General features: G+C 29.4%; 70 protein-coding genes, 1 other RNA gene and 1 riboswitch (1 of these 72 only partly in view). Of the genes, 60 read left to right on the top strand and 11 right to left on the bottom strand.

Going from position 1 to position 56,928, the window contains the following annotated elements; translation table 11 throughout:
- Positions 1-41 carry the final stretch of a DNA/RNA non-specific endonuclease gene (locus tag EDD60_RS10130; protein WP_066447028.1) on the top strand. The gene continues 661 nt to the left of window position 1, outside the view, so the window shows 41 of its 702 coding nt (coding positions 662-702); its start codon lies off the left edge, out of view; its stop codon occupies positions 39-41.
- 31 nt (positions 42-72) lie between these two features.
- Here EDD60_RS10130 and EDD60_RS10125 read toward each other — a convergent pair whose 3' ends face one another.
- On the bottom strand, positions 73-1,224 hold the full coding sequence (locus EDD60_RS10125) for a DUF871 domain-containing protein (RefSeq protein WP_066447026.1): 1,152 nt from the start codon (positions 1,222-1,224) through the stop codon (positions 73-75).
- Positions 1,225-1,348: 124 nt separating this feature from the next.
- Between EDD60_RS10125 and EDD60_RS10120 the strand changes: the two genes are divergently transcribed.
- The 20 genes from EDD60_RS10120 to EDD60_RS10025 all read left to right on the top strand — a co-directional run bounded on the left by EDD60_RS10120 (position 1,349) and on the right by EDD60_RS10025 (position 18,149).
- Complete coding sequence (locus EDD60_RS10120) at positions 1,349-3,049, top strand: MraY family glycosyltransferase (RefSeq protein WP_066447024.1); 1,701 nt, start codon at positions 1,349-1,351, stop codon at positions 3,047-3,049.
- Between the two features lie 2 nt (positions 3,050-3,051).
- Positions 3,052-3,411 carry a fluoride efflux transporter CrcB gene (gene crcB, locus EDD60_RS10115; RefSeq protein ID WP_066447022.1) on the top strand — a complete coding sequence of 120 codons (360 nt, stop codon included), beginning with the start codon at positions 3,052-3,054 and terminating at the stop codon, positions 3,409-3,411.
- Positions 3,412-3,590: 179 nt separating this feature from the next.
- Positions 3,591-4,397, top strand: a complete 807-nt coding sequence (locus EDD60_RS10110) for a hypothetical protein (protein WP_066447019.1) — start codon at positions 3,591-3,593, stop codon at positions 4,395-4,397.
- 90 nt (positions 4,398-4,487) lie between these two features.
- Positions 4,488-4,666, top strand: a riboswitch (cobalamin riboswitch).
- A gap of 84 nt (positions 4,667-4,750) precedes the next feature.
- A complete protein-coding gene (locus EDD60_RS10105; RefSeq protein ID WP_066447016.1) occupies positions 4,751-5,848 on the top strand; it encodes a prenyltransferase/squalene oxidase repeat-containing protein in 1,098 nt (365 codons plus the stop codon).
- Entirely contained in the window at positions 5,841-6,473 is a 633-nt protein-coding gene (locus EDD60_RS10100) for a DUF4430 domain-containing protein (protein ID WP_132226393.1), read from the top strand. Before EDD60_RS10105 ends, EDD60_RS10100 begins: the two co-directional genes overlap by 8 nt.
- Entirely contained in the window at positions 6,466-6,978 is a 513-nt protein-coding gene (locus EDD60_RS10095) for a hypothetical protein (protein ID WP_066447010.1), read from the top strand. Before EDD60_RS10100 ends, EDD60_RS10095 begins: the two co-directional genes overlap by 8 nt.
- A gap of 103 nt (positions 6,979-7,081) precedes the next feature.
- The gene (secG, locus tag EDD60_RS10090; RefSeq protein WP_066447007.1) at positions 7,082-7,303 is read left to right on the top strand and encodes a preprotein translocase subunit SecG; all 222 of its coding nucleotides are present in this window, start codon (positions 7,082-7,084) and stop codon (positions 7,301-7,303) included.
- A gap of 65 nt (positions 7,304-7,368) precedes the next feature.
- The gene (rnr, locus tag EDD60_RS10085; protein ID WP_066446997.1) at positions 7,369-9,576 is read left to right on the top strand and encodes a ribonuclease R; all 2,208 of its coding nucleotides are present in this window, start codon (positions 7,369-7,371) and stop codon (positions 9,574-9,576) included.
- Between the two features lie 10 nt (positions 9,577-9,586).
- Entirely contained in the window at positions 9,587-10,039 is a 453-nt protein-coding gene (smpB, locus tag EDD60_RS10080) for an SsrA-binding protein SmpB (RefSeq protein WP_257529095.1), read from the top strand.
- Position 10,040: 1 nt separating this feature from the next.
- Positions 10,041-10,392: a transfer-messenger RNA gene (gene ssrA / locus EDD60_RS10075) on the top strand.
- Between the two features lie 65 nt (positions 10,393-10,457).
- Positions 10,458-11,582 carry a HipA domain-containing protein gene (locus EDD60_RS10070; protein WP_066446992.1) on the top strand — a complete coding sequence of 375 codons (1,125 nt, stop codon included), beginning with the start codon at positions 10,458-10,460 and terminating at the stop codon, positions 11,580-11,582.
- Positions 11,583-11,703: 121 nt separating this feature from the next.
- Entirely contained in the window at positions 11,704-12,585 is an 882-nt protein-coding gene (locus EDD60_RS10065) for a MurR/RpiR family transcriptional regulator (protein ID WP_066446990.1), read from the top strand.
- Positions 12,586-12,717: 132 nt separating this feature from the next.
- Positions 12,718-13,677: an NAD-dependent epimerase/dehydratase family protein gene (locus tag EDD60_RS10060; RefSeq protein WP_066446989.1), complete on the top strand. Its 960-nt coding sequence runs from the start codon at positions 12,718-12,720 to the stop codon at positions 13,675-13,677.
- A gap of 115 nt (positions 13,678-13,792) precedes the next feature.
- Positions 13,793-14,692: an EamA family transporter gene (locus tag EDD60_RS10055; protein WP_066446988.1), complete on the top strand. Its 900-nt coding sequence runs from the start codon at positions 13,793-13,795 to the stop codon at positions 14,690-14,692.
- A 102-nt stretch (positions 14,693-14,794) separates the two neighbouring features.
- A complete protein-coding gene (locus EDD60_RS10050; RefSeq protein WP_066444895.1) occupies positions 14,795-14,974 on the top strand; it encodes a type II toxin-antitoxin system Phd/YefM family antitoxin in 180 nt (59 codons plus the stop codon).
- Positions 14,958-15,101 (top strand): type II toxin-antitoxin system RelE/ParE family toxin, encoded by a 144-nt coding sequence (locus EDD60_RS10045; protein WP_132226391.1) that lies wholly within the window; start codon positions 14,958-14,960, stop codon positions 15,099-15,101. Before EDD60_RS10050 ends, EDD60_RS10045 begins: the two co-directional genes overlap by 17 nt.
- Positions 15,102-15,258: 157 nt before the next feature.
- Positions 15,259-15,483: a transposase gene (locus tag EDD60_RS16740; protein WP_082787342.1), complete on the top strand. Its 225-nt coding sequence runs from the start codon at positions 15,259-15,261 to the stop codon at positions 15,481-15,483.
- 41 nt (positions 15,484-15,524) lie between these two features.
- Complete coding sequence (gene pnuC, locus EDD60_RS10035) at positions 15,525-16,751, top strand: nicotinamide riboside transporter PnuC (protein ID WP_132226390.1); 1,227 nt, start codon at positions 15,525-15,527, stop codon at positions 16,749-16,751.
- Between the two features lie 74 nt (positions 16,752-16,825).
- The gene (gene efp / locus EDD60_RS10030; protein WP_066444889.1) at positions 16,826-17,383 is read left to right on the top strand and encodes an elongation factor P; all 558 of its coding nucleotides are present in this window, start codon (positions 16,826-16,828) and stop codon (positions 17,381-17,383) included.
- A gap of 19 nt (positions 17,384-17,402) precedes the next feature.
- Positions 17,403-18,149 (top strand): SDR family NAD(P)-dependent oxidoreductase, encoded by a 747-nt coding sequence (locus tag EDD60_RS10025; RefSeq protein WP_066444898.1) that lies wholly within the window; start codon positions 17,403-17,405, stop codon positions 18,147-18,149.
- Here EDD60_RS10025 and EDD60_RS10020 read toward each other — a convergent pair.
- Complete coding sequence (locus tag EDD60_RS10020) at positions 18,146-19,405, bottom strand: methionine gamma-lyase family protein (protein ID WP_066444887.1); 1,260 nt, start codon at positions 19,403-19,405, stop codon at positions 18,146-18,148. The genes EDD60_RS10025 and EDD60_RS10020 overlap by 4 nt on opposite strands.
- A gap of 281 nt (positions 19,406-19,686) precedes the next feature.
- On the bottom strand, positions 19,687-20,871 hold the full coding sequence (locus tag EDD60_RS10015) for an MFS transporter (RefSeq protein ID WP_066444885.1): 1,185 nt from the start codon (positions 20,869-20,871) through the stop codon (positions 19,687-19,689).
- 236 nt (positions 20,872-21,107) lie between these two features.
- On the opposite strand from EDD60_RS10015, the gene EDD60_RS10010 reads away from it, so the two are divergent.
- The 9 genes from EDD60_RS10010 (at position 21,108) to EDD60_RS09970 (ending at position 25,525) form a co-directional block, all read left to right on the top strand.
- Positions 21,108-21,686, top strand: a complete 579-nt coding sequence (locus EDD60_RS10010) for a hypothetical protein (RefSeq protein ID WP_066444882.1) — start codon at positions 21,108-21,110, stop codon at positions 21,684-21,686.
- 17 nt (positions 21,687-21,703) lie between these two features.
- Positions 21,704-21,994 carry a DUF2695 domain-containing protein gene (locus tag EDD60_RS10005; protein WP_066444881.1) on the top strand — a complete coding sequence of 97 codons (291 nt, stop codon included), beginning with the start codon at positions 21,704-21,706 and terminating at the stop codon, positions 21,992-21,994.
- An 11-nt stretch (positions 21,995-22,005) separates the two neighbouring features.
- Positions 22,006-22,368 carry a VOC family protein gene (locus EDD60_RS10000; protein ID WP_066444879.1) on the top strand — a complete coding sequence of 121 codons (363 nt, stop codon included), beginning with the start codon at positions 22,006-22,008 and terminating at the stop codon, positions 22,366-22,368.
- A 98-nt stretch (positions 22,369-22,466) separates the two neighbouring features.
- The gene (locus EDD60_RS09995; RefSeq protein ID WP_066444877.1) at positions 22,467-22,745 is read left to right on the top strand and encodes an ArsR/SmtB family transcription factor; all 279 of its coding nucleotides are present in this window, start codon (positions 22,467-22,469) and stop codon (positions 22,743-22,745) included.
- Between the two features lie 63 nt (positions 22,746-22,808).
- Entirely contained in the window at positions 22,809-23,804 is a 996-nt protein-coding gene (locus EDD60_RS09990) for a permease (RefSeq protein WP_066444872.1), read from the top strand.
- A gap of 22 nt (positions 23,805-23,826) precedes the next feature.
- Entirely contained in the window at positions 23,827-24,090 is a 264-nt protein-coding gene (locus EDD60_RS09985) for an RDAC family protein (RefSeq protein ID WP_066444870.1), read from the top strand.
- 3 nt (positions 24,091-24,093) lie between these two features.
- Positions 24,094-24,420 carry a thioredoxin family protein gene (locus EDD60_RS09980; RefSeq protein WP_066444868.1) on the top strand — a complete coding sequence of 109 codons (327 nt, stop codon included), beginning with the start codon at positions 24,094-24,096 and terminating at the stop codon, positions 24,418-24,420.
- A gap of 1 nt (position 24,421) precedes the next feature.
- Complete coding sequence (locus EDD60_RS09975; RefSeq protein WP_066444864.1) at positions 24,422-24,811, top strand: arsenate reductase/protein-tyrosine-phosphatase family protein; 390 nt, start codon at positions 24,422-24,424, stop codon at positions 24,809-24,811.
- 99 nt (positions 24,812-24,910) lie between these two features.
- Positions 24,911-25,525, top strand: coding sequence for an HAD family hydrolase (locus EDD60_RS09970; protein ID WP_066444860.1), 615 nt, complete (start codon positions 24,911-24,913; stop codon positions 25,523-25,525).
- A 46-nt stretch (positions 25,526-25,571) separates the two neighbouring features.
- Here EDD60_RS09970 and EDD60_RS09965 read toward each other — a convergent pair whose 3' ends face one another.
- On the bottom strand, positions 25,572-26,378 hold the full coding sequence (locus EDD60_RS09965) for a MurR/RpiR family transcriptional regulator (protein ID WP_066444856.1): 807 nt from the start codon (positions 26,376-26,378) through the stop codon (positions 25,572-25,574).
- A 175-nt stretch (positions 26,379-26,553) separates the two neighbouring features.
- Here EDD60_RS09965 and EDD60_RS09960 point away from each other — a divergent pair, with 175 nt between their 5' ends.
- From EDD60_RS09960 to EDD60_RS09940, 5 genes are all read left to right on the top strand, one after another.
- Complete coding sequence (locus EDD60_RS09960; protein ID WP_132226389.1) at positions 26,554-27,825, top strand: PTS sugar transporter subunit IIC; 1,272 nt, start codon at positions 26,554-26,556, stop codon at positions 27,823-27,825.
- Between the two features lie 6 nt (positions 27,826-27,831).
- Complete coding sequence (locus EDD60_RS09955) at positions 27,832-29,259, top strand: glycoside hydrolase family 1 protein (protein ID WP_066443823.1); 1,428 nt, start codon at positions 27,832-27,834, stop codon at positions 29,257-29,259.
- 98 nt (positions 29,260-29,357) lie between these two features.
- Complete coding sequence (locus tag EDD60_RS09950; RefSeq protein WP_066443825.1) at positions 29,358-30,560, top strand: class I SAM-dependent rRNA methyltransferase; 1,203 nt, start codon at positions 29,358-29,360, stop codon at positions 30,558-30,560.
- A gap of 50 nt (positions 30,561-30,610) precedes the next feature.
- Entirely contained in the window at positions 30,611-31,432 is an 822-nt protein-coding gene (locus EDD60_RS09945) for an MBL fold metallo-hydrolase (protein WP_066443828.1), read from the top strand.
- Positions 31,433-31,505: 73 nt separating this feature from the next.
- On the top strand, positions 31,506-32,468 hold the full coding sequence (locus tag EDD60_RS09940; RefSeq protein WP_066443830.1) for a COG1361 family protein: 963 nt from the start codon (positions 31,506-31,508) through the stop codon (positions 32,466-32,468).
- A gap of 21 nt (positions 32,469-32,489) precedes the next feature.
- On the opposite strand, the gene EDD60_RS09935 is transcribed toward EDD60_RS09940, so the two are convergent.
- Positions 32,490-33,365: a LysR family transcriptional regulator gene (locus tag EDD60_RS09935; RefSeq protein ID WP_066443836.1), complete on the bottom strand. Its 876-nt coding sequence runs from the start codon at positions 33,363-33,365 to the stop codon at positions 32,490-32,492.
- Between the two features lie 157 nt (positions 33,366-33,522).
- Here EDD60_RS09935 and EDD60_RS09930 point away from each other — a divergent pair, with 157 nt between their 5' ends.
- The 9 genes from EDD60_RS09930 (at position 33,523) to EDD60_RS09890 (ending at position 40,608) form a co-directional block, all read left to right on the top strand.
- Entirely contained in the window at positions 33,523-34,755 is a 1,233-nt protein-coding gene (locus EDD60_RS09930) for an alkyl sulfatase dimerization domain-containing protein (RefSeq protein ID WP_066443839.1), read from the top strand.
- Between the two features lie 44 nt (positions 34,756-34,799).
- Positions 34,800-35,318, top strand: a complete 519-nt coding sequence (locus tag EDD60_RS09925; protein ID WP_066443842.1) for a putative immunity protein — start codon at positions 34,800-34,802, stop codon at positions 35,316-35,318.
- A 1-nt stretch (position 35,319) separates the two neighbouring features.
- Positions 35,320-36,207, top strand: a complete 888-nt coding sequence (locus EDD60_RS09920) for an ROK family protein (protein WP_066443844.1) — start codon at positions 35,320-35,322, stop codon at positions 36,205-36,207.
- Positions 36,201-36,869 (top strand): N-acetylmannosamine-6-phosphate 2-epimerase, encoded by a 669-nt coding sequence (locus EDD60_RS09915; protein WP_066443846.1) that lies wholly within the window; start codon positions 36,201-36,203, stop codon positions 36,867-36,869. Before EDD60_RS09920 ends, EDD60_RS09915 begins: the two co-directional genes overlap by 7 nt.
- A gap of 114 nt (positions 36,870-36,983) precedes the next feature.
- Positions 36,984-37,298, top strand: a complete 315-nt coding sequence (locus EDD60_RS09910; RefSeq protein WP_066443848.1) for a helix-turn-helix domain-containing protein — start codon at positions 36,984-36,986, stop codon at positions 37,296-37,298.
- A gap of 311 nt (positions 37,299-37,609) precedes the next feature.
- On the top strand, positions 37,610-38,467 hold the full coding sequence (locus tag EDD60_RS09905; protein ID WP_066443849.1) for a DUF2262 domain-containing protein: 858 nt from the start codon (positions 37,610-37,612) through the stop codon (positions 38,465-38,467).
- 106 nt (positions 38,468-38,573) lie between these two features.
- Complete coding sequence (locus EDD60_RS09900) at positions 38,574-38,987, top strand: peptide deformylase (protein WP_066443852.1); 414 nt, start codon at positions 38,574-38,576, stop codon at positions 38,985-38,987.
- Positions 38,988-39,004: 17 nt separating this feature from the next.
- Positions 39,005-40,207, top strand: a complete 1,203-nt coding sequence (locus EDD60_RS09895) for an Nramp family divalent metal transporter (protein ID WP_066443857.1) — start codon at positions 39,005-39,007, stop codon at positions 40,205-40,207.
- Between the two features lie 2 nt (positions 40,208-40,209).
- Positions 40,210-40,608 (top strand): tetratricopeptide repeat protein, encoded by a 399-nt coding sequence (locus EDD60_RS09890; protein WP_066443860.1) that lies wholly within the window; start codon positions 40,210-40,212, stop codon positions 40,606-40,608.
- A 72-nt stretch (positions 40,609-40,680) separates the two neighbouring features.
- Here the strand turns inward: EDD60_RS09890 and EDD60_RS09885 are convergent, their stop codons facing one another.
- Positions 40,681-41,349, bottom strand: coding sequence for a MurR/RpiR family transcriptional regulator (locus tag EDD60_RS09885; protein WP_066443862.1), 669 nt, complete (start codon positions 41,347-41,349; stop codon positions 40,681-40,683).
- A 56-nt stretch (positions 41,350-41,405) separates the two neighbouring features.
- Between EDD60_RS09885 and EDD60_RS09880 the strand changes: the two genes are divergently transcribed.
- Genes EDD60_RS09880 through EDD60_RS09870 form a run of 3 tightly spaced genes read left to right on the top strand, consistent with a single transcriptional unit; the run spans position 41,406 to position 43,960 of the window.
- A complete protein-coding gene (locus tag EDD60_RS09880) occupies positions 41,406-42,017 on the top strand; it encodes an AAA family ATPase (RefSeq protein WP_066443865.1) in 612 nt (203 codons plus the stop codon).
- Positions 42,018-42,034: 17 nt separating this feature from the next.
- Positions 42,035-43,315 carry a PTS sugar transporter subunit IIC gene (locus tag EDD60_RS09875; protein WP_243646664.1) on the top strand — a complete coding sequence of 427 codons (1,281 nt, stop codon included), beginning with the start codon at positions 42,035-42,037 and terminating at the stop codon, positions 43,313-43,315.
- 60 nt (positions 43,316-43,375) lie between these two features.
- Positions 43,376-43,960 carry a uracil-DNA glycosylase family protein gene (locus EDD60_RS09870; protein WP_066443868.1) on the top strand — a complete coding sequence of 195 codons (585 nt, stop codon included), beginning with the start codon at positions 43,376-43,378 and terminating at the stop codon, positions 43,958-43,960.
- 32 nt (positions 43,961-43,992) lie between these two features.
- On the opposite strand, the gene EDD60_RS09865 is transcribed toward EDD60_RS09870, so the two are convergent.
- Positions 43,993-44,586 (bottom strand): hypothetical protein, encoded by a 594-nt coding sequence (locus tag EDD60_RS09865; protein ID WP_066443870.1) that lies wholly within the window; start codon positions 44,584-44,586, stop codon positions 43,993-43,995.
- A gap of 8 nt (positions 44,587-44,594) precedes the next feature.
- The gene (locus tag EDD60_RS09860) at positions 44,595-45,896 is read right to left on the bottom strand and encodes a sensor domain-containing diguanylate cyclase (RefSeq protein WP_066443874.1); all 1,302 of its coding nucleotides are present in this window, start codon (positions 45,894-45,896) and stop codon (positions 44,595-44,597) included.
- 189 nt (positions 45,897-46,085) lie between these two features.
- Here EDD60_RS09860 and EDD60_RS09855 point away from each other — a divergent pair, with 189 nt between their 5' ends.
- Genes EDD60_RS09855 through EDD60_RS09835 form a run of 5 tightly spaced genes read left to right on the top strand, consistent with a single transcriptional unit; the run spans position 46,086 to position 49,174 of the window.
- Entirely contained in the window at positions 46,086-46,670 is a 585-nt protein-coding gene (locus EDD60_RS09855; protein WP_066443876.1) for an SOS response-associated peptidase, read from the top strand.
- Positions 46,671-46,688: 18 nt separating this feature from the next.
- A complete protein-coding gene (locus EDD60_RS09850; RefSeq protein ID WP_066443878.1) occupies positions 46,689-46,979 on the top strand; it encodes a hypothetical protein in 291 nt (96 codons plus the stop codon).
- Between the two features lie 53 nt (positions 46,980-47,032).
- Positions 47,033-47,485 carry a thioredoxin-dependent thiol peroxidase gene (gene bcp / locus EDD60_RS09845; protein WP_066443880.1) on the top strand — a complete coding sequence of 151 codons (453 nt, stop codon included), beginning with the start codon at positions 47,033-47,035 and terminating at the stop codon, positions 47,483-47,485.
- A 60-nt stretch (positions 47,486-47,545) separates the two neighbouring features.
- Positions 47,546-48,337 (top strand): Cof-type HAD-IIB family hydrolase, encoded by a 792-nt coding sequence (locus EDD60_RS09840; RefSeq protein WP_066443882.1) that lies wholly within the window; start codon positions 47,546-47,548, stop codon positions 48,335-48,337.
- A gap of 3 nt (positions 48,338-48,340) precedes the next feature.
- The gene (locus EDD60_RS09835) at positions 48,341-49,174 is read left to right on the top strand and encodes a Cof-type HAD-IIB family hydrolase (protein ID WP_066443884.1); all 834 of its coding nucleotides are present in this window, start codon (positions 48,341-48,343) and stop codon (positions 49,172-49,174) included.
- A 33-nt stretch (positions 49,175-49,207) separates the two neighbouring features.
- Here the strand turns inward: EDD60_RS09835 and EDD60_RS09830 are convergent, their stop codons facing one another.
- The 3 genes from EDD60_RS09830 to EDD60_RS09820 all read right to left on the bottom strand — a co-directional run bounded on the left by EDD60_RS09830 (position 49,208) and on the right by EDD60_RS09820 (position 51,022).
- Positions 49,208-49,522, bottom strand: coding sequence for a hypothetical protein (locus tag EDD60_RS09830; RefSeq protein ID WP_066443885.1), 315 nt, complete (start codon positions 49,520-49,522; stop codon positions 49,208-49,210).
- Between the two features lie 13 nt (positions 49,523-49,535).
- Positions 49,536-49,943 (bottom strand): helix-turn-helix domain-containing protein, encoded by a 408-nt coding sequence (locus tag EDD60_RS09825; protein WP_066443887.1) that lies wholly within the window; start codon positions 49,941-49,943, stop codon positions 49,536-49,538.
- 125 nt (positions 49,944-50,068) lie between these two features.
- A complete protein-coding gene (locus tag EDD60_RS09820; RefSeq protein WP_082787317.1) occupies positions 50,069-51,022 on the bottom strand; it encodes a Gfo/Idh/MocA family protein in 954 nt (317 codons plus the stop codon).
- A gap of 101 nt (positions 51,023-51,123) precedes the next feature.
- Here EDD60_RS09820 and EDD60_RS09815 point away from each other — a divergent pair, with 101 nt between their 5' ends.
- The 8 genes from EDD60_RS09815 (at position 51,124) to EDD60_RS16590 (ending at position 56,656) form a co-directional block, all read left to right on the top strand.
- Positions 51,124-51,678: a TetR/AcrR family transcriptional regulator gene (locus EDD60_RS09815; protein WP_066443889.1), complete on the top strand. Its 555-nt coding sequence runs from the start codon at positions 51,124-51,126 to the stop codon at positions 51,676-51,678.
- A gap of 62 nt (positions 51,679-51,740) precedes the next feature.
- Positions 51,741-52,160 carry a hypothetical protein gene (locus EDD60_RS09810; RefSeq protein WP_066443898.1) on the top strand — a complete coding sequence of 140 codons (420 nt, stop codon included), beginning with the start codon at positions 51,741-51,743 and terminating at the stop codon, positions 52,158-52,160.
- The gene (locus tag EDD60_RS09805; protein ID WP_132226388.1) at positions 52,161-52,826 is read left to right on the top strand and encodes a hypothetical protein; all 666 of its coding nucleotides are present in this window, start codon (positions 52,161-52,163) and stop codon (positions 52,824-52,826) included.
- 87 nt (positions 52,827-52,913) lie between these two features.
- Positions 52,914-53,885, top strand: coding sequence for a PD-(D/E)XK nuclease family transposase (locus tag EDD60_RS09800; RefSeq protein WP_132226387.1), 972 nt, complete (start codon positions 52,914-52,916; stop codon positions 53,883-53,885).
- 110 nt (positions 53,886-53,995) lie between these two features.
- Positions 53,996-54,802 (top strand): Cof-type HAD-IIB family hydrolase, encoded by an 807-nt coding sequence (locus tag EDD60_RS09795; RefSeq protein ID WP_066449661.1) that lies wholly within the window; start codon positions 53,996-53,998, stop codon positions 54,800-54,802.
- A 4-nt stretch (positions 54,803-54,806) separates the two neighbouring features.
- Complete coding sequence (locus EDD60_RS09790; RefSeq protein ID WP_066449657.1) at positions 54,807-55,631, top strand: alpha/beta hydrolase; 825 nt, start codon at positions 54,807-54,809, stop codon at positions 55,629-55,631.
- Positions 55,632-55,705: 74 nt separating this feature from the next.
- The gene (locus tag EDD60_RS09785) at positions 55,706-56,413 is read left to right on the top strand and encodes a gamma-glutamyl-gamma-aminobutyrate hydrolase family protein (protein WP_066449656.1); all 708 of its coding nucleotides are present in this window, start codon (positions 55,706-55,708) and stop codon (positions 56,411-56,413) included.
- Positions 56,414-56,473: 60 nt separating this feature from the next.
- Entirely contained in the window at positions 56,474-56,656 is a 183-nt protein-coding gene (locus EDD60_RS16590) for a fibronectin type III-like domain-contianing protein (protein ID WP_082787431.1), read from the top strand.
- Positions 56,657-56,928 lie beyond the last annotated feature (272 nt).

Raw genomic sequence — 56,928 nt, 5'->3', positions numbered from 1 at the left:
ATTATGCTAATGGAAAAAGTCATTTAGCAAAAGAAAAGTAACAAATACAAAATGTACTTGTTACTTTTTTACTTATTTAGTAATTTTAAAATGATGTCCTGGTTTTACAAAATCCAATAACATTAATTCTTCAGGTTTGACTGTTGCTACTAAATTACGTTCACCATCATTAGGAATCTCAGTTAAAACAATTTCTAATTCTCCACGATAATGAGCTAAATTATCATTAACAACTAATACATCACCACGAGTAAAGACTTTCTTACCTGGATCTCTATAAGGAATAGATTGTGAATCAATTTGTTTATCTGCCACTGTAGCAACTGATCCATCTTGAACACTTTTCTTTTCCTTAAACCAAACTCTTGACATAGAAGAACGTAACATAAATGAAGAATGATCATAACGATCCCAATGAGGAGCATATTCATACATAACCATTCTTTCATTATCAATAACACCTTCTGCTTCATCAACTCTAATTTGAAGAACTTGTAAATCAACATTAGCTAAAGCTTCTAATTCTTCATCACTAGCAGGATAGTTACCAATTAAAATATCATCAACATCACCAGTTGCTAATAAATAACGAGCTTGAAGATCAATTGGTAAACCTCTCATAATTTCAACAGTTGGTAAACCACAGAAAACTTCCCATGGTCCAATTGTATTTTCATTGTTACTAGAAACAAAAGCAGCAGTATGTAAATTTAATTCTTTCCAATAACTATTGTATTCCATAAATAAATCAAAATCCAAACCAGAATAACGTTCTGGGAAGAAGTTATGGCACATAGTCATTTGATCCTTGTTACCACCTCTATTAATTAATAATTCAACACCCATATCCATACTTGCATTAAATTCAATTTTAATATTGTAAGGATTACGTGTTAATTGAATATCCCCTTGAGTACCAAAGTTTCCATCCATTCTGATAATATCAAGTCCCAAATCAGCGAATGGTTTTAAATTATCTGGAGTTGCTCCAATTAATTTAAAGACTTCTGGATTTGTATCGGCAGCAACCTCAAATCCTAATTCATGAGCCTTTGTCATAAATTCCTTAAATTCAACTAAATAACTTTCCCTTTTATCTTCAGGGATAGATAAGAAACATGTAAAAATTCTGCTATATCCCAATTTAGCAGCTTTTTCCATGTATGCGTATACCTCATCTCTAGGAGATTTATCTGGGTATACGGAAATACCTAATTTGTGCATATTCGTTTTCCTCCTTGTACGCCATCATTATACCATTTTTATAATAAATATTTAAGGGTAAAAAAGATTTTCTATAAATTTGCTTCAATTTGTAATATAATACATTAAAGAAAGGGGCATTGATATGAGTTTAGAAATATGTTTATCTTTTGTGGTAACATTTATCATAAGTTTAATTCTTGTTCCTATTGTAAGCAAAGTATCAAAAAAACTTGGTATCATTGCTCATACAAATAAAAGAACAATCCATAAAGGAATTATTGCAAGAACTGGTGGTTATGCTATTTATGCAAGTTTCTTAATTGGAACAATGATTTTTTTAAAAACCGATATTCAAATCAATTCAATATTGATTGGTGGTTTTATTGTATTTTTAACAGGGTTCTATGATGATATTCATGATTTATCGCCTAAATTTAAAATGTTAGGACAGATTATTGCGGCATTGGTTGTTATTGTTTATGGAGGAATTTCTTTAAAAGGGTTTATAATTCCATTTTTGCCATCTTCTTTTTCTCATGTTATTGCAATTATTATTACGATTGGATGGATTGTAGGGATTAGTAATGCAGTGAATTTGATTGATGGATTAGATGGTTTATGTGGAGGAATTTCAATTATTGTCTTAGTGACAATATCTTTGACTTCTTTAACTTATGGAAGAACCGATATTTCATCTTTGTCTTTACTTCTTGCTGGAGCTATTGGTGGTTTCTTGGTTTATAACTTTCATCCTGCTTCTGTCTTTTTAGGAGACTGTGGAGCTTTGTTTATTGGTTATATGATAGCTGTTATTTCTTTATTAGGCTTTGGTTATAAGAGTTCATCGTTCTTTACTTTAGGAGCACCAATCGTTGTTTTAATGGTTCCTATTATGGATACTTTAATTGCAATTATTAGAAGAAAAGTTCATCATAAAAGCTTTAGTGAAGCCGATAAGAATCATTTACATCATAAGTTAATGTTTTCATTAGAATTAGGTCAAACAAAAAGTGTTCTCATTTTATATGTAGTAACAATATTATTCTCACTTTGTTCATACATCTATCTTTATGATAAAATAGCAGCAACTATTCTCTTTTTAACACTAATGTTATTATTTGAAGTCTTTGTTGAAGCAACAAATATGATAGATCGTAAATATAAACCAGTTTTAACAATTATGAATATTTTTATTAAAAGTGAATATTTACCTTCGATTAAAGATACTAAACCCTATCGTAGAATTGTTGAAAGAGCAAAGAAGAAGTATGCGGTTATTGCACTTATTGTTATAGCAATTATCTTTTCACTTGTCTTTGCTTTCAATAAACAAAATTCAACTCCTACACATAAACCTGTTCAAACAGTCGAATATAAAGAAGCTGATAATGAAACAGAACTAATGAGTGATATTTATAATCAATTAAAAACGGCTATTGAAAGAAATAATAAACCAGATATAAGACAAGATGTGGCAGCATATTTCTTGGCTGATTATTTTACTTTATCTAATAAAAAAGAAAATCAAATAGGTGGTATTCATTATTTCTATAGTGATAAAAAAGATGATTTTACAGCTTATGCTAAAAATGGATATTATAAGAATGCAAATACCTTTATAAAAAATCAAACAGATTTACCAGAAGTTATTCATTATGATATCATTTCTAATCAAGATTCATATAAAGCTTTATCTGGATTAGAAGATTATAGTTATTATGATGTAAGAATTAAAATAACATTTGCTGATGTGAATCCAATTTTAAATGTAGAAGAATACACAACAACAGTCACTTTAATTGAAAAAAATCAAAGATTTAGTGTTGTTGCAATGGAAGAATAATTATGGATAAATTTATATATGTTGGAATAGGTGGAGCAATTGGTGCTATTTTAAGATATGGAATCAGTTGTTTACCTATTAAAAATGATTTTCCAATCTTAACTTTAATAACAAATATGTTAGGAGCATTATTGATTGGGATTGTTGTTGGTTTGGCTGAAAGAGAGAATATATCTTCATCAATGACATTGTTTTTAAAGACTGGGGTTTGTGGAGGCTTTACAACATTCTCTACGTTTTCATTAGAGGCTATGAATTTGATGGATATGGGAAAGTATGGCGTTTCATTGTTATATATTGGATTGAGTGTGATGGGATGTTTAATAGGGGTATGGCTTGGGAAACAGATTATTCGTTTATAGGAGATTTCTTTTGAGAAATCTCTTTTTTTAATTGGATTATGTGAAATTTATGTGAAATGAAAATAAAAAAAGAAAAATGGGGGGGGTTAGGTTCGTATATATATAGTAGAGGGGTTATTTGATAAAAAGATAAATCAAGAAAACTTTCTCAAAATTAAAAAGAAAGAGAGGTGAAAAAAATGGAGACTGAAATAACAAAAGAAATGTATGAAACAGCAATTCAACAAAGTTGTTTGATGGATAATCTCTTTATGAAGATAGTTTTTAGAGATTATCGTTGTATCCAATTGTTCAAAGATATTGTCTTTCCTAATGAAGGAGATATTATTTCTGTATATTCAAAATATGAATTTCAAAGAGATAATCTACCTTTTGATTTTATCTTTGAATTAGAAGGGAGACATTTTGTTGGAGTGTGTGTACATACCCAAGAGTATGCAGCCAAAACAAGAAATGAGGTGTATGAAGAAAGAGAGTTCAATAAAGCAAGTTGGCCAAATCATGAGTGGAGTCGTTTACCAATTATTTCGACTGTCATTATTACAAATGAAGATATATTTGATGAAGGGAAAACAGTTTACTATATAGATCATGATGAAAATGATGAATATGATCATATAGCTCAAAAAGGTTTAGATTTGATTTTTATGAATACAGCATATCAGGATGAATCACCAATAGGAAAACTTGCCCATGATTTGGTATATGTAAATCCTGATGATATGTATTATGAAGTTTTAAAAGAAAGAGTACGTTTTTATAAAGAAGATCGAGGAGGGATAGAAGCAATGTGTGAAAGTATAAGTCAATTTGAAAAAAAGGCTAAACAAGATGGATTTAATGAAGGAAGGCAAAAAGGAAAAGCTGAAATGATTAATAATTATGCCGTGAAACATAATATATCATATCAAGAAGCAATGGAAGAATTAGGATTACCTGAAGAAGAAAGACCAAAACTTATAAGAGTAATTATTTGTACAAACTAATACAATGGTCATAGATAGAAATATCTATGACCAGTATTTTTTGAAATATATGTGTAAATATCAAACAAATTATTATATAATGACAAAGTAAAAGTTGATAAATTTGTTGGTTAAAGTATAAAGATACTTTATCAAAATGGAATCAGGTGAAAATCCTGAGCTGTCCCGCAGCCGTAAAAGAGAGTTGAAGCAATATGTCACTGGGAAACTGGGAAGGCGCTGATACGATGAACTTGAGCCGGAATACATGCCAACATCTTAGAATACACTTTACGGTGAATAAAGTAGTTCTAGTCTAAAGTCTAGGACGAGTACGTCCTATTTTTTGTCTAGAAGAATTGGAGGACAAAGAAATGAAAAAAGTTTTAACAAGTCTATGGATTGTGATGACTTTGATAGCAAGTCAGTTCACAATGACTCATGCCATGAGTTATGAAGAAAGCTATCAGACAGCAAAAAGCTATTATCAAAAGAAAACCGTATTACAAAGTACAGATGAAGTCTTTGCTTATGCATCATTAGGTTTAGATGTATCATCTTTGCCAATGGAAAATATTGTGAATACCGGATATGCTTCTGATATTGCTAAGACAGTTATTGCGCTTACTTTACATAAGGATGATCCAAGAAACTATCAAGGAGTTAATTATGTTGAGATGCTAGAAGGATGCGTACATGATAATGGGGCATTTGATAAGAAAAAAGATTCCACAGAAGCCAATTTCCAGCTTTATGGTGTTTATGCACTCTATGTCATTAAATCTGATAAATTAGCTATTGCAGCAGATTATCTTGCATCATTGATAGATGAACAAGGAGCCTTTGGTTCAAGCTGGGGTCCAAGTTTAGATGTTACAGCATGGGTCATTGAAGCATTAAGTCTAGTTGATACAGCAAAATATCAAGAAGTCATCGATCAGGCACTTGCCTACATTCAATCTACACAAGATGAAACAGGTGGCTATGCTGATAGCTATATGGGAGTCAATGTGAATACCCAAGCATGTGTCTTGATGGGATTGTTGGCTTATGATGCAGCAGGGGTCAAAGGAACAACTTACAATAAGGGAGACAATAATCCCTATGATCTTTTATTGAAATATCAAAACAGCAACGGAAGCTTTTATTATAGTGAGCTAGGTGAAGAAAACTATTATGCAACACTTCAAGGTGTGCAAGCTGTTGGATACTATAATCATGGTTCACTTTATAAGAGTGCACAAGCCTTATATCAAGAGATTATATCTCAACCTGTTAAAGAGGAAGTTAAGGAAGAACTAGTGAAAAAGGAAGAAAACAAGCCAGCACCACAGAAAGATAAAACCAATGAAGCTAAACCGCAAAAGACAAAAGTCGTTAAGACAAGTGATAGTTCTCTATTAGGAGCTTATCTAGGAATGTTGTTATTGAGTGGATGGGTTGTTGTTAAAGGAAGAAAATATTTTGGATAAAACAAAGAAATATACAATAGTCTTTGTCGTTATATGCTTTATCATTATCGGTGTTGTTGGAATCTATCGTACAACCACACCTTTGCCAAAAGAAAAGCCGGTTGCTGAAAAAACAGAAACGGTGGAGACACCTCAAAAAGAGGACACCCTAACAACAAAAGAAGATAAGAAAGAAACTGAGGATAAACCTAAGAAAGAAAAGCAGCCAGAAACGACAAAGAAAGAGAAAAAGCAGACAACCAATACAACAACAAACCAAACAACACAACAGACTCCTCAAGAAAAACCTAAATATGAAGAAGTCAAACCACAAAAAGATAAAGTTCAAGTAAGCATACAGGGAGCAGATGTATTTACTATTAATCAAACTATTGAGATAGAAAAAGATCAAAGTGTCTATGATGTTCTAAAAAGCCTAGCTACAATGAAAAAGATAGACGTCAATACCAATGGTTTTGGTCCAGCAATCTATGTAAGAGGAATCAATGGATTAAATGAATTTGACCAAGGACCTCAATCTGGTTGGAAATATAAAGTCAATGGTACTTTTCCAAGTGCCAGTGCTGGAACATATAAAGTTAATAATGGTGATACAGTAGAATGGATTTATATTGTCAATGAGTAAAGTTAAAGAAATAAGTCTGATTGGGATTTTAGCAGCAGTCAATATTGCTTCTAGAATAGCTTTACAAGCTGTTCCAAATGTCAAACCAGTGACATCGATTATTATTTTATCAGTTATGATTTTTGGTTTGGCATTTGGAATCAAATTAACTTTAGTTACAACTTTAGTTTCTAACATTTATTTAGGGATGGGAATCTGGACTTTCTTTCAAATTTTAGCATGGATAGTGATATGTTTACTAACACAGATGATTGTTGATTTTTATAAAAAATTAAATCAAAAACCAAATATATTAGTTATGGCAATATTTGCTTTTATAATGGGATATGTTTTTGGATTTATTGTGTCATTAGATAAATTTGTTATTGGTGGACCATCATTATTTATTGTTTATTATTTAGCTGGATTATTGTTTGATACATTTCATGCAGTGGGAAATTTTTTGTTCTTTTTCTTATGTGCACCCATTTTATTAAAGGTGTTTAAATTGAACATAAAAAATTAGTTTGTTTTCTATAATGAGTAAGAGAAAAGCTTGTAATTTACTTGGTCTTATGGTATTATAGCAATGCTAGTGTATAAAAATTTGATGAAAAGGAGGTACTCAGATGATTTTAAATGTATTATTAATGATTGTTTCAGTTGCTCTTATAATTGTATGCCTATTACAAAGTGGAAAATCAGATGGTATCGTTAACGCCTTGACTGGTCAAAGTTCTAATCTTTTTGCTCATCAAAAAGAAAGAGGAGCTGACTTAGTACTTTCTAGGATTACTGTTGGACTTGCAATCGCGTTTTTCGTTATTGCAATCTTAATTAGAATGGGTTAATCAATGGGGCACACTATGTGTCCTATTTTTATTTATATTGGGTAGAATAAAAGGGAGGTGAAATTATGAAAGAGGATATATTAAAATTATTAGAAGATAGAACTTATACAAGAAGAAAGATTAATGAACTAGCTGAATATTTTCATATGACTGATACGACTGACTATATTTCTTTTATTAAATTGATAAATGAAATGGAAGAAGAAGGTTTAATTGTTAGAAGTAAATTTAATGATTATTATTTAATTAATCAGTTAAACTTTTATAGTGGTGTGTTAGAAGTTAATAAGAAAGGTTTTGGATTTGTTAGAATTGATGAAGAAACTGAATTTTATGTTCATGAATCAAATATGAAAGATGCCTTAAATAAAGATACTGTCTTGATTGAAAAAATTCCTGGACATGGGAATCGTGAAGAAGGACGTGTTATACGTGTTATTAAGCGTGGACAATTAAGATATGTTGGAGAAGTTAAACGCGGAAAAAGAGATTATTTTGTTAAGGCAGATGATTCCAAGTTTGAAAAACCAATTATTGTTGATTCGGCACATATGCATGGAGCTATGCCTGGACATAAAGTTGTTGTTGAAGTGAAAACATTTAAACCACAGATTAAAGGTGATATTGTTAAGATTATAGGACACCGTAATGATCCTGGTGTTGATATTTTATCAATTGTTCATGCTCATGATGTGGATATTGAATTTCCTGAAGAAGTATATCAGCAAATAGAAAATATTCCCGAGGAAATAGATCCTAGTGATATTGAAAATCGTGTTGATTTAAGAAATGAAGTCATTGTAACTATTGATGGTGATGATGCTAAGGATTTAGATGATGCTATCTCTTTAAAGAAATTGGATAATGGTCATTATCAATTAGGTGTTCATATTGCTGATGTTTCTTATTATGTGACTGAGAGTTCACCACTAGATAAAGAAGCAGTAAAAAGAGGAACGTCTATTTATTTAGTTGATAGAGTCATTCCAATGTTGCCACATAAGTTATCAAATGGAATTTGTTCATTAAATCCTAATACAGATCGATATACAATAAGTTGTATAATGGAAATAGATAAGAATGGTGAAGTTGTTAATCATGAGATTATTCCATCAGTTATTCATTCATCTTATCGTATGACCTATAACAATGTGAATGCTATATTAGATGGTGATTTCCCATTACAACAAAAATATGAGAAAGTGGTGCCATTGTTTTTCTTAATGCAAGAGCTAGCAACTCTTTTAAGAAGTAAAAGAGATGAAAGAGGAGCTATTGATTTTGATGTCAATGAGGCTAAGGTATTAGTTGATGAAAAAGGACATCCAACAGATGTTGTTTTAAGGACAAGAGGTGCCTCAGATAAGATTATTGAAGAATTTATGTTGAAAGCTAATGAAACTGTTGCTCAACATTTCAAATGGATGGATTTACCATTTATCTATCGTGTTCATGAACATCCTAAGTTAAAGAAACTTCAACAATTTGCAGCAATTGTAAAACCACTTGGTTATACAATTAAAGGTTCATTAGAACATGTTTATCCAAATGAATTAAGTGCTATTGTCGAAGCTTCAAAGGGAACAGAAGAACATACAGTTATTTCAACATTGTTGTTAAGATGTATGCAAAAAGCGCGATATGATCGTCAATGTTTAGGACACTTTGGATTAGCTGATGAATATTATACACACTTTACATCTCCAATACGTCGTTATCCAGATTTATTGGTACATAGATGTATTAGAAATTTCTTGTTTGAACAAAATTATGAAGAAACAGCTCATTTTGAAGCTGTTATTCCTGAATTGGCAGAACAATCTTCTTTTAGAGAAAGAGAATCTATTGATATTGAACGAGAAGTTATGGATATGAAGATGGCTGAATATATGGAAAGTCATATTGGTGAAGAATTTGAAGGTATTATTTCTTCAATTACACAATTTGGTTTCTTTGTTGAGTTACCTAATACTGTTGATGGTTTGGTTCATATTACTGATTTAACAGATGATTATTATCATTATGATGAGAAGAATATTATGTTAAGAGGTGAAAGAACTGGTAAGACTTTTAAATTGTCAGATAAAGTAAAAGTAAGAGTTATTGGTTCTAGTAAAAAAGAGAGAACTGTTGATTTTGAACTTGTAGGAATGAAAGCAAGAGTAAAAAAATTGAAAACAATTCATTTAAATGACAAAAAAGTAAAGACAAATCGAAAGAAAAAAGGTAAAATAAATAAGGCTAGAAGATTTACTAGACAAAAAAGAAGATAGAAAGGAAGTGATGTGTATGAAGATCGTTTCACAAAATAAAAAAGCGTATCATGATTTCTTTATCTTAGATACTTATGAAGCAGGTATTGAATTAAAAGGTACAGAGATTAAATCAGTGCGTAAGGGTAGTGTGAACTTAAAAGATTCATTTATTCGTATTAAGAATGATGAAGCCTTTATTGAAAACATGCACATCGCTCCTTATGAACAAGGCAATCGTTTTAATCATGAGCCACTTCGTACAAGAAAATTGTTACTTCATAAAAAACAAATAAAGAAGTTACAAAAAGAAGAGAAAGAAAATGGTTTAACGATTGTTCCTACTAAGTTATATTTCAATACTTCAAAACTAAAAGTAGAAGTTGCTTTAGCAAGAGGTAAGAAATTATATGACAAACGTCAAGATCTTAAAGAAAAAGATTCTAAACGTGACATTGAAAGAGCATTGAAAAATGCTTACTAATGGGGGCGTCTTGGATTCGACAGGGGTCAGTTTGAATGGAGTTGCAGCCGTGGGCACACGTTACATGCACAAACAAATATCCGGAAACAGACAAACTAATTACGCTTTCGCTTAGTCGACATAGACATGAAAGCTGCCACTATATAGCGTGCCTATAGTTATATAACTGGTACCATAACTCATAGGATAAGGGTGTAAGGAGTCTGGACTTATATCACGAAAATTTACAGAATCGCTAAGTGAAAGACTGCTTGTGGATCGTAGCTTAGTTAAACCCATTCCACAAGATAAGCTGTAGACGCTTCATATGGGACGGCTTTTGGACGCGGGTTCGATTCCCGCCGCCTCCACCATAAAAGTAATTGATCGAATACATATTACTTATGTATTCGTTTTTTATAGAAAGGGTGTGTTTTTCATGAATTATATCTTAAAACAATTTGATAATGATTTATTGTATTTTTCTATGGAAAATACAAATGATGGATTACAAGTTCATATAACTTCATTTAATGAAAATATGAAAAATCATCTTCCTTTAGATTTAGAAATTGATGATAAATCATTAAAGCGATGGCTGGAAAAAAGAACTATTCCAAGAAATAGAGCATATGTATCAAATTTTTTAGCACGACTTGGATTAAACGAAAAAGATACAAAGGGTATTATTGAAATATGTCAAGGTTTATCACTCAATGATAGTTATTGGGTTGTTAAAGAAGATTGTAAAGATTTGTTTGCTGATAAAAACCTTTATACAAATTCATTTAATACAAATATTGCATCAATTGCATTTACTGGATATGGAAGTTATACAAGATCATCTTTTCGTTCTTCTCCAGAATTTACTACAAATGGTATGCTTGCAAAATCATGGAGGAGAATAAAAGGAAAAGTCATTCTTTATAAATCAGGAACAGAGGGTTTTGCGAATAGTGGGCTAGAACCATATTCAGAATTTTATGCAAGTCAAGTTGCAAAAACAATGGAATTAAATCATATTGATTATGATTTATCTAAATGGAAAGGAAAATTATGCTCAACTTGTGAATTGTTCACAAGCCAGAATATTTCATTTATTCCTGTTGGTAGATTAGTAAAAACTGGCGGTATTGAAGCCGTTATAGATTACTATAAGAATCTAGGTGAAGATTATTATCAAGAACTTATAGATATGCTGGTTTTTGATGCTGTTATCTTAAATGAAGATAGACACTTTGGTAATTTTGGATTATTAGTTGATAGTCATACAAACAAGATAATAGATCCTGCACCAATCTTTGATAATGGATTATCTTTATTATGCTATGCAATGGACAGCGATTTTAATGATATAAATACTTATGTTTCAACTCGTCTACCTGCAACCTATCAGGATTTTATAGGATTTGTAAAACCTTTAATGACATCTAGACAAAAAGATAAATTAAGAAAATTAATTAACTTTAAGTTTGATAGAAATACAAGATATAAATTATCAAATAAACGTTTAAAACAATTAGAAAAAATAATTCAAGAAAGAGTGATATTATTATTAGAATAGTAATATCACTCGTTTTTATATTGAATAAAGCTTTGTTACTATGTCTTTTCTTTATGATTTTATATCTAATTGTTGAAATAAAGTTTCTGTGATAAAATAAATTTAAAGAGGGGCGATTAATGTGTTAATAGAAGAAAGAATTGATGACATTAACTGGACTGCAAATGAAAAAATTGTAATTGAGTTTATAAGAAATAAGCAAGAAAATATAAGACATTATACTACAACAATGATAGCTAAAGAAACTTATACATCCCCATCTATATTGGTTAGAATTGCTAACAAATTAGGTTATGATGGATATCTAGCTTTTAAGGATGCTTATTTGGAAGAAATGACTTATTTAAAAAGTAGATTTAAAAATATTGATGCCAATAAACCTTTTAAAGCTAATGATGATATTATGACAATTGCTAATAAGATTACAAAACTAAAAACTGAAAGTTTAGAGGATACATTATCTTTAATAAATCATGATGATTTAAGGAAAGCAATTAATTTAATTGAAAAATGTGAAGTTATAAAGATTTTTGCTATTTCAAACTTGTGTTTTTTGGCCGAGGAAGCCTGTTTTAAATTTAGACACATTGGAAAAAAATGTGAAACTTACTCTTATAGCAATATGATGTATCAAGAAGCTATAATGTCAGATAGTCAAACATGTGCTATTTGTATTTCTTATTCAGGAGTTTCTAATGAACTTATAGAAACTGCTAAATTATTAAAAAATAATGATGTTCCTATTATAGCTATAACAAGTATTGGAGAAAATGATTTATCTAAGATTTCAAATGTAAAGCTGTCTTTGACAACAAGGGAGAAGTCTTATACAAAGATAGCAGGATTTTCTACAATTGAATCTATTAGTTTGGTTTTAGACATACTATATTCATGCTATTTTGCAAGTAACTTTGATAATCACTTTGCTTATAAAACAAAAGTGGCTGAATCAACTGAAAAAAGAAAGAAAACAAATATTATTATTGATGAAATATCAGATTAGAAAGACTTTCTATAATTTAAAGGATTTTTATAAGGAATTATAGAAAGCCTTTTTTTAATACTTTCAATGTATTTACTTTATGATGCGTATCAATATAATGATGGTGAAAAAAAGAAAAAGAGGAGGTTTGTTATGAAAGCAGTAGTCATTGGCGGGAAGGGACATATTGGAACATATTTATGCCCTATGCTTGTAAAAAATGGATTTGAGGTTGTAAGTATTACACGTGGAAATAGTCAACCATATGAAGATGATTATGCATGGAAAGATGTAGAAAGTGTATTTTTAGATAGAAATAAATGTTCAAACTTTGAGGAACAGGTTATTTCTATGAACCCAGATATAATTATTGATCTTGTTAATTTTAATATTGAAGATACTAAAAAAATGGTAGAGGCTATCAAAAAGTCAAATGTCTCACACTATTTATATTGTTCATCTTGTTGGGCCCATGGGATGGCAGAAATATTACCATTTAATAAAGATGATATGAATAAAGTTCCATTAGACGAATATGGTAAAGATAAATTTGCTAGTGAAATGTATCTTAAGGAAGAATACAGAAAAAATGGATTCCCTGCTACGATTGTAATGCCAGGACAAATATCAGGACCAGGATGGACAATTATCAATCCTTGGGGAAATACTTCTATGAGAGTTATTCAAGATATTGCAGATGGTAAAGAAATTGCTTTACCAAACTTTGGGATGGAAATTATTCATCATGTGCATGGATATGATGTTGCGCAAGTCTTTATGAATGCTATAACACATAGAAATGTATCACTAGGAGAAAGTTTTGATGCCGAAGCTGAAAATAGCATTACTTTATATGGATATGCTAAACATTTATATGAGTTCTTTGGTCATGAACCAAAGATTAAATTCTTGGGTTGGAACGAGTGGTGTGAATACGAAGGAAACAAAGAAGAATGTGAGCATACTTATTATCATATTATACGTAGTGGAACATTTAGCATTGAAAAGGAAAAAAGATTATTAGAATATAAACCAAAATATACAAATCTTGAAACTATAGATTTAGCTATTCAAAGTTATATAGATAGAGGGTTAATTTCTGTCAAAAGATAAAATACATATGTTGAATAATTTTAAATAACTTATTGATTATGAATTCAAATAAAAAAACAAGATTCTTGAAAATAAAAATCTTGTTTTTTAATATATCAATACAAGGAGGAGTAATATGCTCATTGGAATAATATTTATACTATTGTTTGTTTTAGCATCAGGAGGACAAATGTGTTTTAATAAGTTTTATCAGCAAAATGTTGAAAATACCCTGGTGAGTCATTATATTTACTTATTAGTAATGAGTTTTCTTGCAGCTATCTGTTATTATATTTTAGCTGGTTTCAATCTTCAAATAGATACTATGTCTTTTATTTATGCTTTAATGGCTTGTTTGGTTATAGTTGCTTGTCAAATATTAACACTGATATGTATGGCAAATGTTAATCTAACAATGGTTACGGTTTCTACGAATGCAGGCAATTTACTTTGGCCAACTTTATTTGGAATGATCTTTTTAAATGAAAAAATATCTACTACAACAATAATAGGCATTATTTTCATTTTATTAGCGTTTTTTGTGCCATTTATATTTAATTATAATGAAATAAAAAATGATAAAACAACAAAGATTGGATATATCATTTGTATACTGTTATTTTTAGTAAGTGGTCATGTGAATAGTATTAATAAACTATTTACACTAAGTAATAGTTCTACTTCTAATTCATCATATTTATCGTGGATCAATATCATTATGTTTCCACTAGTTTTATTGGCTTTTGTTTTTTTAATAAAGCGTTCTAAACAATCATTAAAAATACTAACAAAAAATATTGATTTTAGATATTATGGTTTTGTGGCAATTGGAACAGTCATTGGCTGTTTTGGAATGTTGTTTTCTTTTGAAGCATTAGCTAGGTTAGATGTATCGTTATATTCACCATTATACTCTTCAATATATATTATTTTTCTAACTATAGTATCAAGATTCTTATTTAAAGAGAAATTGAAGAAAGAAAATTATCTTTCCATTGGTTTAGCGCTTATATCAGTTGTATTTTGTTCAATATAAATGGAATGAATAAGTATGAAGATGTAAAACAGAATCACAAATATAAAAATTCATATGTATATTTATATATAAATATGATATATTATTGACGAGATGATAATCATGGAAAATATTATTATTAAGCCAATATTTGACTTGAGAACTAAATTGTCTGAAATTTCAAAGATTGTTCACGAAACTCGTAAACCTATTTATTTAACTAAGAATGGATGTGGAGATATGGTTCTTATGAGTATGGATGCTTATCAAGATATGATGGAAGAAAATGAAATATATCTTTAAACGTGATTTAAAGGATATTGTAAGATATATACCTATTGATCTTGATAATAAGAAAGCAGCTCATGATATTGTAGAAAAAATACAGGGTAAAATTGAATTGTTAAAGCATAATCCAAAGAATTATTGAACTATTAAAGGCTTTATCTGCTCTGTGAAGATGAAGTAGTATAGCATTGCTCAGGTTTTAATATCCTAGTGACATCCAAACTGAGTGTTAAATTCATTTTTTATTAATTGAAGTAAATGCAGTGAGAACTGTTTTTTAATATAGTCCAACAAAATACATATTTGCTGAACAGCCTGAAGTTAAGAAGGCCTTATGGTGGAGTAGCGAATTTTTTGTTTCGAGTTGTGAGAAGGATACGAGTGAGAAAACAATAAAAGAATATATCAAGAATCAAGGTAAACAAGATTCTTATGAACAAATATTCCTAAAATTATCATCACAATGTTTTCAAATGCCCTACTACAAATATCAAGAGGACATTTGTAAGGGTAGTTTGTTGTAAACGTATTAAAAATGTAAATATATAGGGGAAGAAGGTTTGGTATGATTAAATTTTTTAAGATGAACATGGAACCTAAAAAAAGGTTAAGAATGGTAGAAGTAATATTTTCAATAGGATTATGTATTGCTTCGATTATATCAATTGGATATGGCTTGTATGATATTAATGCTAATGTTGAAAATGCAAAGTTTAAACAAAGTATCCAAATGACCAGAGATACTGATTTAGAAGATTATAGTGAAGATAACACAGTTTGTGCTGTTACTTATACAAATGGTGACAAGCAACTTATTGTTTCTTATTCATATGAAGACTATACTAAATTAAATGATATGACAATTACAGCATATGAATACGAAACAAAAAACGGAACAAAATTATATTTTGATCACCAAAATATAAACAATCAAGAAGTACAGTATTCCTACAAACAAGTAAGAGCTAATGAATTAGCTCCGTTATTTAACTTTGGGATTGCTTCTTTTATCTTGATGTTATCTATTTTAATTATGATGTTATTTGCGAAACAATTTACAACATATGAAAAATCATGGTTTATTTCAATTATGGTTCTAGCAACGGTTTTTTCCGTATTATTCCCAGAAGAAAGTGCTAATGGGGTCAATGGAATTATCATTATGCTACTTTATTTGTTAGATACATTCTTAAATATTCTCTGTGAATTATTGATTTCTAAACAATCACGGTATAATTTTCTTATTTCAGTATTAGTTGAAATTGTTGAAATTGCTATGTGTGTAGTATTAATGTATCGATTTGCTACAATGGCAACAACATTATTTTTCTGGCTGCCAATTGATATTATTAGTTATATAAATTGGTCAAAACACAAGGATGATGAAGAAAATGAATTAACGGTAGTAAGAAAACTAAAAGGATATCAGGAAGTTTTAGTTATTATCGGAATCATTGTTTGGACGTTTGTCATTGGATATCTTATTAGTGGTTTAAATATTGCCACGGATTTTTATAACAATGAATTATTAGAAACATTCATTATCTATATTGATGCTTGTGCCTCAGCTGTAGGAATTGCAAATGGATTGTTTATTTTCTTTAGGTTACAAGAACAGTGGATTGCATGGTATATTTGTGCATTTCTTGAAGCCATTATAAATATTATTTCAGGTCAATATGTTTTATTAGTTCTAAAATTAGGTTATTTTACTAATACAACATATGGTTATATCAAGTGGAGTAGGTATATTAAGGAACATTCAATACAAAAACAAGCACAAATATCATAATGTGTCTTGAGGAATGATGTTAAAATTGATAGAATAAAGTATATATTAATATATTCAAGATGAGGAGTGAAAATATGGCTATATTAGCAGGTGATTTTAAAACAGGATTAACTTTGATTATTGATGGCGATCCTTGCCAAGTTATGGACTTTCAACATGTAAAACCAGGAAAAGGAGCGGCCATCTTAAAAACAAAGATGAGAAATTTAAAAACTGGATCGATTCAAGAAAGAAACTTTAATGCATCGACTAAGTTTGAAGCAGCAAATATTTCAAGAAAAGATGCGCAATATTCATATAAGGCAGATTCTACTTTTTATTTTATGGATCTAGAAACATATGAAACATATGAATTAGCTGAAGATCAAGTAGGGGACAATCAATATTATATTATTGAAGGTTCAACTGTTTCATTAATGTTCTTTGATGGATTATTGTTATCAGTATCTGTTCCTGAAAAAGTAGAATTAACGGTAGTTGAAACTGATCCTGCCATCAAGGGGGCACCATCTAACCAAACAAAAGATGCCGTTACTGATACAGGGTTAACATTACGTGTTCCTCAGTTTATTAATACTGGAGAAAAAATCGTTGTGTTTACAACTGATGGAAAGTATGCAGGAAGAGCTTAATAAGCTCTTTTTTAAAAATATGAATAAAATTGTATTGATTACTGGAGGAGCTAAAGGAATTGGAAAAGCTATAGCTTTAGAATTGGCAAAACAAGGATATGATATTGTCATTAATTATTTGACATCTAAAAAAGAAGCTGAGGCATTAAAAGATATGATTATTGATAATTATGGTGTACGTTGTTTGGCAATTGCAGGAGATGTTTCTAAAGAAGATGAAGTAGATGAAATGGTGTCTTTGATTGAGACAGAACTTGGTGGCGTTGATATTTTGATTAATAATGCAGCCATAGATTTATCAAATTTATTCCATTTAAAAAATGCTGAAGAATTTAGAAGAACATTAGATGTAAATGTAGTAGGAGCATTTAATTGTAGTAAACGTGTTTATCGTCATATGATTGATCAAGAATATGGAAAAATCATTAATATCGCATCAACAAATGGCATTAATACTTATTATCCAATGTGTATTGATTATGATGCATCTAAAGCGGCATTGATTTCTATGACACATAATCTTGCCTTTGAATTTGCCCCTTTTGTTAATGTAAACTGTATTGCTCCTGGCTTCATTGGTACAGAAAATGAACTGGATGGTTATGATGAGCAATTTTTAAAAGAAGAGGTTGAAAAAATCATGGTTAATCGCTATGGGGATCCTCAAGAAGTCGCTTATCTAGTAAAGTTTTTAGTAAGCAAAGAAGCTGATTTTATTAATAATACTGTAATTCGAATTGATGGTGGACAAAAAGGAAGTTGCTAATCCAACTTCCTTTTCATATTTGATAACGCTAATAAAATAGATAATTTTCCATACTCAAAGGTTAAACCACCTTGCATATATAAAGTATATGGTTCAATAACTGGGGCATCAGCACTTAATTCAATTGTACTGCCTTGAGTAAAGCTACCCGCAGCCATAACCTCATCAAAAGGATAGCCAGGCATTGGAGCTGGTAAAACATGGACAAATGAATCAATCGGACTGCTTTGTTGAATACCTTGAGTAAAGTTTACTAAATTCTCCTTAGATTTAAGTTCCAATGTTTGAATAATGTCAGTTCGTGGTTCATCATAGCGGGGAGATACATTTGAATATTCTAGTTTTTCCAACATATAAGCTGTAAATATAGCAGTCTTTAACGCGTTTTTTACGGCATTAGGTGCCATGAAAATTCCTTTAAAAAAAGCATTATTTAAATTGAAATTAGCTCCTAAATCTTTTCCTATTCCTGGAGCTGTTAATCTTTCAGCTACCATATAAACTAAATCTTGATTACCGGCTATATATCCTCCAGTTGGAGCAATCCCACCACCAAGATTCTTCATTAAAGATCCAACAACAATATCAGCACCAACATGTCCTGGTTCTTTAGTTTCTACCAATTCACCATAACAATTATCTACCATAATAATGACTTTATCATTGACTTCACGAATCTTTTTAATGATTCGTTCAATCTTTTCTATTGATAACGACTTACGATGCGAATAACCTCTAGATCTTTGAATTTCAACTAATTTAATATTATTTTCTTTTAAACGTTCAATAATCGTTTGATCATCAAAATCATCATTAATTAATTCGATTTGTTCATACTTCACTCCAGCAGCTTTTAGCGATTGACTTGAATTTCCACTTATTCCAATCATTTCTTGAAGTGAATCATAAGGAGCACCAGACAATGAAATCATAGTGTCACCATGTTTTAACAAAGCAGAAAGAGTGATGTATAAAGCATTTGTTCCACTCATAATTTGAGGACGTACTAAAGCATCCTCACAACCAAGAACAGTTGCAAAAATCTTTTCAATCTTATTTCTTCCCTCATCATAGTTTCCATAACCATTAATATCACTAAAATCAGAGTAAGAAACTTTATTTTCAATAAAAGCAGATAAGATTCGATTAGAATTTATTAGACAAATAGAGTCAATTTTTTCGTAGATGTCATGTAAAACTGTATCAGATTCTTTAGCTAAAGTAAGTAGATCTGAATTTATTTGTTCAAGTAACATAAAAAAACCTCCTATAAATAATACATTGTTTATTATACACATTTCTTGCATTGATATCTATTGAAGAAATATAAATAAATTAAGGAAATAAAAAAACTACATTTGGAGTTGATATTTTCATACCTAATTATATAACAAATTTTAAATCAAAAAAGTCTGCATTTAATACTTATAATAGAAAAAAGTTTTGACGTAAGAAAATTGGCTAAATATATTATTTATTATGATGTGTTTAAATAGTTATATTGCTGATAAAGATGGAAAAGTTAAAAAGATAGAGCTTAATTCATAAATCTTTTTGATCTTATTCCAATCTTTTTAATGAGTGCAATAAACATAATAACAAATCCTATAAAAGTTAAAGTACATGCAAATATAAGCATACTTGTCAACCCAAAAGTATCTTGTAGTACTCCACCAAAGATATTACCAACAGCAGAACCTAATCCAGTTGACATCATACCAATCATTGTTTGTCCCATCATCTGATCTTCTTGTTTTAAATAGTCATTAACATAATAAGTAATCGTTGCCGTAAATAAACCATAAGAAAAACCTTGAAGCATCATTCCAATAAGTAAAATTGGTAAAGATGGAGCTAAACAGATTGTAAAATTTCTTAAAATATAAAATCCAGAAGCCACAAGAATAAGTGTCTCAGCTTTATATTTTTTTAATAAATGATGCGTCATAGACATAACAGGCATTTCACTTGCAGCCATACAAAATATAGCAATTCCATATAATGAAGTGTTACCACCAAGATTCTTTACTATATTAATTAAATATGTAGATAAAGATGTAGAAGCAGCAAACATAAATGCAAATGCAACAAGAATAATAAAGAAAGTTTTATAGTTTTTGATAATCGTAAAGATATTTGATTTATTCTCTTGGGGATTATCTTCTTCAATTTTATAATCAGGCATGGAAAAAAGTAAGACAAGTAACAGAACACTTGATAAAAGATGAACATATCCAATAACAGTAGGGTTTATTATATCAATAAGTTGTCCAACAAGTACAGCTCCAGCAGCATATGATACAGAACCAAGACCTCTAGATAAACCAAAGTTGATATATTGTCCTGCTTTTAAATAATCCATACAGATCATTGATAAAAAAGGAACAATGGAAACAACTAAACTTAATAAACCAATATAAAAGAACATAATAAAAACAACAGGGAGTGATAAAAATGTCAAACAAAAGAAGAAAGAAAACATCATTATATAAAGAATTAAAGTTAATTTTTTAATAGATAAAGAATTAATTTTTGTAAGCAATGAAGAAACAAAAGGAGATAAGAAAATAGAAAAGATAGCTCCTGCTCCTGTAACAATACCTATATCTGTATTAGATAAACCACGATATTGTAAAAACACAGCGACATAACCATAAATAGATAAATATGATAACCAAAATAAGATATGTAAAACATTGTATTTCATTTGTAAATTCTTCATATTTTTTCTCCCGTATTCTATAAATTTATGCACACATTATAGCATAGACGATAAGGAGTAGATTTTGGTTTTTCTTATTATGAAAACCAAATTTAATAGGTTAAGGAATAATGATGGAATATAATTTCTTTGTTAAATCCTATAGAAATTATTGTATGAAGAATAAATATAATGTGAAACAAAGATATATTATGGTATATTAATAGTAGAAATATTATATAGAAGGAATGAATCATATGAATCATCAAAAAAATTCAGTTATTGATATGACTTTTCTTATATCAAGTTTATTTTGTTGTTTATACATATATCAATTATTCAAAGCTAGATTTTTATCCGTATTATTTATTATTCCACTGATAGGTTTTGGTTACTACTTATACAAATATATACAGTGTAGAAATAGAGAACAGGCTTGGGATGATATTAAGAAAAATCTTCTTATATTTGGCATAATATGTATAATTTTATCAGGTATTTCAAAATATACATTAGATACAATTGAATTTTTATCTGGGGTATATGGTTATACAAAAACAGTAGTACTAAATATTTCTGATTATACAAAAATTGATTATTCAAAGAATATAGATAAACCACATATAAAAAGTATGATGATTGCAAATAGAAACCTTTATATTGTGAAAAGTACTAATGAAAATAAAGTATTAAAAATAATAGATGAAATTGTTGATTTCAAAGAAAAACCAAAGTTAGGTTATAATACTTATACAGTAAAGAGTTATAAATATGGAGATATTTGGTTTAAGATACATTATAAAAATCATTATTGTCTTGTGGAAATACATGTTTAATGAATGTGAGGAAAAGGATGAAAAAGTTAACAAAGGAAGAAAAGAAATTATTAATGAGAAAATGGAAAACATCTCAAAAGAAAGAATATCTTTTAAGTAAAGATGAAGTCGAAAAATTGTTTATCTATTTAGAATCACAGTTAGAACAGACACCATGTCAACATACACGCATGCATACAAAGCAATGGTTGAAAAACAATCAGCCACAAGATAAAATAGAAGATATTCTTAATGAAATGGAAGAAATGGGCGGATATTGTGATTGTGAAGTATTATTGAATTGTTATGAAGATTATGATATTGAATAAAAGGAGAACATATGAAACTAAATTATATTACAATTATGGTAAGAGATATTGAAAAATCAATAACATTTTATCAAGAACTTGTAGGACTTAAAATAATAAGAAGATTTAATCCAGGGGCTGGAGAAATAGCATTTTTATCTCATGGAGAAAGTGATACGATGTTAGAAGTTATCCAAATTGATGGAGCTGAAAAGGTATCAACAAAAGGGATGGTATTTAGCTTTGAAGCTAATGAAGAATTAGAAATTCTAAGAGACAAAGCTATTAAGCAGGGATATGCTGTTAGTGAAGTTATTGATCGTAAACCTAAACCAAAACATTTTAGAGTTATAGATCCTGATGGATTGACAATTGAGTTTTCAGAAAAGGAATAAAGAATTATGAATAATAGTTCTTTTTTTATCGAACATATTGATAATTATCGATATGTATGATAGAATCATATCGAAGGATATAGATATGAGGTGATGGAATGAATAAAGACTATGATACAGAAGCAAAAATATTTAAAGCATTTTGTGATCCTAATAGATTAAGAATTTTAGATATTTTAAAAAATGGAGAACATTGTGCATGTAGATTATTAGAAATCTTAGATGTTAGTCAATCTACACTTTCACATCATATGAAAATACTATCTAATGCTAATGTTGTTCATGTGAGAAAAGATGGAAAGTGGTCACATTACTCTCTATCAGAAGAAGGACTTCAATATGCAATTCAATATTTACAAAAATTAAAAGAATATTAGTCGTCTATAAGACGACTAATAAAAAATATTATAAATCGATGTATATCGATATAAGGAGGAATAATGGAAAAGATAGGTTTATTGATACAAAATCAAATTTTAGGAATGAAATGGCTTAATCAACTTATTGGATTTATTTTAAATGGTATAGGGATAAAAGGACAATGGAAAGAAGTACTCCAATTCTTTATCTATGATACAATAAAAATATTTATTTTACTTACAATTTTAATTTACCTTATTTCTTATATTCAAAGTTACTTCCCACCAGAAAGAAGTAAAAAGATTTTAGGCAAATTCGATGGTTTTTTGGCAAATTTGATAGGGGCATTATTAGGAACAGTTACACCCTTTTGTAGTTGTTCATCGATACCTATATTTATTGGCTTTACAAGTGCAGGATTACCTTTAGGTGTTACTTTTTCATTTTTAATATCATCACCAATGGTTGATTTAGGTTCACTTGTTTTATTGATGAGTATCTTTGGTTGGAAAATTGCAGTTGTTTATGTAATTGTTGGACTTGTTATTGCAATTGTAGGAGGAACGATTATAGAAAAGCTTCATATGGAAGATCAAGTAGCTGAATTTGTTAAAAAAGCACAAAATGTTGAAATACAAGCAACCAAGTTAACCTTTAAAGAAAGAAATCAATATGCAAAAGAACAAGTTATTGAAACAATAAAGAAAGTTGCTGTATATATTGTTGTTGGAGTAGGAATTGGGGCTTTTATTCATAACTTTATACCAGAGCATATTATTGAGTCAGTGTTAGGTGGAAATAAACTTTACTCTGTTCCACTGGCTACAATAGTTGGGGTTCCTATGTATGCAGATATCTTTGGAACAATTCCAGTTGCTGAAAGTTTACTGATTAAAGGGGCTGGACTAGGAACCGTATTAGCTTTTATGATGGCTGTGACGACTCTTTCTTTACCATCGATTATTATGTTATCAAAGGTCGTAAAAAGAAAGTTAATGATTGTATTTATTAGTATTGTAACAATAGGAATTATTTTTGTAGGATATGTATTTAATATTTTCTCGTTTATTTTCTAGTTAAGAAGGGAAAGTGATTAATATGGCTACTGTTGTTCATTTTAATATGTTGGTAGAAATCAACCAATTATTAAAAGATAATGGAATTGAATATTCTATTCATTCTATTGGAGCATGTACTTGTGCAGGGTTGAGATTAAGACAAGATGGAAAATCTTATCCATTGCAAAAAATAATTGATTTAATAAATAGATATCTTGAAAATAAATGGATGAAAGTCATTCCTAAAGATGATGATCCATTATATCTTCAAGTTGTCTCAAAATTTGAATATGAAAAGGAGTAAAAGATGAAAATATTTCAAAAAAAGAAAACATGTTGTTCATGTGAAAAAGATTCATTAGAACAAGCTATTGACTTGCAAAAATCATCAGCAAGAATAAAAGTATTAGGGTCAGGATGTGCAAAATGTACAGCCCTAGAAAATAATACTAAAGAAGCATTAAAATTATTAGGTAAGCAAGAATCCGTTGAACATATTACAGACTTTGCCCAAATAGCAAGTTATGGAGTTATGTCAACACCTGCCTTGGTTGTAGATAATCAGGTAGTGACTTTTGGTAAAGTATTAAGTTGTGATGAGATTAAAGAGATTTTATTGAAGGTTGGATTTTAATATGAAGAAAAAAATTGCCTTTGTATGTGTGCATAATTCCTGTCGTTCTCAAATTGCTGAAGCATTAGGAAAAAAGCTTCTTTCACAATATTTTGATTTCTACTCATGTGGTACACAATTAAAACCTCAAATCAATCAAGATGCTGTGAGACTTATCAAAGATATTTATAACATTGATATGGAAAAGACTCAATATAGTAAACTCATGACTGATATACCTACACCAGATATAGTGATTTCAATGGGATGTCATGTAACTTGTCCTTATATTGGTAAAGACTTTGATGAAAATTGGGGTTTAGAAGATCCAACTGGAAAAACAGACGATGAATTTGTAAAAGTTATCTTAAAAATAGAAGAAAAAGTAAAAGAATTAGAAAAGTATAAATAGCTTTTCTTTTTCTTTATGATAAAAAAGACTTTTAAAGAAATTTCATGTAAAATAAAAGAAAGGAAAAATATGAATGATTCATTGAAAAGGGAGGTTATTATGCAATATAAACATATTATTTTTGATTTAGATGGAACATTGATAGATACTGAAGAAGCTATTTTAAAGACATGGCAAAATACTTTAGAAGAATATGGTTACCAGTATACATTAGATGAAATAAAAGTTGTTTTAGGAGTTACAACACAAATTGGATTAGAACGCTTAAATGCAAAAGTAGATGATAATTATGCTCATCGTTGGCAAGAAAACTATGAGAAATATGCTATAGAAGCTCAATTTTTTGATGGTACTAAAGAAATGTTAAAAGCACTTAAAGAAAAAGGGTGTATTTTAGGAATAGTTTCATCAAGAAGTTATAAAGAATATGAAAAATATTTTAGTATGTTTCATTTAGATGATTATTTTACATATAAAGTTTTAGAAGAAGATACAGTGAAACATAAACCAGAAGCAGAACCTTTGCTTAAATATATGGAAATTGCTAAGGCTATGAAAGATGAATGTATTTATATAGGAGATATGCCTAGTGATATCCAATGTGCAAATAATGCTTTTATGGCATCTGGATTAGTCACATGGAATAAATCAGGGGTTATTTGTGATGAAGCAAAATATATTTTTAATAATCCAACGGATTTATTACAGTTATAAAAAAGAACTATAACATTTATTGGTTACAGTTCTTTCATTATATTGTTTATTGTATAGAAGGTTTATATTGAGACAAATAAGCAGCTAGAAGTATAAAAAATGATTGTTCAGTGGATGAAGAATAAATATTAGAACTATATAAGTATGAATTTGGAGGGAAAGAAACGATTTGTTTGATAGGTACCGATAGATTATCTTGCATTGTTAAAATAACAATTTTATCTTGATATTCTTTCATTATTTTTGGATTTATCTGTGAAAATCTTTGTTCAACCCATTCACCGGTTAAGGAAATAATAAAACACATATCTGTTTCATGAATACAATCTTCAATAATTGATAAATCAGCATTTCGATTAATTTCATAAACAATAATATCAAAAGGTCGCATAACTTCTTCAAAGAAATTAGCTGTTGCAAAACCATGCATACCAACAATAATACATACTTTTTTAGCCATTGATAATTGTTTAGCAATTTTATCAATTTGTTTATGGTCATATAATAAATATAAAGAATCATAAAGATTTTTTAAACCATTTGTTATCGTATCATAATATTCTTTTGGAGTTGTATGATGATTAGAAATATATTCAAGATTATTATTTTGAAAGAAAGCATCAGATTTAATATTTGTAAAACCATTATAACCTATTCTCTTACAAAATTTAGTTACAGAAGAAGGTGTTGTATTTGCTAAATAAGCAATTTCCTCAATTGTAATATCAGGAAATTCATATAAACGATCTAACATAACTTTAGCAATAATGAAATTAACATCAAACTTCTTTATATTAAATAAATACTCACTCAATCTTATTTTTAAAGTAACTTTAATATTTTCATTATTCATATCAATCAGCTCCTTTTATTTATTATAATCAATATACGTTTTTTTGTATATATAATTGAGAAAAAGTATTTTCCAAAACTGGAAAACGCTTTAAATTGAAAAAAAGATTGCTCTCAAATATAATGAAACACGTAGATAATCATGATTATAAAAAATAAAAAAAGGAGAGAATAAAATGAACTTTTTTACAAGCTTTCTGGAACAAAAACTTGTACCAGTTATGAATAAAATTTCTAATCAACGTCATTTAGGGGCAATCAGAGATGGCTTAATTGCAACAATTCCTATGACTATTGTAGGAGCAATTGCATTATTATTAGCAACTCTACCATGGCCAGTATCTTATGCAGCATTCATTGCTGACAATCCAAAGATTTCAAATGTTTTAATACTTATATTTAACATGACATTAGGGCTATTATCAATTTATGTAAGTTTTGGTATTGGTAAAAAATTAGCAGAATCTTATGGTCTTGATTCATTATCAGGTGGTTTGATAGCAACTCTTTCATTCTTAACAACAATTGGATTTACAACATTAGATGAAGGGGCATTCTTAGCAACATCATACTTAGGTGGTGAAGGAATGTTTACTGCTATTATCACATCATTATTTGCAGTAGAGATTATGCATTTATGTGATCGATATAATTTAAAAATAAAAATGCCTGATTCAGTACCAAAAAATGTTGGAAGCAGTTTTGATTCATTGATTCCAATTTCTATATCAGTTGTCATTATTGCTATTGTTGTTCATTTCTTTGGTTTTGATATCAATAAAGTTATATCTACAGTAATAACACCAATTTTAAGTTCATCATCAGATTCCGTTTTCTCACCAATTATTTATGTGGTATTAACAGGATTAATGTGGTTCGTGGGTATTCATCCTGCAGTTTTAGCAGCAATTATGTCACCTGTTTGGACAGTCAATGCAACAGCTAATATGGAGATGACTGCAGCTGGATTAGCAGCAACTCATACCGGAGTGCAACCATTTATCTTTACGTTTTTATGGATTGGTGGAGGTGGAGGAACATTAGCGCTATGCTTATTTATGTGTTTCTCTAAGAGTAAATCACTTAAGAGTTTAGGACGTTTAGCTCTTGTTCCAAGTTTCTTTAATATTAATGAACCATTGTTATTTGGATTACCAATTGTTTTAAATCCTATTTTAATTGTTCCATTTATTATGGCACCATTAATCTGTACATTTATTACCTACTTTGCATTTACAAGTGGAATTGTAACAGGAATGGCTTATCCATTAGCTGCTCCATGGAATTTTCCATCGTTCTTTGCTGGTCCAATTTGTACAGGAGATTTAACAGGTTTATTCTTAGTCATTGTAAACATGATAGTAATGGGACTTGTTTATTATCCATTCTTTAAAATTTATGAAAAGAAAACATTAGCTGATGAAGGTTTTGTTGAAGGGAAGGAGTAATGTAAAATGAAAAAAAATGTAAATAGTTTTCCAAAAAATTTCTTTTGGGGTGGAGCAGTTGCTGCTAACCAATTAGAAGGTGCTTATCAAGAAGGTGGTAAAGGATTATGTATTGCAGATATTAATGAATTTAAAGGAAATTTACCACCTGAAAAAAGATCAAATAAAGAATTAAGTTCTGTTGAAGTAGAACAATTATTAAATAAAAAAGATGGTGTTTTTCCAAAACGTTATGGTATTGATTTTTATCACACATATAAAGAAGATATTCAATTATTAGCTGAAATGGGAATTAATTCTTTTAGAACTTCAATTAACTGGGCAAGAATATTTCCTAATGGAGATGATTTACAACCAAATGAAGAAGGTTTAAAATTCTATGATGATTTATTTGATGAATTATTAAAATATCAAATTGAACCCTTAATAACAATTTCACATTATGAAATGCCATTAAATATTGCTATGAAATATGATGGTTGGTATAATCGTCAAACAATTGAAATGTTTACAAAATATTGTGAAACTATCTTCAAAAGATATAAAGATAAAGTTAAATATTGGATTCTTGTTAATCAAATTAATTTAATTGAATTTGAATCATTCAATCATTTAGGAATACCAAGTGATCATGTAGATAATTTAATGGAAGCAAAATATCAAGGAATTCATAATGAGTTAGTGGCTTGTGGTAGAGCTATTAAAATTGGAAAAGAAATCAATCCAGAATTCCAAATTGGAGCTATGACATATTATGCTAATGCCTTCCCAGAAGTTGGAAGTTCAGAAAATATGTTAGCAGCACTTAAACAAAATCAATTACAATATTATTATACAGATGTAGAAGTCAGAGGTTATATTCCTTCATATATGTATCGTTTCTATGAAGATAACAATTTAAATATAGAAATCACAAATCAAGATATTGAAGATTTAAAAAATACTGTTGATTTTATTTCATTCTCTTACTATTACACAATGAATATTAATTCACAAGGAGAAACAATTCCAAATTCACATATTAATACAAAGAATGAATGGGGATGGGGAATTGATGCTGTTGGATTAAGACTAGCTTTAAATGAATATTATGATAGATATCAATTGCCAATTATGATTACTGAAAACGGAATGGGATTCTATGAAAAAATCGATGAAAATGGAAAGATTCATGATAAATATAGAGAAGCATTCTTTAGAGCACATATTGAACAAATGAAAGAAGCTATTCATGATGGAGTTGAATTAATTGGATATTATCCATGGGGACCAATTGATTTAGTAAGTTGTTCTTCTTCAGAAATGGAAAAACGTTATGGATTTATTTATGTGGATCTTGATAATAACCATCAAGGTAGTGCTAAACGTTATATTAAAGATAGTTATTATTGGTATAAAAAAGTTATTGAAAGTAATGGTGAAAATTTAGAATAAAAGATTTAGCTATCAATTTAAGATTGATAGCTATTTTATTTGTGAAATGATAGGAAGTATAGTAGAATATATCCGAAATCATAAAGTGAGGTAGAGATATGAAAAGAAATTATCCTAAAGTTGTTATCTCAAAAGAGGGTGAACAATGGTTAGATAAAGGTCAAATGTGGATGTATAGAAATAATCTTGAAAGTATGGATGAGGATATTGAAAATGGTGCATTAGTAGATATTGAAACAAGACAAGGACGTTATTTAGGAACAGGCTTTCTTTCTAAAAATAGTCATATTACAGTGCGTATTCTATCTAAGGATTTAAATGATACTTTTGATCGTAAGTTTTTTAAACAAAGAATCCAGTTTGCCTATCAATTTCGTAAGACATTAGAAGCTGATAATATTACAAATTGTCGATTGATCTTTGGTGAAGCAGATCAATTACCAGGATTAACTGTTGATAGATATAATGATATTTTAGTAACACAAATTAGTTCTTATGGTTTAGAGATGATTAAAGATATGATTTATAAATTATTACTAGAAGTTTTAAGTGAAGATGGACAAGATGTCAAAGGTATCTATGAAAGAAATGATATTAAAGTACGTAGTAAAGAAGGACTTCCATTAGAAAAAGGATACTGGAAGAATGCACAATTACCAACCAAGACAGTTATTAATGAAAATGGGTTGAAATTAAATGTTGATGTGGAAAATGGACAAAAGACAGGCTATTTCTTAGATCAAAAATCAAACCGTGTATTATTAAGAAATATGTCCCATGGAAAAAGAGTATTAGATTGTTTTAGTCATACTGGTGGTTTTGCATTAAATGCTGCATTTGGAAATGCTAGTGAAGTAGTGGCTGTAGATGTATCACAAACAGCTCTTGATCAAGGTTATGCTAATGCTAAGTTAAATCATTTAGAAGATAAAATAACTTTTGTAAAAGATGATGTCTTTGATTATTTAGATAAATGTGAAGAAGGTCGCTTTGATATTATCGTTTTAGATCCACCAGCTTTTACCAAATCAAGAAGAACAATAGATCATGCATATAATGGTTATAAAAAAATCAATATGAAAGCAATGAAACTACTAGGACGAGGTGGTTATCTTATAACATGTAGCTGTTCACGTTTTATGGAAACAGATAACTTTGAAAAAATGTTAAGAGAATCAGCACATGAAGTCGGAGTAACACTAAAGCAAGTATCAGTCACTCAACAAAATCATGATTATCCGATTCTTTGGACGATGGAAGAAACATCATATTTAAAATTTTATATTTTTCAAATTATTTAAAACCAAAGTCTTTTGATTTTGGTTTTATACTCTAAAAGGAGAATATTATTATGTTATTAAAAACATTAGTAGAGAATACATCAATATCATCATCTTTTCAACATAAACATGGCATATGTTTTTATATAGAAGTAGAAAATCATAAAATATTATTTGATTTAGGACCTAATGATTTATTTATTGAAAATGCTAAGAAAATGAATGTTGATTTAAAACAAATAGATACTGTGATTATTTCACATGGACATGTAGACCATGCAGGAGCGTTACAAAGTTTTTTAAAAATCAATCATCAAGCCAAAATATATGTACGAGAAAATGCTTTTGAAGAACATTTCAATAAATTCTTAGGAATTCAAAAAAATATTGGAATTGAACCGAAATTAAAAAATCATCCACAAATCATACTCACTCAACAACAAACAATAATTAATGATAATATGATATTATTTTCAAATATCAAAACAAAAGAACTTTTACCACAAGCAAATCTTTCTTTATATAAAAAAGAAAACAATCAATTTGTATTAGATGATTTCACTCATGAACAAAGTCTGATTATCAAAGAAGGAAAGAAACGAATTTTAATAAGTGGATGTTCTCATGCAGGAATTATCAATATCAAAAATGCAGCTGAAAATCTCATCGGAGAGAAGCTAACCCATGTTATTGGGGGATTCCACTTATATAATCCTGTATCCCATAGATATGAAAAACAAGAGTTTATTAATCAGTTAGCCAATCAACTTAAACAACAGCCAATACAATATTATACTTGTCATTGTACAGGGCAAAAAGCTTTTAATATATTAAAGAATCATTTACAGCAACAAATCCATTATTTATCCACTGGAAGTATATTAGAATTATAAAATTATTTTTGTGATAACTTTATGTTGTGAATAATTTGGTTTGATGTATACTGATGATAAAGGTGGGGATAAAATGAAGAAATTAACGAAATATTTATTAGTATGTTTGATGGGTTTGAGTGTTGTAGGATGTAGTGGGAAAAAAGATCAGTTGTCTATTGAGTGGGAAAAAGAGAATAAATTTGCTGATATTGTTTCTTTTCAAATTGAGTATATAAGTAAAACTAGACAAGTGGAACCAGATGTTATTGGCTCTTTCTATACTTATTATAAGCCAGATAAAGCAACAGATGTCTTATTAGATGTTACAATGCAAATGAAGAATTTAAAGAAAGAAGATTTAAAATTATCAAGTGAACTTCAAGGATCATTGAAAATTGATGGTAAAAGCTATGTTGTTCGTTTTGGGGCAGTTAGTGCAAATGGAAAGACTATTAGTAATGGTGGAACAATTGGAGTAGATGAAGTAAAAAAAGTTCATTGTTATACTGAAATAGATACAGCATTAATGAGTAAAGAAATGACTTTTGAACTAAAAACAAAGGATGAAGATAATGAACAAACAGCTGCTTTATCTTTTCAATTTGATGATGTGAATAGTCATTATAAAACAAAAAACTTAAAAGAAACAATTACTTTTGATGGCGCTGGAGAAGTTACATTTGAATTAGTTAAAGAAGCTAAGAAATTAGAACCATCAAAACCAACAGGTATTTATACTTATTTTAAAGTTAAAAATGAAAACAAGAGCTTTGTGATAATTCCAGCAAAAATTAAAAACACCACAGATGGCGAAATACCTGCATCAAACATAGCAACAGTAACTTTAATTGATGCGAATCATCTAGAATATCGTGCAAGTGTGGTCTATGAATATGATAATAAAGAAAATTTAACTCAAGCAAGTTCGATTAATCTTAAACCTGGGCAAAGCGCCACAGTTTATTATAAGATTGAGGTGAGTGAAGAAGTTGCAAAGGGTGAAAAATCTTTAAGAGTTGATCATGGTGGTCAAGTTTATCTTATTAAACTATAAAAAGTGGCATTTGCCACTTTTTTAGTTAAATTCTTTTTTTAGGATTTCTAAGAAAACTTCTGCTGGTCTAGCAAATGGCTGATATTTTTTCCAAATAACCAACATTCCTGCTTCTAATTGAGGAGACAAGGGTTTAAAACATAAATCTTTTCCCTCTATATTTATAATATCTTTAAGACATAAGGCATAAAAATGTCCTTCTTCTACAAGTAATGATGCATTATATAATAAATTATAGGTCCCAACAATATTTAATTTTCTTTGATTACCACCAATCCATCCAGCCAGTTCATTTTTTACCATAGTTTGATTAGAACAAAGTAAAGGCTTATCACGTAAATCATTAGGAGTAATAATTTCATTATTCGCTAAAATACTATGATTAGACATCAAGATTCCCCAAGTATTCATATAAGGTAACTTCAAATAATCATATTTCTTCAATTCAACAGGTTCAATCACAATCGCAAAATCTAAAATTCCATCTTCAATTTTATGATACATTTCATCAGCATTCCCACTATACAAATGAAACTTCACATGTGGGTACATTAATGCCATCTTATCAATAGCCTTAGCTATCAATCTCATTCCATCACTTTCACTACACCCAATATAAATATCACCCGTTAACAATTCCTCACTTGCCATAATCTCTGATTCAGTTCTTTCTACAAGACTCGTAATTTCTTCAGCACGCTTCCTTAATAATATTCCTGCTTCAGTTAAGCTAATACGACGTTTTCCTCTGATAAATAATTGTTTACCAAGTTCATCTTCTAAATCTTTCATTTGTCTTGATAAAGTTGGTTGAGTAATATGTAAAAAATCTGCTGCGGCAGAAATATTTTCTTCACGGGCAATTGCTAAAAAATATTGCAAAGTTCTTATCTCCATTTATCGTCACCTCTATCATTATTATATTTTTAATTGTTATGCCTTACAAGTATAAAAGAAAAACTCATCTTACAAATAAATTTATTCAGTATATGACTATTTTTTCCTAAAGAAAACGAGTACAATAAAGATAGAAAGATTTTAAGGAGGATAAAAAATGTTAAATGAAGAAAAATTAAAATCATTTACACTTAAAAGTTATGCAAAAGATATTGTAAAAGTTAATGATCATATTTATTTTTTTATTGGTTATGGTCATAGTAATGCAATTGCTATCATAGCTCATCATTCTGTTATATTAGTTGATACTTTAGATAGTGATGTTCGTTCAAAAATCTTATTAGAAGATTTAAAGAAAATAACTGATAAACCAGTTAAAACAATTATTTTTACTCATGGACATCCTGATCATAGAGGTGGTGCTGCGACTTTTAAAGATACAGTAGAAGAAATTATTGCTTTTGATAGTATGAAAATGCCACCAAAATACTTTGATAGAATTGCGCCTTTTTTAAATGAAAGAGGAGAAAAGCAATTTGGAATACCTTTAAGTGATGAAGAAGCAATTAGTCAAGGAATTGGAATTAGAGAAGGACGTGCAGTCAATGAAGGGACATATCAATTTTTAAAACCAACAACATTATATCATGAAGATAAAATTGAAAGAGATATTGATGGAATTCATTTAGAGTTAGTAAGAGCTCCAGGGGAATGTGACGATGAATTATTTGTCTATCTTCCTGATGATAAAGTAATGTGTGTCGGTGATAATTATGTGGGATGTTTCCCAAATCTATATGCCATTAGAGGAACACCTTATCGTGATGTGACAGTATGGATTGAAACACTAAAGCGTATGTTAACTTATGACACTGAATATTTCCTACCAGGACATGGACCTCTTTTACAAACTCAAGCAAAAATTAAAAAAGTTATTGGAAACTATAAAGATGCAATTGAATCAATTTTATTTCAAACATTAGACTGTATGCGACAAGGAATGACACTTGATGAAACTGTACAAGCTGTTCATCTAGAGGATAAGTATCAATCTTTAGAATATTTAGAAGAATATTATGGAACAGTCGAATGGAGTGTTAAGAGTATTTATAATGGATATGTTGGTTGGTTTGATGGAAATGTTAATCAATTAATGCCAGTAAGTTTAAATGTTTATAATAAAACTTTATTAGAATTAATTGGTGAAGATAAACTTATTGAAAAAGTAAAGAATTTAATGCAAAAAGAAGAATATCAATTAGCCTTACAATTATTAGAATTAGTTGATGATTATAAAGATCTGAAAAAAGAATGTTTACTTAACCGGGCAAAACAAATGACTTCTGCAAATGCGAGACATTACTTCATTTGTGCTGCCAAAGAATTATAAACGTACGAATCATCGTACGTTTTCAGCAATATAGGGAGGAATTTATGGCAAAATTAAGAAAAATGTTAGGTGATATTCATTGGGATATATGCCAAGATTTAATGCATTTGATAGAAACTCAAAGTCATCATACACTCGCAAATTGGGCTATTCATTATGCAAAAGAAAATTATCTGCCACTATATCTAGAAAGTGTAAAAGAATCTTGTCTAGAAAATGTGATTGATGAATGTGAAGAATATCTCAATCAGCAACGTCAATTAAAAGACCTCAAACCATTATTAAAAGCTGCTAGAGCAGATGCTAAAACATTAACAGACCCTATCTTAGAAGCATTATCTAAAGCCATTGCAACAGCATGTGCAACTGTACAAACACCAACCAATGCATTAGGATTTTTATTCTATGGGGCTGCAGCGATAGCTTATCATGAAGCAGGATTATCTCAAACAAAAGAAGAATATGATCAATTAGCTTACACAGAATTACATCGAGCTTATGTTTCTTTAAAAGATGTTGCTGTTAAAGAAGAACATCCTGTGAAAATAAATTGGAATTGTTAATATGAAAACATATGTCTTAGTGGATATTGGTGGAACATCAATAAAATATGGTTTGATTGATGAAGAAATGAAATGGCTGGATAAACAAGTTATAGATACCCAAGCGCAAAAAGGTGCTAGCCATATTATGAATAAGGTTAAAAATATTGTTAGAAATTATATAAAAGATTATTCATTACAAGCAATTTGTATCTCAACAGCAGGAGTTGTTGATAGTCAAAATGGAATAATCGTTCATGCTTCAAAAACAATTCCTGAATATACAGGAACCAAGATTAAAGAATTATTTGAAAGTGAATTTCATATTGATTGTTATGTGGAAAATGATGTCAATTGTGCTGGGTATGCAGAAAAATGTGGTGGAAGTGGTCAAGATAGTCAAATCATGGTTTGTTTAACTGTAGGTACGGGAATTGGGGGAAGTCTTATTATTGACCATCAGCTTTATAATGGGACATCTTTCTTTGCGATGGAAGTTGGATATATGAATGTTGATGGACAGTGTTTTGAAGATATTGCTTCTACGAGTGCCTTAGTGAGAAAAGTCACAGCATTAAAAAACGATGGAACTCATTATGATGGACGACGCATTATCGCTTTAAGTCAACAAAATGATATTATTTGTCAACAAGCTATTGATGAAATGTGCTTAGCTTTAGCAAAAGGTATCGCAAATATTTGTTATATAACAAATCCAGATACAATTGTTTTAGGTGGTGGATTGATGGAAGAAAAAGATTATCTTTATCCTATGATTGATCATTATCTTAAAGAACTATTGATTCCATATGTTTATCAAAATCTTAAATTAAAGTTTGCATATTATAAAAATGATGCAGGAATGATAGGGGCATATTTTGGTTATAAAAATAGGAGGTTATTATGTTAGAGCAAATTAAAGGAAAATTAGTTGTATCATGTCAAGCGTTAGATGATGAACCATTACATAGTTCATTTATTATGGGAAGAATGGCATTAGCGGCACAAATGGGTGGGGCTGCGGGAATTAGAGCACAGTCTAAAGAAGATATTGATGAAATCATGAAAGTTGTTGATTTACCAGTGATTGGTATTGTCAAAAGAACATATCCGGATAGTGAAATCTATATCACACCAACAAAAAAAGAAATTGACGAATTACTTACAACAAAATGTCAAATGATTGCTATAGATGCAACCAATAGAAAAAGACCTAACAATGAAAAGTTAGAAGATTTAGTTCAATATATTCATGCTCATAATCGTTTAGCTATGGCTGATTGTTCAACTTATGAAGAATGTATGCATGCTCAATCAATAGGTTTTGATTGTGTTTCAACAACTCTTTGTGGTTATACAAGTTATTCAAAATTGTTAGATGGACCACATTATGAACTAATTGAAAAACTAGTTAAAGACTGCAAAGTTCCAATTATTGCCGAAGGTAAGATCAATACTCCAGAAGATTTAAAAAAAGTTTTTGATTTAGGTGTTCATAGTGCAGTGGTCGGAGGCGCTATTACAAGACCTCAAGATATTACTAAAAAATTTGTAAAAGTTCTAAATAAATAATTTTATTCATTATTATAGAGTACAACAAATACTTGTATATGATACATTGTATTGATGTACATGTTCTCCTTGCTTTCATTTAAAATGAAAAGAAGAAGTGATAGGAGAAAGAAAATGAATAATAGAATAAAAGAATTAAGAGAAAGAGAAGGATTAAGTCAAACTCAACTCGCTGAAAAAATTAATGCAAGTCAACAATCTATAAGTCAGTGGGAAAATCATTTAAAAGAAGTTCCTATGGATATAGCAGTCGCATTATCAGATTATTTTCATGTAACTATTGACTATCTTATGTGTAGAACTAATCAGTATTGTTATGATGATAAACAATTCAGTGAACTTAACCAAGAAATTGCTCAATTATCTATTCGTGATCAAAGACTTATTAAAACCTTAATTAAATCAATGTTAGAAGAAAATAAAAAATAATAATATGACATCAAAAAGACTATTAAAGGGATGATATCTTTAATAGTTTTTAAATTATTGATAAAAAAGAGCTAATTTCTTACATATATATGAAAAAATAGAAAAAATTCATTTTAAATAAAAAAAATTATATATAATAAATAAATAGATAAATAAGAAAAAAGCAATGTTGTGATGAGTGTAGCAATCATTGAATATGGATTTATCTAGCTGTGAGAATAAAAGGAGGGACAAGATTCAAATTCTTAAAATAATTGATTTATAAATCAATAGAGAAAAATCCCATTAAAATTAGTGAGAAGGAGAACTATATGGAATTACATAGTGATTTATTTATTCAAAAAGAACGCTTTAAAACAAAATATGATAAACATGCTGAAGAAGTTTATATCTTAACCGAAAATGAGTCAGGAGCTACACGTTTAGGTGATGATGTTTTATGGACTGTTAATATGTCAATATTGGCATATGTTGATATTGAAACAGGGGAGCTTTTTAAAGGGAAGAAAACCATGTCATGGTTATCTTCTGAAGAAGAACGTCGATTAGAAGATTATGGGTTAAATTTAAAACCTCAAACAATTTATCGAGTAAAGATAAGAAAATCATTACCATATGTCAATAAATATTCAGAAACTTTATTTGAATATGGTGAATATTTTATGCTTGATGAAGTATTAGAAAGAGATTGTCATCATCTAGAGTTAGAAGAAATATTGAAAGAGTATCAAAAAGAAGTCATTATTCGACCTGATGGATGTCATGATTTATTATTGGATAAAGCTTTAGGTTTATTTTCAGGAAGTATGATTTGGAATGGAAAAGAATGCAGTTTACATCTTGATGCTGATGATGATGAAGCTATAACTGCTGATGAAGCCATTGATACATTACAAAAATTATTAAATCATAGCCAAGAATGGGAAGAAAAGATTCGTTTATATGCAGCTGAATATCTTACTGATATAGCTAATGATTGGAGTGAAGATATTAAAGTAGAGCTGTCTGTAGAAGAATTTAATAAACGGATGAGACTTGATAATATTAGTGTTATGACAGAAGGTGATTTTGAATTTTTCTTTAATGATGATGGTATGATAGGTGGACATGATATTGTTGTAAGTGGAAATATTGATAAAGGATTGGATGATGCGAATATAATAGGGTAATGATTAAAAGAACGAGATGAATCGTTCTTTTTTCTTTTTAAATCTAAAGTCACTTGCGACATTTTAGTACACATTATATAATGAGATTATTCAAGGAGATGTGTATATGATTAAAGAAATTGTTAAAGATCAATTTATATTAGGACAAAAATCAAAAGAAGCAACATTAGAAGATTTACCAATCGCTTTAGATTTATTAGATACAATTAAAGCTCATGAAGAAAATTGTGTGGGGATTGCGGCAAATATGATTGGTGAGTTAAAAAGAATTGTTGTGATTAATGATCACAATCATTATATAATTATGATGAATCCACGTATTTTAAAAACAGCTGGACGTTATTATGAAACAGAAGAAGGTTGTTTAAGTCATGAAGGAGTAAAGAAAGTTAAAAGATATGAAAAAGTAAAAGTTGAATATCGTGATGAAAATTGGAAAATAAAAATTAAAACATTTCAAGATTTTGCTGCTCAAATTGTACAACATGAAATTGACCATTGTGAGGGGATCTTGATTTAAAGAAAAGGAAGATGTAAATGAAGTTCATCAATAGATTAAAAAATATTGGACCAGGGGCATTAGTCGCTGCGGCCTTTATTGGACCAGGAACAATTACTGTTTGTTCAAGCTCGGGAGCTAGCTATGGCTACACTCTTTTATGGGTTATTTTGTTTTCTACCATAGCAACGATTATGTTTCAGGAAATGGCGGCCAGATTAGGAATTGTGACTGGTAAAGGATTGGGTGAGAATATTAGGGAAAGAATTGATCATCCGATTTTAAAAATAGTTATTATGCTTATTGTTGTATTGGCGATATTTGTTGGTAATATTGCTTATGAAACAGGGAATTTAACTGGTGGAGCAATGGGGTTATCAACATTATTACCTCACGTTCCTCTAAGAACAATTGCTTTGGTGATGGGACTTGTTGCGATTGTTTTGCTTTATAGTGGAAGTTATAAATATATTGAGAAGTTTATGACGGCATTGGTATTTATTATGGCATTTGCTTTTATTGTGACGATGATTTTATCAAAGCCAGATTTAATTGCTGTTATGAAAGGATTTATACCTAGTTTTTATCAAGTTGATTGGATGAGTGTTGTTGGTTTGATTGGAACAACAGTGGTTCCATATAACTTATTTTTACATTCATCAAGCGCTGCTCAACGTTGGAAAAATAAGGAAGATATTAAAGATGCAAGAATAGATACAGTTTTATCAATTGGTTTAGGTGGAATTGTTTCAATGTGTATTGTGATTGTAGCAGCAACGAATTGTGGTGGGTTACAAATTCAAAGTGGTGGAGATTTAGCGATGGCATTACAACCGGTTTTAGGAAATGGAGCGACAGTTTTAGTAAGTATTGGTTTGTTTGCTGCAGGGCTCACTTCAACAATAACGGCGCCACTTGCAACTGCCTATGCTACTAGTGGAATCTTAGGGATTTCTCAAGATATGAAAACAAAGAAATTTCAAATCATATGGTTGATTGTTATTGTGAGTGGAATGATTTTTCTTGCTTTCAATCATTCTTCACCAACTCAATTAATCTTGATAGCGCAAGGAGCTAATGCAATTATTTTACCAATTATGGCTATTTTCTTAATGATTTGTATGAATGATGAAAAATTAGAAGAATACAAAAATGGTAAACTTAATAATATAATGGGATTTATTGTTTTAGGAGTGACTATTTTAATTTGTATTAGAAATATTATGAGTATGATGGGGTAATTATGATGGGAGCTATTTTATCAGAGGAAATATTAAAACAATACCAGGATTTATGTCAAAAAGCTGATTTGTTTTTAGAACAGCATCAGGCAAATGAAGCTATTGAAGAATATCAAAAAGCCTTAGCTGTGTTACCAGAAGGAATTTGGTCTTGTTCAAGTTATGCTTATACAGGAATTGGAGAAGCATATCAGTTATTAAACGACTATCATCATGCATTAGAAGCTTTTATAAATTCATATTTGGATGACCAACAATTCAACCCTTATATTTTAATGAATATAGGAATATGTTATGAAGAAATTGGAGATCATAAAAGAGGCCTTTATTTTCTTAAAAAGGCATATGATATTGATCAAAGAGTTTTTGAAGGTTTAGATAAGTATAAAAACATGTTATAAAGTTCATAACATGTTTTTTTGTTGATAAAATCGATATAATTTTTATGTCGTAATTTGTATAATAAAGATGGCTTAAGGAAATAACAAGGTTTCAAAAGCAATAATTGTTTCACCATAGAAAGTATTTACATGATTTAAGTCATGTGAGAAAGAATCATATTGACCAATTAAGATGGGTAATGATGAATTCTTATAGATAGGGGAATCAGAATTTGCAATGAAACTAATGATAGGAACATGATTCTGATAAGCTGTTTCTACAATTTCATTTAGACGTGGTGTTTTTCCTGAATATGAAACAACAATCATAATTGTATCTTTGTTAAAGAGCTGACTAAACATTTCCATATGAACAACACACATTGCTTGATAACCAAGTAAAGTTAAACGTTGTTGCATATATTCAGCAACAGGTGAAGAAAAACCTAAACCAAAAACAATGAAACGTTTTGATTGATCATTCAGTAATGATGAAAATTGTGTTTGATATTCATGATATTTATGATGAAAGTCGATGTTTGTATCTTTGGTAGATGTCAGGTGATAAATCATATCACTATAACCTTCAAATCCAAATTTATTACATAATTTATAAATGGTTGAAGTACTTGTATAGTTATCTTTTGCCATTTGACGTATACCAATAGACTTTAACTCATTGATATTTTCTTGCATATAAGCAACAATTTGTTTTTCTAAATCATTGAGTTCATATTTTTCTGATAAATGCACAATATTCATAAAAAACACCTCCTAAATCAATTATGTCATAGAAAAAAGAAAGGGGCAAGACAAATATGGCAAAAACAATGTATGACCCATGGTCAAAAATCACCACAAGAAATGGATATGCTGGTGATGAAGTTATTTCAGCATTACAAAAATCAATTCGTAGAGGATTAGAAGAACAAGCATGTATGTTCGCTTATGAACTTTATGTATCTTCACCTCAACTAGAAGAAAAATTATGGAGAAGATTATTAACAATCTCAGTTGAAGATATTGGAATGGGAAATCCAATGGCAGCAGTTGTTGTGAATAATTTATATCGTATGAGTAGAGAATTTGATTATGCTGATGGCGATAGACCAATCTATTTCATTCACGCAATTCGTTATATGTGTCAATCTGAAAAAGATCGTTCAAGTGATTTATTAAAGAACATTTGTATTAAATCTTTCGCAATGGGAAAATTCCCTGAAGTTCCAGATTATGCTTTAGATAAGCATACACAAAGAGGACAAGCAATGGGTAGAGATTCATTCCATTTCTTAAATGAAGCAAGTAAAGTTATTCCACAAAAAGAAATTGATAATGATTATAAAGAAAGATATGCAAAAATCTTAGAAGAATATGATCCAGAAAATGTTGTAGATTCAGCATTTCAATTTAATGGATGGCAATTTTAATATAGGGGAGAGAAATCATGAGTAAATTAGAGAAATTATTAGCTCCATTAGCAAATAAACTTGGAAATCAAAGACATTTACAAGCTATTTCTAATGGGATGATGATGTCACTTGCATTAATTGTTGTAGGTTCTATTTTCTTAATTGTTGCGAACCCACCAATTAATCTAGATTTAGTTGATTTAAATACAGGAAATATTTTCTTAAAAGCTTTAATTGGCTGGAAACAATGGGCAGTTGCAAATTATGATGTTATTACAATTCCATATACAATGACAATGGGATTGATTGGTTTAGTTACTGCATTTGGTGTGAGTTATTCTTTAGCTGAAGGCTATAAAATGAAATCTGCAATCAATGGAATTATTGCAATGTGTGTATTCTTAATGATTGCTGCACCAGTTAAAGAAGGTCAATTATCAATGGCTTATTTAGGTGCAGATGGTTTATTCGTTGCTTTAATTGTTGGTTTATTATCAGTTGAAATTTGTCGTTTTGTAGGAGATAGAGTTATCTTTACTTTCCCTGATAGTGTACCAAGCGCAGTTACAAACTTCGTAAACTCATTATTACCACTTGCTGCGAATATTATCATCATTTATGGTTTAAATTTAGTAGTCATGGCAATGTCTGGAAAAGCTTTACCAGAATTAATTATGAGTTTATTAACACCAGCTATTTCTGGGGTTGATAATATTTGGGCATATATAGCAATCTTTGCTTTCTCAAATATTTTATGGTTATTTGGAATCAATGGTTCATCTATTATTTTCCCAATTGTCTTTACTTTAGGTTTAACAAATTCAGGATTAAATGCAGAATTAGTTAACGCTGGACAAAGTGCAAGTCATATTATGAACTTACAAATGTATCGTTATGCAGTATTAGGTGGGGGAGGAAACACTTTAGGATTAGTCTTATTAATGTGTTTCTCACATGTAAAACATTTAAGATCAATTGGACGTTTAAGTGTTGTTCCAGGAATTTGTGGAATTAATGAACCAGTTATCTTTGGTGGACCAATTGTGTTAAATCCAATCTTAGCAATTCCATTTGTATTAATGCCTTGTATTTCTATTGGTCTAGGATATTTAGCTCAAAGTATTGGATTAGTAAGTATGGGATATATTATTGATCCATCATTTACTCCATTCTTTGCACAAGGATTCTTATCTGCATTGGATTTTAGAAATGTTATCTTTATGTGTGTATTGATTGCTATTAGTGTGGCAGTTTATTATCCATTCTTTAAAGTTTATGAAAAATCATTAGCTGAAAAAGAAGGCGTAGAAGCTTAAGTCTATTCATTTGAATAGACTTTTTCTTTTGACTTGGGTATACTTGAATCAGGTGATATAATGGATAAATTCGAAACATTAAAACAAGAGATATTAACATGTCAGGCATGTCGTGATATTTTAGCTTATAAGCCTCGTCCGGTTTTTCAAGGACAACAAAATTCAAAAATCATGCAAATCAGTCAAGCACCATCACGTAAAGTTATGGAGACAGGTTTGCCATTTAATGATCCTAGTGGTGAAAAATTAAGAAATGATTGGTATCAAATCACAAGCCAAGAATTTTATGATTCTAATAATTTTTATATCACATCAATTGGTCGTTGTTTTCCTGGCAAAGCAAAAACTGGGGATAATCCTCCACCAATTCAATGTGCGCAACGTTTCTTATCAAGAGAATTAGAACTTGTTCAACCCGAAATCTATATTTTAATTGGTGCTCATGCTGCTAAGTTCTTCTATCCTCAAGAATCATTAGAAGATTTAATCTTTCATGATCATATTTATAGAGGTAAACCTTTATTTGTCTTACCACATCCTTCACCCCTAAATCGAAAGTGGTTAAAAGATCACCCAGAATTTGAAAAAGAAAGAATAGTCTACATTAGAAAAATAATCCATAAATGCTTAAAACAACCAGAATAACTGGTTGTTTTAAAAAGGGGAGTTTATATGATTCATTTAAACAATTTTTCTAATATAATTTGCCTTCTTTCCTTTGAACATGTTTTTTCATATCTCAAAGAATCAACATTCATTGTAATTAATTCACTTTTAGAAAAATGAATATAACTCATTTTCTTATCTATAAAATCAAAACAATAAAGTCTAGTAACCGCATTAATATAGATATATCTAAAAAATAAATAAGTATAAGGAAGATTAATAAAATAACGATACAATTCATCTTCTTTTAAATTATGACAATGAGAAAATATATACAAACCATTCTCTTTATAAACATCATAATTTCTACTTTTTTCAATCTTTCTTTCTATCGCATTATCTAATTTTTCAAATACAAAAGACTTATCTTTATGATTATGATCAAAAGGTGTCATATCAATCGAAGCATATAATGGCTTTTTGATATCAGCTACTGCTTCCTCAGGAGTTAAAGCTTGTGTGACTTCAATACCTAAATTAAGCGTATATAAACGCAAATCAGGCCGATCATCATGAAAAATATCACTTTCTTTGATATGGAGAAAACGTGCTAAGGTTAAAGCAGCATATTTCTCAAAGTAATTTTTACTATAACTTTCACGCATCTTTCATATCACTTCCTTGAATCATTCATTTTTTTATAATATATTCTTTTTTCTTGATACATTTTTGAATCAGCTTTCTCTATTAATTGATGAATAGAAGTATTTGAATCACTCCAAACACTACCAATAGATACACTAATATATTTATGTTGATGATAGTTTTCTTGCATTTTTTCTACCTGATTCATAAAATCTTTTTGTTTCATATGTGGACAAATAACAATAAATTCATCACCACCAATACGATAAGCTTGATTATAAAAATAATGATTTAAAATATGTCCAACATCTCTAATTAACTGATCACCATAACGATGCCCATAATGATCATTAAATTTCTTAAGTCCATCAATATCAATATATATAATACCAATACTAGAAAACTCCTGATTATCAAACATCTCTAAATCCTTAATATATTTATTACGATTAAACAGACCAGTTAATAAATCAGTATAACTTAAATATTCCAATTGACTCATCATTTTTCTTTTTTGTATATCATTCACAACAAAATATGTAATAGAAGTCAATAAATCTAGATCATCATTATGAAAAGTAGGATGATCTACACCAATAAAACCAGCAATCTGACTATCTTCAATTAAAGGTGCTATTAGTGATTGATATGCTGTAATATGTGAAGATAAAAAATTTAAACATTTGTTTTTTTTATATTCTGCAAGTTTTTCATTAATGACTGATAAAGGAATATTTTGTAATAAGGAAATATGAGGAGTAACTTCTTCATTGCACCATTCATAAGTATTACTTGCTTGTTTTTTGAGTAAATCATATTCAAAAATGTAAACACGATGTGCTCCATAAAATTCAGCAATTAAAGATAATATTTTATTTATCGCATTATAAAAATCATTATTTTCAGCTAATGTCTGAATACAATGAATAAGCGTTTCCTCACTCGTTACTTTAGTGTGTAATTGTTGTTTTTCTTGAACTTCTTTAGTAATATCAATCGCAATTTCTAATCTTAATATTCTTTCATCCTTTGTTTGAATTAGTTTATCTCTAACATTATAGTATTTATTTACAAAGTCATTATATCGATCCCAGGTATAAAACTGATTGAGAGTTAAATATTTGTTTGTACAAAACTCACAAGGATAATCTTTGCCTTGTAAAAGTTTATAACACTTTTGACCTTTATATTCATTATCATCTTGAATATGATAAATATCTTTTAATAATTGATTTAAATAAACAATTTCATAGGTAACAGGATCAGAAAGATAAACAACATTCTCTGTTTCTTTCAATATTATTTCACGAAACTCATCAAAATCAGTCATAATATCATCCCTATCTCTATGTTTATTGTAGGATAAATTATACAAAAAAGAAAGGAATAACGATATATAAAATAAAATTGTTAAGTTGATGATTTTTAAAAAATAATGATATTTATGGTATAATATCTTTATATTTGTAAAAAATGACTGTTATGAGTTATAGAATAGATATTTTTAAGGAGGTTAAATATGTGTGGGAGATATTATTTTGATGGGGATACCTATCGTTTAGTTGGTAGAGTGATTGAAGATTGTCAGTATGACTATGAAGAATATGAAAATGATTTTTATCCAGGAGATAATATTCCAGTATTAGCAGTTAAGAATGGAAAATTGACATTGACTCCTATGAAATGGGGATATTCAATGAATAATAGTTCTAAACGTGTGATAAATGCAAGATGTGAAACAGTATTGGAAAAGAAAATGTTTTCTCAAGATGCTTTAACACATCGTTGTCTTATTCCCGCTAAGGGATTCTATGAATGGGATAGTCATAAACATAAGGTTTCTTTTGAATCACAAAAAAACAGATATTTATTGATGGCAGGTATTTATCGTGTTAAAGAAAATGAGGTGACAATTATTACAACGATGGCTAATTCTTTAATGAAACCTATTCACTCAAGAATGCCATTAATGATTGATGAACAAGATATACAAAGATGGTTATATGATAATCAATATTTAGAAAGTTTTTTAACTTCTACAACTGATGATCTAAATATTGTTTCTGGACAAATACAAGAGTCATTATTTGGTGATGATGAATAAACTATAATGGTGATGTTTATGGCTTTACCTAATATGAATCCTTTAGTTATTGATCAATTGATAGTTGTTATGAGTAGTGTTTTTATGGATTGTTTTAGTGCGGATGAACAAGATGTAATTGGGAACTTTTTTGCAGCTTTAGGGAGTATGCTATCTTTAAATAGTTCATATATATTATTACAACAATCACAAAATGAAATATTGAATCAAGATGATAAGACTGAGGCGGATTCCCAATATGATTTATTAGAAAAAAGTATTGATAAAATGAAAGAAGAAATTGAGAAAATAAAAAATAATAAGCATTAAATTTGCTTTTTAGTCATTATTTTTCTATCATAACAACAAGGAGTGTGAAAGATATGTTAGAAGTAGGTATGAAAGCACCAGATTTTACATTATTAAATCAAAATGGAGAAGAAGTTTCTTTAAAGGATTATCGTGGAAAGAAAGTAATCTTATATTTTTATCCTAAAGACAATACTCCAGGATGTACAAAACAAGCTTGTGGCTTTGCTGAAAATTATCCACATTTTCAAGAAAAAGGCGCTGTTGTTTTAGGGGTTAGTAAAGATAGTGTGAAATCACATAAGAAATTTGAAGAAAAATATAATCTTCCTTTTACTATTTTATCAGATCCACAGTTAGAAGCTATTCAAGCTTATGATGTATGGAAAGAAAAGAATATGTATGGTAAAAAAGTAATGGGAGTTGTGAGAACAACTTATCTTATTAATGAAGAAGGGATTATTGAAAAGGCTTTTGGTAAAGTAAAGGCTGCTGATAATCCATTACAGATGTTAAATGAATTATAGGCCGAAAGGTCTTTTTCTTTTGGTTCATTTGTTATATACTATGGACATTGAGGTGAAGTTATGATTAAGTTAATTGCGACGGATATGGATGGAACATTTTTAGATTCTCATAAACAATTTGATAAAGAATTTATTGATGTTTTTTATCAGATGAAAGAAAAAGATATTAAATTTGTAGTTGCTAGTGGGAATCAATACTATCGTTTATATCAAAGGTTTTTACCTTTAAGTGAACATATGTATTTTGTGGCTGAAAATGGAAGTTATATAGCTAAAGGAACAACTGAATTGTACTGTAATATTATATCAAAAGAAGATGTAGAGAGAATTAAAGAGATTTTATCTAAAGAAGATAGAATATTTATGGTTTTGTGTGGAAGAAAAGGAGCTTATATTTTAAAGGAGCATTTTGAGTATCGTTTTGAAATCAAAAAATATTATTGTGCTTATACTTTTATTGATTCTTTTGATGATATTGATGATGATATTATGAAGATTGCTATTTATGATAAAGAACATCATATTAATATTGTATTGGATGATATAAAAGATCAGTTACCTAAAGATGTTAAGGTTGTAACTTCAGGTAATGAGTGGATGGATATTCAAAATAATGATATTCATAAAGGAATTGGAATTCAATTTTTACAAATGTTATATGATATTGCGCCAGAAGAATGTATGGCATTTGGTGATCAAATGAATGATTATGAAATGCTTCAACAAGTAAAATATGGTTATGCTATGAGTAATGCGGTTGAACCAATTAAACATGTTGCTTATGATGTTATTGGTTCTAATGATGAGCAAAGTGTTATTAGTAAAATAAAAGAGGTTATAGAGGGAGATTAAGATATGGGTGAGTTAAAGGTTGTTGCTATGGATATGGATGGAACGTTACTAACTGCAAGTCAAGATATTTTACCTTATACAAGGAAAGTGTTGATGCAATTACAACAACAAGGAGTATCTTTACTTTTGGCTAGTGGGAGAGATATTGATAGTTTACAAAAAATTGGACAGAAATTAAATTTATCTGATTATCCTCAAAGTGGATATATTTGTCTCAATGGATTAGAAATTTATGATTCACTTGGAAATCAACTTCATCAAGAAGAAAAACTGCAATTTAAAGATGCTGCTATTTTAGCTGATATGGCAAAGACTTATCATATTGATATGATTCTGTTTTTTAAAAATAGTCTTTATATTATGGATTTTGGTCAAACAGGCATAACAGAACATCATTTTATGACTTCAACTAAATATAAAGTTCAAGACATTAAAGAAATTCCTTTGTCTGAATTTGAAGATCTAAGAAAAGTTGCGTTTGTTCAAAAGGCATCTATTTTAAACGAAATATTACCAACATTACAACAAACTGCTCACCAACAATTTGATTTATGTAAAGTTGAACCTGATTGGGTAGAAATCAATCCTTATGGTTCACATAAAGGAGCAGCTTTACAAAAGTATGCAAGTATAAAAAATATTTCCATTGATCATATTATTGCATTTGGCAATGGTGAAAATGATATAGAAATGTTAAAAATAGCTGGTAAAGGTATTGCGATGGGAAATTCGTTTGAAAATGTAAAATATGTTGCTGATGATATATGTGAAGATAATGAACATGAAGGAATTGGATTATATTTACAAGAGTATCTAAAAAAGCAGATTTCAGAATAAACTGAAGTCTGTTTTTTTAAACAATCCCAATCTTTAAAATAATACTTCTGATATAATTAAAGAAATTGTTCCTAAAGCAATAAACACTAAAGCAACACCAACACGTTTTTTATAAGAATCCATTTTTTGCTGATCTTCTAAAGACATTATAGAAGGATAATTTCTTCTTCCCAATAAATAAAGAATAAGGTTGCTACTATTACGTCCCATTGTAAACAATCCCCAAAAATGAGGATGCTTGAAATGACGACTTTTGGCATCAATAATAGTCATACGAAAAATAGAATAACTGAGTTGAAAAGCTCCAAGTAAAACAATAAAAACAAATAAAATTTCATAATATTTCATGTGTATACCCCCCCTAAAATTTACGGATAATCTGATAAAAGAAAATTGTGATACTGATAATTGAAAGACTTAAAATACTAGCTAATAAAATCTTGTTTTCAGAAATTATTTGATTAAAAATAATCATAAAAATAAAAACAACAATATTTAATAAACCCATTATAATTAATTTTTTATTACTATTCACAATATCCGTACTTTCATTTAAATGTTCAATCATATCCTTATCTCCTTTTAATAAAACATCCAAACTCATCTGATAAAGATCACTCAATAAAATAACACTTATAATATCAGGATAAGAACGATTGTTTTCCCAATTTGATATTGTCTGTCTTGAAACATGTATTTCATCAGCAACTTCTTCTTGGGTTAAACCCTTTTGATTTCTAGCATCTCTTAGTTTCTCACCAATCTTCATAAAACCCCTCCTCGTTTCTCTTATCTTTCCATATTCTTGTATTTTTGTCTATCAAAAGTCTTTGACATTACCCAATTAATGATGTAAAAAATGTTTTGTTATTAAAAAAAGACACGTATTTGTGTCTATTGCCATTTCTGATAAAGTTTTTCAACTAATTGACAAGCTTGAATTGTTTTTTCTTTATTCATAACAGGACTTTCAATGAGACCTTTATTTAAACAATCATGAATGTGTTTTATTTCGTAAACAAATTCACTTTGATAAGGATAATCGAAGTATTGTGTTTCTTGACCATGAATATGAAGTTCTAATCCTTTAGATTTCCAAAAATAAGGAACAACGATATAACCTAATTCACCATAAAAAACGGCTTCATTTTTTAATTCGACATTCATTGCTATTGTAGCTGAAACAAGGATCTCATGATTTACTTTTAATTGAAAATTACAAATTTCATCAGCTTTAGTAGGACATTTTATACATGTACCATCGATATCTAAATCAGGCTGATCAAACAAATATTGTAATGATTCAATTGTATAAGTCGAACTACCATACAATGCGCCACCACCTAATGTTAAATCATACATCCAATGATCATAATCAAAACGACCAGGGAAGCCTGCTTTATATTCAATATATTTCACTTTTCCAATAATATTGTTATTGATGAGTTCTTTAACTTTCTTTGTTGTAGGTAAAAACACACATTTTTGTGCTTCCATTAAAAAACAGTTCTGTTTTTTAGCTAATTCAAATAATTCAATAGCTTCTAAACTATGTAATACAAATGGTTTTTCCATCACCACATGTTTATGATGTAATAAGGCTTTTCGACAATCACGATAATGTAATCCATTGACTGTTGGAATATAGATTACATCAATATTGTCATCTTCAAACAATTCATCATAACTTCCATAATAATTATCAATATTTAATCTCTCTGCAGCAATTTTTGCTTTTTCTAAGGAACGTGATGCAATAGCTTGAACATAGCCATCTCCACTTTCACGAATCCCTGCAACAAAACGATCAACAATTGAAGCTGTACTTAATATACCATAACGTATCATATTTATCACCCACTCCATTATAACATAAAAAAGTTACTTTTCATTTGACAAATCTTATTTTATAGTTTAAAATGAACAGTGTTCAGTTTGGTGGTGATAAGATGAATAAAATTGTAACTTCAAAAGAAGATATCTTAAAGGCTAGTCGTGAAATAGCTTCTAAGGATGGTTTACAATCAATCAATATGCGAAATGTTGCAAAACATTGTGGTGTGGCAGTAGGTTCGATTTATAATTATTTTCCTTCAAAGGCTGATTTAATTATTGCGACAGTTGAAGATATTTGGAAATCATTTTTTCATATGGGTGATGACTTATACTTTAAGCACTTTAATGATTGTGTTGACTGGTTATTTACAACAATTCAACGAGGTACGAAGCAATATCCAGGATTCTTTATTGCTCATGCACAGGGTTTTCAATCTTCTGATGTGAAACAAGGTAGAGAAGTCATGGAAGAATATTTTAAACATATTCAAAGAAGTTTGTTGATGGTTTTAAATCAAGATCAACAAGTCAAGCAAGATGTTTTTAATGATGATTATACAAAAGAAGATTTTATTCAATTTGTATTTGTGAATATAATGAATTTATTATCACAACAACAACCATCTTGTCATATCTTACTAGAGACAATACAAAGAGTTATTTATTAACCCACTTAGGCTGTGGGTTTATTTATGAATTAAAATGAACATTGTTCATTATGGAGGATGATATGAAAGTACAAAAGAAAAATCTATTAATTTTAGCAGGTATAGTATGGTCTATTGCAGGTTTTAATATCTTAAAAATAGGGATTGAAGCCTATGTATCATATGTAAGTTTGCTTAATTTAGTGTTGTCATTGGTTATTTATATAATTTTTATGAAGTTTGTTTTTTCTAAGATGGTTAATAAACATACTAAAAGAATTGTTTCTTATGAAGAAGAATTACAACTCTTTATTAAGTTTTTTGATCAACAAGCTTTTTGTATTATGGCATTTATGATGAGTGTAGGTGTTAGTTTAAGAGTTTTTCACTTAGTTCCAGAAATATTTATTGCCGTGTTTTATAGTGGACTTGGTGGAGCGTTACTTTGTGCTGGCATATTGTTTTTTATCAGTTTTTATCAAAATATAAAGGAGGAAGTTTAAATGCAAGCAATTATGGAAACTGGTTTTGATATTATTTATTTAGCAACGGTTATCACGTTAGGAATTTTGATGATTAAAGGAAATCGTGGGAATCGTCAATACTTACTGTTTGGAATTATGGCAGTTACTTTGGGATTAGGTGATTCATTTCATCTAGTTCCTCGTGCTATTGCTTTATGCACAACAGGATTGCAAGATTACACTGTCGCTTTAGGTATTGGGAAGTGGATTACTTCCATAACAATGACAATTTTCTATGTGATTTTATATTATGTTTGGCGATTACGTTATCATGTAGAGGGTAGAAATGAATTAACAATTGTTATGTATATTTTAGCAGCACTACGAATTGCTTTATGTATGTTCCCACAAAATGCATGGACAAGTGTGAATGCACCATTGTCTTGGGGAATTTATCGTAATATTCCTTTTGCATTAATGGGATTAATGGTTATTATTTTATTTTATCAAAGTAGTCGACAAAAACAAGATAAAGCATTCTATAACATGTGGTTAACTATTGTTTTAAGTTTTGCTTTCTATATTCCAGTTGTTTTATTTGCTGATACTATTCCAATGGTAGGAATGTTAATGATTCCAAAAACTTGTGCATATGTGTGGACAGTTTGGTTAGGTTATAGTGATATGAAAAAAGTTCAAAGATAAATATGTTTATGTGAAATTATGTGAAGTAGAAAATAAAAAAGAAATTTGCCCTCTTACTCTCGTATATAGAAGTAGGAGGGCTTTTTTATGATAATGAAAAGAAAGAAAATTGTTGATTTTAAAAATGATGTTTTGTTCAAGTATACCTTAAGAGATGATCAAGATCCTGATTCTATCTATCTCCTTAAACTCATCATTGAAAACATCGCTGGCATTGACTGCCATTCACTCAAGGTCTTGAATCCTGATCTCAATCCTCAGCATGTCGAAGATAAGGATATGATTCTGGATATCAGAGTCACCAATGAAGATGGTGAAATCTGTGATGTCGAAATGCAGAATTCATCACTTGACCAGGAGCAGTATCAAAGGTTCCAGATCTATGGAGCAAGACTACTCGTAGAACAGCAAAAGAGAGGTGATGACTATGTCACCAACATTCATCATGTGTTTCAGCTGATATTCATCGATGACCTGGATAAGGACAACCTGGTACTGATAGACAGGTATGTCAGTCAGAATGAATCAGGGAATCAGGAGAAACATAACTTGATCACGAGAATCTACATATATCTACCCTATATCAATATCCTAAAGAAGGAAAAGGGATTAGAGAACTTCAATGAACTAGAAACAGCGATCTACATATTTAAAAATGGAATCGATGATGATATAATGAAGTTAAAGAAGAAGGTGGTGGATATCATGGAGAAGAAGGCAGATGATTTTAATGAAGATATGATTCTACAGGACATGGCATTCAACCGTGATTTAAACAAGCGAGCAAGACAGGCAAGAATGAAAAGAGAACGTGACGAAGGGAAAGAAGAAGGGCTGCAAGAGGGATTGGCTGAAGGGAAAAAGCTTGGACTAACTGAAGGTACAAAGTTTGGTAAAAGAGATTTCGTATTAAAATTGTTTACCAAGACATATCCACAAGCTGAAACAGGATTTCTGGAAAATCTATCCGTAGAGCAGTACGAAAAGATATTTGACTTACTTATTGAAAAAGCAAGTCTAGAAAAGATATATGAAGCTGCAGATTGTATAAAAGAGTAAACTTGGAATAAAAAGGAAGTTTTTAGTAAAAGAGACTTCCTTTTTCATATCTTGATATTTTTATGATTATAAAATGTTTTTTTTATATAATAAATGAAGGAGGAAAAGATATGGATAAAAAAATAGTTTTTTTTGATATTGATGGAACACTTGTCAATGTACCTCATGGGCTGATGCATCCTACTCAAAAGACAAAAGATGCATTAATAGAATTTAAAAAACAAGGGCATAAGATTGTTATTGCAACAGCGCGAGGTGAAGTTCCACAAAGTGTGAAAGATATTGAATTTGATGGATATATTTGCAATGATGGACATTATATTCGTTTTGATAATGTCGTACTTATAGATGATATTATGAGTACAGCACAAATTCAAAAACAAATGGATGTATACAGGAAATATAATGGGCGCTCTATGTATAATGGACATGATGGGCAGTGGTGTGCATTCTTAGATGATGAATTAATAATTAAGCATCGTGAAATGTTTCAAGGTACTTCGAAAAGACCAATAGGAGTAATAGAAAACTTTACAGCACAAGATGTGAAAGCTATAAGCTGTTGTGTTTTATTTGAAAATGCTGATGATTTATGGAATGCATACCATGAATTGGAAGATGAGTTTACTATGATTCCTTATGCAACAGGACTTATTCGTATGGATGTTTATAATAAGGGATTTACTAAAGGAACTGCATGTGCTTATCTTTATCAAAAGTTAGGTATTGATTATGAAAATACTTATGCGTTTGGGGATGGAGTTAATGATATAGAGATGTTTCAATTGGTTAAACATGGTATAGCTATGGGAAATGCAGTTCAAGAACTAAAAAATATAGCAAGTGATATAACAAAGAGTGTAGATGACGATGGGATAGCTGCTGCTTTTGTTAAACACTTTCAGATAGGAGAATAGAAATATGGCAACCATACAAGTTAACTTTTTTTCTCAATCATTAATGCGTACAGTTACATTTCAAGCGATTTTACCAGTTGATAAAGTTTTAAAATGTCAGCAGAAAATCAAACCATATAAAACCCTTTATTTATTACATGGTATTTTTGGTGACCAAACAGATTGGTTAGTGGGGACACGTATTCAAAGATGGGCACAAGACCATAATTTAGCTGTTATTATGCCTGCTGGTGAAAATAAATTTTATGTAGATAATGAAAACTCACATGAATATTTTTCAAAGTTTATTGGTGAAGAACTTGTTGAGATGACACGTCGCATGTTTCCATTATCAAAGAAACGAGAAGATACTTTTATAGCGGGATTATCAATGGGAGGATATGGGGCAATCATTAATGGTTTGAAATATCATGAAACATTTGGATATGTAGCTGGGTTATCTTCAGCACTTATATTAAATATGGTTATTCATTCTACTGATGGAGATGATATTCCTTATATGAATAAGCGTAGTTATTTAACAAGTGTATTTGGGAATATTGATCATTTACGAGGAAGTGACAAAGATTATAAAGCCTTAGTATTCAAGTTAAAAAAAGAAAAGGCTAATTTTCCACAAATTTATATGGCTTGTGGTACAGAAGATTTTCTATTAAAAGCAAATCAAGACTATTATGAATTTCTAGTAAAAGAAGGAATTGAGGTCACTTACGAAGAAGGACCAGGATCGCATACTTGGGATTTTTGGGATAGATATATACAAAAAGTATTAGAATGGTTACCACTTGATAATCAAGAAGAAGGATTAAGTAGTGGACATGTTGATTAAATTATATAAGAATGTCTAAAAGTCTTTAGACATATAAGAAAATTGTTTATAATGGATAAGAGAGAGTGATAAAAATGAAAGCAATTATAGGAATAACATGTAGTGAAAAATATGAAGAAGGACGTTGTATTCAATTTGTTAATCAAGAATATATTGAAGCAATAGAAAAGGCAGGTGGGATACCTTTACTATTACCAATATCAGAATCAAAAGAAGTCGTAGAAGAACAATTAGAAAGAATAGATGGTTTACTAATACCTGGGGGTTATGATGTTAATCCATTATTCTATCATGAAAGCTGTCAATTTGAATTAGATATTTCTGATTCAAAAAGAGACTATTATGAAATACAATTACTAAAACTTTGTTCCCAAAAGAACATACCAATCCTAGGAATATGCAGAGGTTTACAAATTATCAATGTTGCTTTTGGAGGAACTTTATATCAAGATAATCAAATGGCTAGTGAATATGTATTTCAACATCAACAAAAAGAAAGACGAGAATTTCCAACACATAGTATAAGAATTAATAAAGATTCATTTCTAGCACCAATATTTAATGATAAAACATTTGTTAATAGTATGCATCATCAATCTATAAAAAAATTAGCAGAAGATTTTAGAGTTGTTGCAAGAAGTGAAGATAGTATTATTGAAGCTATTCAACATAATTTCTTAAAAATCTATGGTGTTCAATTTCATCCAGAATGTATGATCAGAGATGAAAAGATGCAAAAAATATTTGATATTTTTGTTTATCAATGTAATTACAAGAAGTAAAGCTAATAAATATTGGCTTTATTTTTTTGTTAAAATAAATTATTAGCCGTATTTTGTTTCATAAAAGGAAAGATTTTCTTAAAACCGCATGAATCACAAAAAGTTGAATTTGTAATTACAGAAGATATGTTACGTTTTGTGAGAAAAGATATGAAGTTCGCTAGTGAAGAAGGAGACTTTGAAATCTTTATTGGAAAAGACAGTTTAACAGAAAATAAAGATACATTTGTATTGAAAAAATAATGAAATTGCTCTATTTTGAAAAAATAGAGTTTTTTCATTATTTTAAAAGAAAAACGAGAAATAAATGCGTATATATATAATAGAAGGGCATTGAATAAAATTTGCTTTATGCTATTATATTGTTGAACATACCTCATATGAATATCAAAGCTTTGAACTATAAAAAGGGAGGTATGCAGAATGTTGAATTGTAAAGCTGATCCAACTTTAAAAGATTATTTCAGGGATAAAGTTCATTTTGCTGATTTTTTGAATGGTATCTATTTCTCTGG

Origin of the sequence: Longibaculum muris (genome assembly GCF_004343035.1) — a bacterium.
GTDB classification, from domain to species: domain Bacteria; phylum Bacillota_I; class Bacilli_A; order Erysipelotrichales; family Coprobacillaceae; genus Longibaculum; species Longibaculum muris.
This window is presented reverse-complemented; position numbering and strand designations above follow the sequence as displayed.

Coding starts and splice junctions, on each gene's coding strand:
- EDD60_RS09910 (WP_066443848.1), top strand. CDS start 36,984: ATGAATAATAGAATAAAAGAATTAAGAGAAAGAGAAGGATTAAGTCAA.
- EDD60_RS10050 (WP_066444895.1), top strand. CDS start 14,795: ATGGAAAATATTATTATTAAGCCAATATTTGACTTGAGAACTAAATTG.
- EDD60_RS09815 (WP_066443889.1), top strand. CDS start 51,124: ATGAATAAAATTGTAACTTCAAAAGAAGATATCTTAAAGGCTAGTCGT.
- smpB (WP_257529095.1), top strand. CDS start 9,587: ATGTGTATGAAGATCGTTTCACAAAATAAAAAAGCGTATCATGATTTC.
- EDD60_RS09940 (WP_066443830.1), top strand. CDS start 31,506: ATGAAGAAATTAACGAAATATTTATTAGTATGTTTGATGGGTTTGAGT.
- EDD60_RS10070 (WP_066446992.1), top strand. CDS start 10,458: ATGAATTATATCTTAAAACAATTTGATAATGATTTATTGTATTTTTCT.
- bcp (WP_066443880.1), top strand. CDS start 47,033: ATGTTAGAAGTAGGTATGAAAGCACCAGATTTTACATTATTAAATCAA.
- EDD60_RS10025 (WP_066444898.1), top strand. CDS start 17,403: ATGAATAAAATTGTATTGATTACTGGAGGAGCTAAAGGAATTGGAAAA.
- EDD60_RS09785 (WP_066449656.1), top strand. CDS start 55,706: ATGAAAGCAATTATAGGAATAACATGTAGTGAAAAATATGAAGAAGGA.
- EDD60_RS10120 (WP_066447024.1), top strand. CDS start 1,349: ATGAGTTTAGAAATATGTTTATCTTTTGTGGTAACATTTATCATAAGT.
- EDD60_RS09970 (WP_066444860.1), top strand. CDS start 24,911: ATGCAATATAAACATATTATTTTTGATTTAGATGGAACATTGATAGAT.
- EDD60_RS09875 (WP_243646664.1), top strand. CDS start 42,035: ATGAGTAAATTAGAGAAATTATTAGCTCCATTAGCAAATAAACTTGGA.
- EDD60_RS09840 (WP_066443882.1), top strand. CDS start 47,546: ATGATTAAGTTAATTGCGACGGATATGGATGGAACATTTTTAGATTCT.
- EDD60_RS10055 (WP_066446988.1), top strand. CDS start 13,793: ATGCTCATTGGAATAATATTTATACTATTGTTTGTTTTAGCATCAGGA.
- EDD60_RS09965 (WP_066444856.1), bottom strand. CDS start 26,378: ATGAATAATGAAAATATTAAAGTTACTTTAAAAATAAGATTGAGTGAG.
- EDD60_RS09935 (WP_066443836.1), bottom strand. CDS start 33,365: ATGGAGATAAGAACTTTGCAATATTTTTTAGCAATTGCCCGTGAAGAA.
- pnuC (WP_132226390.1), top strand. CDS start 15,525: ATGATTAAATTTTTTAAGATGAACATGGAACCTAAAAAAAGGTTAAGA.
- rnr (WP_066446997.1), top strand. CDS start 7,369: ATGAAAGAGGATATATTAAAATTATTAGAAGATAGAACTTATACAAGA.
- EDD60_RS09925 (WP_066443842.1), top strand. CDS start 34,800: ATGGCAAAATTAAGAAAAATGTTAGGTGATATTCATTGGGATATATGC.
- EDD60_RS10010 (WP_066444882.1), top strand. CDS start 21,108: ATGAATCATCAAAAAAATTCAGTTATTGATATGACTTTTCTTATATCA.
- EDD60_RS09945 (WP_066443828.1), top strand. CDS start 30,611: ATGTTATTAAAAACATTAGTAGAGAATACATCAATATCATCATCTTTT.
- EDD60_RS09980 (WP_066444868.1), top strand. CDS start 24,094: ATGAAAATATTTCAAAAAAAGAAAACATGTTGTTCATGTGAAAAAGAT.
- EDD60_RS09880 (WP_066443865.1), top strand. CDS start 41,406: ATGGCAAAAACAATGTATGACCCATGGTCAAAAATCACCACAAGAAAT.
- EDD60_RS09860 (WP_066443874.1), bottom strand. CDS start 45,896: ATGACTGATTTTGATGAGTTTCGTGAAATAATATTGAAAGAAACAGAG.
- EDD60_RS10095 (WP_066447010.1), top strand. CDS start 6,466: ATGAGTAAAGTTAAAGAAATAAGTCTGATTGGGATTTTAGCAGCAGTC.
- EDD60_RS09985 (WP_066444870.1), top strand. CDS start 23,827: ATGGCTACTGTTGTTCATTTTAATATGTTGGTAGAAATCAACCAATTA.
- efp (WP_066444889.1), top strand. CDS start 16,826: ATGGCTATATTAGCAGGTGATTTTAAAACAGGATTAACTTTGATTATT.
- EDD60_RS10105 (WP_066447016.1), top strand. CDS start 4,751: ATGAAAAAAGTTTTAACAAGTCTATGGATTGTGATGACTTTGATAGCA.
- EDD60_RS10005 (WP_066444881.1), top strand. CDS start 21,704: ATGAAAAAGTTAACAAAGGAAGAAAAGAAATTATTAATGAGAAAATGG.
- EDD60_RS09855 (WP_066443876.1), top strand. CDS start 46,086: ATGTGTGGGAGATATTATTTTGATGGGGATACCTATCGTTTAGTTGGT.
- EDD60_RS09960 (WP_132226389.1), top strand. CDS start 26,554: ATGAACTTTTTTACAAGCTTTCTGGAACAAAAACTTGTACCAGTTATG.
- EDD60_RS09905 (WP_066443849.1), top strand. CDS start 37,610: ATGGAATTACATAGTGATTTATTTATTCAAAAAGAACGCTTTAAAACA.
- EDD60_RS09975 (WP_066444864.1), top strand. CDS start 24,422: ATGAAGAAAAAAATTGCCTTTGTATGTGTGCATAATTCCTGTCGTTCT.
- EDD60_RS09950 (WP_066443825.1), top strand. CDS start 29,358: ATGAAAAGAAATTATCCTAAAGTTGTTATCTCAAAAGAGGGTGAACAA.
- EDD60_RS10020 (WP_066444887.1), bottom strand. CDS start 19,405: ATGTTACTTGAACAAATAAATTCAGATCTACTTACTTTAGCTAAAGAA.
- EDD60_RS10125 (WP_066447026.1), bottom strand. CDS start 1,224: ATGCACAAATTAGGTATTTCCGTATACCCAGATAAATCTCCTAGAGAT.
- EDD60_RS09895 (WP_066443857.1), top strand. CDS start 39,005: ATGAAGTTCATCAATAGATTAAAAAATATTGGACCAGGGGCATTAGTC.
- EDD60_RS09930 (WP_066443839.1), top strand. CDS start 33,523: ATGTTAAATGAAGAAAAATTAAAATCATTTACACTTAAAAGTTATGCA.
- EDD60_RS10060 (WP_066446989.1), top strand. CDS start 12,718: ATGAAAGCAGTAGTCATTGGCGGGAAGGGACATATTGGAACATATTTA.
- EDD60_RS09790 (WP_066449657.1), top strand. CDS start 54,807: ATGGCAACCATACAAGTTAACTTTTTTTCTCAATCATTAATGCGTACA.
- EDD60_RS10015 (WP_066444885.1), bottom strand. CDS start 20,871: ATGAAGAATTTACAAATGAAATACAATGTTTTACATATCTTATTTTGG.
- EDD60_RS10045 (WP_132226391.1), top strand. CDS start 14,958: ATGAAATATATCTTTAAACGTGATTTAAAGGATATTGTAAGATATATA.
- EDD60_RS09820 (WP_082787317.1), bottom strand. CDS start 51,022: ATGATACGTTATGGTATATTAAGTACAGCTTCAATTGTTGATCGTTTT.
- crcB (WP_066447022.1), top strand. CDS start 3,052: ATGGATAAATTTATATATGTTGGAATAGGTGGAGCAATTGGTGCTATT.
- EDD60_RS09990 (WP_066444872.1), top strand. CDS start 22,809: ATGGAAAAGATAGGTTTATTGATACAAAATCAAATTTTAGGAATGAAA.
- EDD60_RS09850 (WP_066443878.1), top strand. CDS start 46,689: ATGGCTTTACCTAATATGAATCCTTTAGTTATTGATCAATTGATAGTT.
- EDD60_RS10110 (WP_066447019.1), top strand. CDS start 3,591: ATGGAGACTGAAATAACAAAAGAAATGTATGAAACAGCAATTCAACAA.
- EDD60_RS09825 (WP_066443887.1), bottom strand. CDS start 49,943: ATGAAGATTGGTGAGAAACTAAGAGATGCTAGAAATCAAAAGGGTTTA.
- EDD60_RS09800 (WP_132226387.1), top strand. CDS start 52,914: ATGATAATGAAAAGAAAGAAAATTGTTGATTTTAAAAATGATGTTTTG.
- EDD60_RS09830 (WP_066443885.1), bottom strand. CDS start 49,522: ATGAAATATTATGAAATTTTATTTGTTTTTATTGTTTTACTTGGAGCT.
- EDD60_RS09920 (WP_066443844.1), top strand. CDS start 35,320: ATGAAAACATATGTCTTAGTGGATATTGGTGGAACATCAATAAAATAT.
- EDD60_RS09810 (WP_066443898.1), top strand. CDS start 51,741: ATGAAAGTACAAAAGAAAAATCTATTAATTTTAGCAGGTATAGTATGG.
- EDD60_RS09995 (WP_066444877.1), top strand. CDS start 22,467: ATGAATAAAGACTATGATACAGAAGCAAAAATATTTAAAGCATTTTGT.
- EDD60_RS09885 (WP_066443862.1), bottom strand. CDS start 41,349: ATGAATATTGTGCATTTATCAGAAAAATATGAACTCAATGATTTAGAA.
- EDD60_RS09795 (WP_066449661.1), top strand. CDS start 53,996: ATGGATAAAAAAATAGTTTTTTTTGATATTGATGGAACACTTGTCAAT.
- EDD60_RS10000 (WP_066444879.1), top strand. CDS start 22,006: ATGAAACTAAATTATATTACAATTATGGTAAGAGATATTGAAAAATCA.
- EDD60_RS09900 (WP_066443852.1), top strand. CDS start 38,574: ATGATTAAAGAAATTGTTAAAGATCAATTTATATTAGGACAAAAATCA.
- EDD60_RS09955 (WP_066443823.1), top strand. CDS start 27,832: ATGAAAAAAAATGTAAATAGTTTTCCAAAAAATTTCTTTTGGGGTGGA.
- EDD60_RS09915 (WP_066443846.1), top strand. CDS start 36,201: ATGTTAGAGCAAATTAAAGGAAAATTAGTTGTATCATGTCAAGCGTTA.
- secG (WP_066447007.1), top strand. CDS start 7,082: ATGATTTTAAATGTATTATTAATGATTGTTTCAGTTGCTCTTATAATT.
- EDD60_RS09870 (WP_066443868.1), top strand. CDS start 43,376: ATGGATAAATTCGAAACATTAAAACAAGAGATATTAACATGTCAGGCA.
- EDD60_RS09835 (WP_066443884.1), top strand. CDS start 48,341: ATGGGTGAGTTAAAGGTTGTTGCTATGGATATGGATGGAACGTTACTA.
- EDD60_RS09890 (WP_066443860.1), top strand. CDS start 40,210: ATGATGGGAGCTATTTTATCAGAGGAAATATTAAAACAATACCAGGAT.
- EDD60_RS09865 (WP_066443870.1), bottom strand. CDS start 44,586: ATGCGTGAAAGTTATAGTAAAAATTACTTTGAGAAATATGCTGCTTTA.
- EDD60_RS09805 (WP_132226388.1), top strand. CDS start 52,161: ATGCAAGCAATTATGGAAACTGGTTTTGATATTATTTATTTAGCAACG.